This window comes from Janthinobacterium sp. NKUCC08_JDC (genome assembly GCF_019345575.1).
Lineage (GTDB): Bacteria > Pseudomonadota > Gammaproteobacteria > Burkholderiales > Burkholderiaceae_D > Janthinobacterium > Janthinobacterium aestuarii.
This window is the reverse complement of record NZ_JAHKQW010000015.1, coordinates 1-55,435: the sequence shown is the minus strand read 5'-3', so window position 1 is coordinate 55,435 and position 55,435 is coordinate 1. Positions and strand designations below refer to the sequence as shown.

Annotated in this window: 55 protein-coding genes (1 of these 55 cut by a window edge); 34 read left to right on the top strand and 21 right to left on the bottom strand. The window is 62.8% G+C overall.

What is annotated here, in order from left to right; translation table 11 throughout:
• The 8 genes from thiC to KO538_RS24980 all read left to right on the top strand — a co-directional run.
• Nucleotides 1–1,498, top strand: the 3' portion of a protein-coding gene (thiC, locus tag KO538_RS25015) for a phosphomethylpyrimidine synthase ThiC (protein WP_219330002.1). It extends 416 nt beyond the left edge of the window; the window shows 1,498 of its 1,914 coding nt (coding positions 417–1,914); its start codon lies beyond the left edge, outside the window; its stop codon occupies nucleotides 1,496–1,498.
• Between the two features lie 20 nt (nucleotides 1,499–1,518).
• Nucleotides 1,519–1,722, top strand: a complete 204-nt coding sequence (gene thiS / locus KO538_RS25010) for a sulfur carrier protein ThiS (RefSeq protein WP_219330039.1) — start codon at nucleotides 1,519–1,521, stop codon at nucleotides 1,720–1,722.
• A gap of 15 nt (nucleotides 1,723–1,737) precedes the next feature.
• Nucleotides 1,738–2,529, top strand: coding sequence for a thiazole synthase (locus KO538_RS25005; protein ID WP_070305799.1), 792 nt, complete (start codon nucleotides 1,738–1,740; stop codon nucleotides 2,527–2,529).
• An 8-nt stretch (nucleotides 2,530–2,537) separates the two neighbouring features.
• Entirely contained in the window at nucleotides 2,538–3,293 is a 756-nt protein-coding gene (locus KO538_RS25000; RefSeq protein WP_219330001.1) for a hydroxymethylpyrimidine/phosphomethylpyrimidine kinase, read from the top strand.
• A gap of 10 nt (nucleotides 3,294–3,303) precedes the next feature.
• Entirely contained in the window at nucleotides 3,304–3,915 is a 612-nt protein-coding gene (gene thiE / locus KO538_RS24995) for a thiamine phosphate synthase (protein WP_070305797.1), read from the top strand.
• Between the two features lie 78 nt (nucleotides 3,916–3,993).
• A complete protein-coding gene (locus tag KO538_RS24990; protein WP_034749164.1) occupies nucleotides 3,994–4,626 on the top strand; it encodes an ANTAR domain-containing response regulator in 633 nt (210 codons plus the stop codon).
• A gap of 86 nt (nucleotides 4,627–4,712) precedes the next feature.
• The gene (locus KO538_RS24985; RefSeq protein WP_034749160.1) at nucleotides 4,713–5,819 is read left to right on the top strand and encodes an S-(hydroxymethyl)glutathione dehydrogenase/class III alcohol dehydrogenase; all 1,107 of its coding nucleotides are present in this window, start codon (nucleotides 4,713–4,715) and stop codon (nucleotides 5,817–5,819) included.
• A gap of 184 nt (nucleotides 5,820–6,003) precedes the next feature.
• Nucleotides 6,004–6,858, top strand: coding sequence for a hypothetical protein (locus tag KO538_RS24980; protein ID WP_219330000.1), 855 nt, complete (start codon nucleotides 6,004–6,006; stop codon nucleotides 6,856–6,858).
• Here KO538_RS24980 and KO538_RS24975 read toward each other — a convergent pair.
• A complete protein-coding gene (locus KO538_RS24975; RefSeq protein WP_219329999.1) occupies nucleotides 6,855–7,130 on the bottom strand; it encodes a hypothetical protein in 276 nt (91 codons plus the stop codon). The two genes, KO538_RS24980 and KO538_RS24975, sit on opposite strands and share 4 nt — an antisense overlap.
• A 108-nt stretch (nucleotides 7,131–7,238) precedes the next feature.
• Here KO538_RS24975 and KO538_RS24970 point away from each other — a divergent pair, with 108 nt between their 5' ends.
• Nucleotides 7,239–9,542 (top strand): UvrD-helicase domain-containing protein, encoded by a 2,304-nt coding sequence (locus KO538_RS24970; RefSeq protein WP_070305791.1) that lies wholly within the window; start codon nucleotides 7,239–7,241, stop codon nucleotides 9,540–9,542.
• Nucleotides 9,543–9,713: 171 nt separating this feature from the next.
• Here KO538_RS24970 and KO538_RS24965 read toward each other — a convergent pair whose 3' ends face one another.
• The 3 genes from KO538_RS24965 to KO538_RS24955 form a co-directional block, all read right to left on the bottom strand.
• Entirely contained in the window at nucleotides 9,714–10,505 is a 792-nt protein-coding gene (locus KO538_RS24965) for a BPSS1780 family membrane protein (protein WP_219329998.1), read from the bottom strand.
• A gap of 2 nt (nucleotides 10,506–10,507) precedes the next feature.
• Nucleotides 10,508–11,464 (bottom strand): homoserine kinase, encoded by a 957-nt coding sequence (locus KO538_RS24960; RefSeq protein WP_219329997.1) that lies wholly within the window; start codon nucleotides 11,462–11,464, stop codon nucleotides 10,508–10,510.
• An 83-nt stretch (nucleotides 11,465–11,547) separates the two neighbouring features.
• Nucleotides 11,548–11,943, bottom strand: a complete 396-nt coding sequence (locus KO538_RS24955) for a hypothetical protein (protein WP_034749142.1) — start codon at nucleotides 11,941–11,943, stop codon at nucleotides 11,548–11,550.
• A gap of 296 nt (nucleotides 11,944–12,239) precedes the next feature.
• Here KO538_RS24955 and polA point away from each other — a divergent pair, with 296 nt between their 5' ends.
• The 4 genes from polA (at nucleotide 12,240) to KO538_RS24935 (ending at nucleotide 18,977) form a co-directional block, all read left to right on the top strand.
• Entirely contained in the window at nucleotides 12,240–15,002 is a 2,763-nt protein-coding gene (gene polA / locus KO538_RS24950) for a DNA polymerase I (RefSeq protein ID WP_219329996.1), read from the top strand.
• Nucleotides 15,003–15,093: 91 nt separating this feature from the next.
• On the top strand, nucleotides 15,094–15,978 hold the full coding sequence (locus tag KO538_RS24945) for a dienelactone hydrolase family protein (RefSeq protein WP_219329995.1): 885 nt from the start codon (nucleotides 15,094–15,096) through the stop codon (nucleotides 15,976–15,978).
• 246 nt (nucleotides 15,979–16,224) lie between these two features.
• The gene (locus KO538_RS24940; RefSeq protein WP_046683425.1) at nucleotides 16,225–16,983 is read left to right on the top strand and encodes a ZIP family metal transporter; all 759 of its coding nucleotides are present in this window, start codon (nucleotides 16,225–16,227) and stop codon (nucleotides 16,981–16,983) included.
• A 257-nt stretch (nucleotides 16,984–17,240) separates the two neighbouring features.
• A complete protein-coding gene (locus tag KO538_RS24935) occupies nucleotides 17,241–18,977 on the top strand; it encodes an ABC-F family ATP-binding cassette domain-containing protein (protein ID WP_219329994.1) in 1,737 nt (578 codons plus the stop codon).
• 45 nt (nucleotides 18,978–19,022) lie between these two features.
• On the opposite strand, the gene KO538_RS24930 is transcribed toward KO538_RS24935, so the two are convergent.
• Genes KO538_RS24930 through KO538_RS24920 form a run of 3 tightly spaced genes read right to left on the bottom strand, consistent with a single transcriptional unit; the run spans nucleotide 19,023 to nucleotide 21,969 of the window.
• Nucleotides 19,023–19,877, bottom strand: a complete 855-nt coding sequence (locus tag KO538_RS24930) for a sulfurtransferase (RefSeq protein WP_219329993.1) — start codon at nucleotides 19,875–19,877, stop codon at nucleotides 19,023–19,025.
• 13 nt (nucleotides 19,878–19,890) lie between these two features.
• Nucleotides 19,891–20,814: a DMT family transporter gene (locus KO538_RS24925; protein WP_219329992.1), complete on the bottom strand. Its 924-nt coding sequence runs from the start codon at nucleotides 20,812–20,814 to the stop codon at nucleotides 19,891–19,893.
• Between the two features lie 54 nt (nucleotides 20,815–20,868).
• Nucleotides 20,869–21,969: an aromatic ring-hydroxylating dioxygenase subunit alpha gene (locus KO538_RS24920; RefSeq protein ID WP_034749123.1), complete on the bottom strand. Its 1,101-nt coding sequence runs from the start codon at nucleotides 21,967–21,969 to the stop codon at nucleotides 20,869–20,871.
• A 405-nt stretch (nucleotides 21,970–22,374) separates the two neighbouring features.
• On the opposite strand from KO538_RS24920, the gene KO538_RS24915 reads away from it, so the two are divergent.
• The 3 genes from KO538_RS24915 to dxs are packed head-to-tail and all read left to right on the top strand — an operon-like array spanning nucleotide 22,375 to nucleotide 25,403.
• Nucleotides 22,375–22,626: an exodeoxyribonuclease VII small subunit gene (locus tag KO538_RS24915; RefSeq protein ID WP_046683420.1), complete on the top strand. Its 252-nt coding sequence runs from the start codon at nucleotides 22,375–22,377 to the stop codon at nucleotides 22,624–22,626.
• Between the two features lie 41 nt (nucleotides 22,627–22,667).
• Nucleotides 22,668–23,534 (top strand): polyprenyl synthetase family protein, encoded by an 867-nt coding sequence (locus KO538_RS24910; RefSeq protein WP_257620575.1) that lies wholly within the window; start codon nucleotides 22,668–22,670, stop codon nucleotides 23,532–23,534.
• The gene (gene dxs / locus KO538_RS24905; RefSeq protein WP_219329991.1) at nucleotides 23,535–25,403 is read left to right on the top strand and encodes a 1-deoxy-D-xylulose-5-phosphate synthase; all 1,869 of its coding nucleotides are present in this window, start codon (nucleotides 23,535–23,537) and stop codon (nucleotides 25,401–25,403) included. It begins immediately after the preceding gene.
• Between the two features lie 49 nt (nucleotides 25,404–25,452).
• Here the strand turns inward: dxs and KO538_RS24900 are convergent, their stop codons facing one another.
• Nucleotides 25,453–26,421 (bottom strand): IS1595 family transposase, encoded by a 969-nt coding sequence (locus KO538_RS24900; RefSeq protein WP_219329990.1) that lies wholly within the window; start codon nucleotides 26,419–26,421, stop codon nucleotides 25,453–25,455.
• Between the two features lie 241 nt (nucleotides 26,422–26,662).
• Here KO538_RS24900 and KO538_RS24895 point away from each other — a divergent pair, with 241 nt between their 5' ends.
• The 7 genes from KO538_RS24895 to KO538_RS24865 all read left to right on the top strand — a co-directional run bounded on the left by KO538_RS24895 (nucleotide 26,663) and on the right by KO538_RS24865 (nucleotide 30,801).
• Nucleotides 26,663–28,729, top strand: coding sequence for an FUSC family protein (locus tag KO538_RS24895; RefSeq protein ID WP_219329989.1), 2,067 nt, complete (start codon nucleotides 26,663–26,665; stop codon nucleotides 28,727–28,729).
• Nucleotides 28,730–29,022: 293 nt separating this feature from the next.
• Nucleotides 29,023–29,208, top strand: coding sequence for a hypothetical protein (locus KO538_RS24890; protein WP_219329988.1), 186 nt, complete (start codon nucleotides 29,023–29,025; stop codon nucleotides 29,206–29,208).
• 83 nt (nucleotides 29,209–29,291) lie between these two features.
• Entirely contained in the window at nucleotides 29,292–29,672 is a 381-nt protein-coding gene (locus tag KO538_RS24885) for a glutaredoxin family protein (RefSeq protein WP_034749103.1), read from the top strand.
• Nucleotides 29,673–29,703: 31 nt separating this feature from the next.
• Nucleotides 29,704–29,883: a hypothetical protein gene (locus KO538_RS24880; protein ID WP_034749100.1), complete on the top strand. Its 180-nt coding sequence runs from the start codon at nucleotides 29,704–29,706 to the stop codon at nucleotides 29,881–29,883.
• 86 nt (nucleotides 29,884–29,969) lie between these two features.
• Nucleotides 29,970–30,170, top strand: a complete 201-nt coding sequence (locus KO538_RS24875; protein ID WP_034749098.1) for a hypothetical protein — start codon at nucleotides 29,970–29,972, stop codon at nucleotides 30,168–30,170.
• 101 nt (nucleotides 30,171–30,271) lie between these two features.
• A complete protein-coding gene (locus KO538_RS24870) occupies nucleotides 30,272–30,460 on the top strand; it encodes a hypothetical protein (RefSeq protein WP_034749095.1) in 189 nt (62 codons plus the stop codon).
• 128 nt (nucleotides 30,461–30,588) lie between these two features.
• Nucleotides 30,589–30,801, top strand: a complete 213-nt coding sequence (locus KO538_RS24865) for a hypothetical protein (RefSeq protein WP_139143510.1) — start codon at nucleotides 30,589–30,591, stop codon at nucleotides 30,799–30,801.
• Nucleotides 30,802–30,821: 20 nt separating this feature from the next.
• On the opposite strand, the gene KO538_RS24860 is transcribed toward KO538_RS24865, so the two are convergent.
• Nucleotides 30,822–31,373 carry a cob(I)yrinic acid a,c-diamide adenosyltransferase gene (locus tag KO538_RS24860; RefSeq protein WP_219329987.1) on the bottom strand — a complete coding sequence of 184 codons (552 nt, stop codon included), beginning with the start codon at nucleotides 31,371–31,373 and terminating at the stop codon, nucleotides 30,822–30,824.
• A 150-nt stretch (nucleotides 31,374–31,523) separates the two neighbouring features.
• Between KO538_RS24860 and KO538_RS24855 the strand changes: the two genes are divergently transcribed.
• The 3 genes from KO538_RS24855 to glcF are packed head-to-tail and all read left to right on the top strand — an operon-like array spanning nucleotide 31,524 to nucleotide 35,343.
• Nucleotides 31,524–33,014, top strand: coding sequence for an FAD-linked oxidase C-terminal domain-containing protein (locus KO538_RS24855; protein ID WP_219330037.1), 1,491 nt, complete (start codon nucleotides 31,524–31,526; stop codon nucleotides 33,012–33,014).
• Between the two features lie 16 nt (nucleotides 33,015–33,030).
• Nucleotides 33,031–34,101, top strand: a complete 1,071-nt coding sequence (gene glcE / locus KO538_RS24850; RefSeq protein WP_219329986.1) for a glycolate oxidase subunit GlcE — start codon at nucleotides 33,031–33,033, stop codon at nucleotides 34,099–34,101.
• 6 nt (nucleotides 34,102–34,107) lie between these two features.
• Complete coding sequence (gene glcF / locus KO538_RS24845; RefSeq protein WP_219329985.1) at nucleotides 34,108–35,343, top strand: glycolate oxidase subunit GlcF; 1,236 nt, start codon at nucleotides 34,108–34,110, stop codon at nucleotides 35,341–35,343.
• On the opposite strand, the gene KO538_RS24840 is transcribed toward glcF, so the two are convergent.
• From KO538_RS24840 to KO538_RS24825, 4 genes are all read right to left on the bottom strand, one after another.
• Nucleotides 35,336–37,444 carry a bifunctional diguanylate cyclase/phosphodiesterase gene (locus tag KO538_RS24840; RefSeq protein WP_219329984.1) on the bottom strand — a complete coding sequence of 703 codons (2,109 nt, stop codon included), beginning with the start codon at nucleotides 37,442–37,444 and terminating at the stop codon, nucleotides 35,336–35,338. The genes glcF and KO538_RS24840 overlap by 8 nt on opposite strands.
• A 184-nt stretch (nucleotides 37,445–37,628) precedes the next feature.
• Nucleotides 37,629–38,114 (bottom strand): glutathione peroxidase, encoded by a 486-nt coding sequence (locus tag KO538_RS24835; protein ID WP_219329983.1) that lies wholly within the window; start codon nucleotides 38,112–38,114, stop codon nucleotides 37,629–37,631.
• Nucleotide 38,115: 1 nt separating this feature from the next.
• Entirely contained in the window at nucleotides 38,116–39,255 is a 1,140-nt protein-coding gene (locus tag KO538_RS24830) for a PilT/PilU family type 4a pilus ATPase (protein WP_219329982.1), read from the bottom strand.
• 3 nt (nucleotides 39,256–39,258) lie between these two features.
• A complete protein-coding gene (locus KO538_RS24825) occupies nucleotides 39,259–40,302 on the bottom strand; it encodes a type IV pilus twitching motility protein PilT (protein WP_034749074.1) in 1,044 nt (347 codons plus the stop codon).
• 70 nt (nucleotides 40,303–40,372) lie between these two features.
• On the opposite strand from KO538_RS24825, the gene KO538_RS24820 reads away from it, so the two are divergent.
• Both KO538_RS24820 and proC read left to right on the top strand, forming a co-directional pair.
• Complete coding sequence (locus KO538_RS24820; protein ID WP_219329981.1) at nucleotides 40,373–41,074, top strand: YggS family pyridoxal phosphate-dependent enzyme; 702 nt, start codon at nucleotides 40,373–40,375, stop codon at nucleotides 41,072–41,074.
• 16 nt (nucleotides 41,075–41,090) lie between these two features.
• The gene (proC, locus tag KO538_RS24815; protein ID WP_219329980.1) at nucleotides 41,091–41,921 is read left to right on the top strand and encodes a pyrroline-5-carboxylate reductase; all 831 of its coding nucleotides are present in this window, start codon (nucleotides 41,091–41,093) and stop codon (nucleotides 41,919–41,921) included.
• Between the two features lie 3 nt (nucleotides 41,922–41,924).
• Here the strand turns inward: proC and KO538_RS24810 are convergent, their stop codons facing one another.
• The 8 genes from KO538_RS24810 to KO538_RS24775 form a co-directional block, all read right to left on the bottom strand.
• On the bottom strand, nucleotides 41,925–42,641 hold the full coding sequence (locus tag KO538_RS24810) for an anti-sigma factor domain-containing protein (RefSeq protein WP_219329979.1): 717 nt from the start codon (nucleotides 42,639–42,641) through the stop codon (nucleotides 41,925–41,927).
• Entirely contained in the window at nucleotides 42,638–43,207 is a 570-nt protein-coding gene (locus KO538_RS24805; RefSeq protein ID WP_374106884.1) for a sigma-70 family RNA polymerase sigma factor, read from the bottom strand. Before KO538_RS24805 ends, KO538_RS24810 begins: the two co-directional genes overlap by 4 nt.
• An 80-nt stretch (nucleotides 43,208–43,287) precedes the next feature.
• Nucleotides 43,288–43,845: a DUF3455 domain-containing protein gene (locus tag KO538_RS24800; protein ID WP_219329978.1), complete on the bottom strand. Its 558-nt coding sequence runs from the start codon at nucleotides 43,843–43,845 to the stop codon at nucleotides 43,288–43,290.
• Nucleotides 43,846–43,935: 90 nt separating this feature from the next.
• Nucleotides 43,936–44,283: a hypothetical protein gene (locus tag KO538_RS24795; protein WP_034749053.1), complete on the bottom strand. Its 348-nt coding sequence runs from the start codon at nucleotides 44,281–44,283 to the stop codon at nucleotides 43,936–43,938.
• Nucleotides 44,280–44,666 carry a phage holin family protein gene (locus KO538_RS24790; protein WP_034749050.1) on the bottom strand — a complete coding sequence of 129 codons (387 nt, stop codon included), beginning with the start codon at nucleotides 44,664–44,666 and terminating at the stop codon, nucleotides 44,280–44,282. The genes KO538_RS24795 and KO538_RS24790 overlap by 4 nt, the downstream gene beginning before the upstream one ends.
• A gap of 45 nt (nucleotides 44,667–44,711) precedes the next feature.
• On the bottom strand, nucleotides 44,712–45,068 hold the full coding sequence (locus KO538_RS24785; protein WP_046683402.1) for a DUF883 family protein: 357 nt from the start codon (nucleotides 45,066–45,068) through the stop codon (nucleotides 44,712–44,714).
• Between the two features lie 108 nt (nucleotides 45,069–45,176).
• Nucleotides 45,177–46,031, bottom strand: a complete 855-nt coding sequence (gene ubiA / locus KO538_RS24780) for a 4-hydroxybenzoate octaprenyltransferase (protein ID WP_034749047.1) — start codon at nucleotides 46,029–46,031, stop codon at nucleotides 45,177–45,179.
• A gap of 57 nt (nucleotides 46,032–46,088) precedes the next feature.
• On the bottom strand, nucleotides 46,089–47,027 hold the full coding sequence (locus KO538_RS24775; RefSeq protein ID WP_046683400.1) for a hydrogen peroxide-inducible genes activator: 939 nt from the start codon (nucleotides 47,025–47,027) through the stop codon (nucleotides 46,089–46,091).
• Between the two features lie 134 nt (nucleotides 47,028–47,161).
• Here KO538_RS24775 and KO538_RS24770 point away from each other — a divergent pair, with 134 nt between their 5' ends.
• The 6 genes from KO538_RS24770 to KO538_RS24745 all read left to right on the top strand — a co-directional run bounded on the left by KO538_RS24770 (nucleotide 47,162) and on the right by KO538_RS24745 (nucleotide 55,212).
• The gene (locus KO538_RS24770; protein WP_219329977.1) at nucleotides 47,162–47,401 is read left to right on the top strand and encodes a DUF3717 domain-containing protein; all 240 of its coding nucleotides are present in this window, start codon (nucleotides 47,162–47,164) and stop codon (nucleotides 47,399–47,401) included.
• Between the two features lie 33 nt (nucleotides 47,402–47,434).
• Nucleotides 47,435–47,917, top strand: a complete 483-nt coding sequence (gene rfaE2 / locus KO538_RS24765) for a D-glycero-beta-D-manno-heptose 1-phosphate adenylyltransferase (protein WP_219329976.1) — start codon at nucleotides 47,435–47,437, stop codon at nucleotides 47,915–47,917.
• A gap of 127 nt (nucleotides 47,918–48,044) precedes the next feature.
• Nucleotides 48,045–49,529 carry a hypothetical protein gene (locus tag KO538_RS24760; RefSeq protein WP_219329975.1) on the top strand — a complete coding sequence of 495 codons (1,485 nt, stop codon included), beginning with the start codon at nucleotides 48,045–48,047 and terminating at the stop codon, nucleotides 49,527–49,529.
• Nucleotides 49,526–50,995 carry a hypothetical protein gene (locus KO538_RS24755; RefSeq protein ID WP_072456848.1) on the top strand — a complete coding sequence of 490 codons (1,470 nt, stop codon included), beginning with the start codon at nucleotides 49,526–49,528 and terminating at the stop codon, nucleotides 50,993–50,995. Before KO538_RS24760 ends, KO538_RS24755 begins: the two co-directional genes overlap by 4 nt.
• 44 nt (nucleotides 50,996–51,039) lie before the next feature.
• Nucleotides 51,040–51,480 carry a hypothetical protein gene (locus KO538_RS24750; protein WP_070305732.1) on the top strand — a complete coding sequence of 147 codons (441 nt, stop codon included), beginning with the start codon at nucleotides 51,040–51,042 and terminating at the stop codon, nucleotides 51,478–51,480.
• A gap of 33 nt (nucleotides 51,481–51,513) precedes the next feature.
• On the top strand, nucleotides 51,514–55,212 hold the full coding sequence (locus KO538_RS24745) for a tubulin-like doman-containing protein (protein WP_219329974.1): 3,699 nt from the start codon (nucleotides 51,514–51,516) through the stop codon (nucleotides 55,210–55,212).
• The last annotated feature ends 223 nt before the right edge of the window (nucleotides 55,213–55,435 follow it).

Sequence of the window (55,435 nt, the reverse complement as noted above, 5' to 3'; positions counted from 1 at the left end):
AATGCATTACGCGCGCCAGGGCATCATCACGCCGGAAATGGAATTCGTGGCCATCCGCGAAAACATGCGCCGCCAGGAATATTTGCGTGAGCTGAAAGCGTCCGGTCCCATGGGCGAGCGCCTGGCCGACCTGATGGGCCGCCAGCATCCGGGCCAGTCGTTCGGCGCCAGCATCCCGGCCGAGATCACGCCGGAATTCGTGCGCGAGGAAATCGCCCGTGGCCGCGCCATCATCCCCGCCAACATCAACCACCCGGAAGTCGAGCCGATGATTATCGGCCGCAATTTCCTCGTAAAAATCAACGCGAATATCGGCAATTCCGCCGTCACCTCGTCGATCGGCGAGGAAGTGGAAAAGATGACCTGGGCCATCCGCTGGGGCGGCGACAACGTGATGGATCTGTCGACCGGCAAGCACATCCATGAGACGCGCGAATGGATCGTGCGCAACAGCCCCGTGCCGATCGGCACCGTGCCCATCTATCAGGCACTGGAAAAGGTCAATGGCAAGGCCGAAGATTTAACTTGGGAAATTTTCCGCGACACCCTGATCGAGCAGGCCGAGCAGGGCGTCGACTACTTCACCATCCACGCGGGCGTGCTGCTGCGCTATGTGCCGATGACAGCCAAGCGCCTGACGGGCATCGTGTCGCGCGGCGGCTCCATCATGGCGAAATGGTGTCTGGCGCATCACCAGGAATCGTTCCTGTACACGCATTTCGAAGAGATTTGCGAAATCATGAAAGCGTACGACGTGTCGTTCTCGCTGGGCGACGGCTTGCGTCCCGGCTCCATCTACGACGCCAACGACGAGGCGCAGCTGGGCGAACTGAAAACCCTGGGCGAGCTGACGCAAGTCGCGTGGAAGCACGATGTGCAAGTGATGATCGAGGGGCCTGGCCACGTGCCGATGCAGCTCATTAAAGAAAACATGGACTTGCAGCTGGAACAGTGCGGCGAAGCGCCGTTCTATACCTTGGGGCCATTGACGACGGACATCGCGCCCGGCTACGACCACATCACGTCCGGCATCGGCGCGGCCATGATCGGCTGGTATGGCACGGCCATGCTGTGCTACGTGACGCCGAAGGAACATCTGGGCTTGCCCAACAAGGCGGACGTCAAGGACGGCATCATTACCTACAAGATTGCGGCGCACGCGGCCGACCTGGCCAAGGGCCATCCGGGCGCGCAAATCCGCGACAACGCGCTGTCGAAAGCCCGCTTTGAATTCCGCTGGGATGACCAGTTCAACATCGGCCTGGACCCGGACAAGGCGCGTGAATTCCACGATGAAACCCTGCCCAAGGATTCGGCCAAGGTGGCGCATTTCTGCTCCATGTGCGGCCCCCATTTCTGCTCGATGAAGATCACGCAGGAAGTGCGCGAATACGCGGCCGGCATGGGCATCGCGGAAGACAAGGCGCTCAAGCAGGGCATGGAAATCAAGGCCATCGAATTCATCAAGAATGGCGCCGAGCTGTACCGCAAGGTCTGAGGGAGGGCGTGATGACTGCAATGATCAACATCACGCTCAACGGCGCACCGCACCAGGTGCCGCCGGGGCAAACCCTGGACCAATTGATCGCCGCGCTGTCGCTGGAAAACCAGGCGCTGGCGCTGGCCGTCAACCGCAATGTCGTGCCGCGCAAGGCGTGGCAGGGGCAGGTCTTGCAAACCCAGGATCAAGTGGAAATAGTCCGCGCCATCGGCGGCGGCTGAACTAAGGAAAAAGCAATGAACAGTAATAACAACGACCTGCTGACCATCGCAGGCAAACAGTATCAATCGCGCTTGCTGGTCGGTAGTGGCAAGTACAAGGATTTGCCGCAGACGCGCGAAGCGACGGATGCGGCCGAGGCGCAGATCATCACGGTGGCGATCCGGCGCGTGAATATCGGGCAGGACCCGAACGCGCCCAGTCTGCTCGATGTCGTGCCGCCGGACCAGTACACGATTTTGCCGAACACGGCCGGCTGCTACAACGCCAAGGACGCTGTCTACACCCTGCAACTGGCGCGCGAGCTTCTGGGCGGACGCAATCTGGTGAAACTGGAAGTGCTGGGCGATGAAAAGACCCTGTTCCCGCACATGCCGGAAACCTTGATCGCGGCCGAAGCGCTGGTCAAGGATGGCTTTGACGTGATGGTCTACTGCAGCGACGACCCGATCCAGGCGAAGATTCTGGAAGATATCGGCTGTGTGGCCGTCATGCCGCTCGCGTCCCTGATCGGTTCGGGTATGGGCATCTTGAATCCGTGGAATTTGTCGCTGATCATTGACCAGGCGAAAGTGCCCGTGCTCGTCGATGCCGGCGTGGGCACGGCGTCCGATGCGGCCATCGCCATGGAACTCGGTTGCGATGGCGTGCTGATGAATACGGCCATTGCCGGCGCGCGCGACCCCGTGCGCATGGCGCATGCGATGAAGCTGGCCGTGCGGGCCGGGCGCGAAGCATTCCTGGCGGGACGCATGCCGCGCAAATTTGCCGCGTCGCCGTCGTCGCCGATGGCGGGCCGCTTGGCGTGACGGTGCCGATGCGCCACACTGTGCTCGTGTTTGCCGGCGCCGATCCGTCGGGTGGCGCCGGCATCGCCGCCGATATCGTGGCCATTGCGGCGCAGGGCGCGCATGCCTTGCCCGTCATCACGGCGCTGACGGTGCAGGACAACGACAGGGTCTTCGGCGTCGAGCCGGTGGCGCCGGAATTGCTGCGCCGGCAGGCGCAGGCGCTGATCGACAAGATCAGCATCGATGCCGTGAAGATCGGCATTCCCGGCAGCGCCGCGAATGCGGCCGTCATTGCGCAACTGATCGCGCAATTGCGGCTGATTCGCCCAAGCTTGCCTGTCGTGCTCGACCCCGTGCTGGCCAGCGGCCATGGCGACGTGCTGAGCCGGGACGATGCCGTGCTGGCGCTGGCGCCCTTGCTGCCGGTGACGACCGTCATCGTACCGAACGGGCCGGAAGCGCTGGCCCTCGGCGGCGCGGAATATCTGTTGGCGCAAGGCTGTGAGAACGTGCTGGTGACGGGCGGCCATGGCGAAGGCGAGATGATCGTCAACCGCTGGCTCGATGGCGCTGGCAGCGAGCGCGAGTGGCGCTGGCCGCGCTTGCCCGGCGAATTTCACGGCAGCGGCTGCACTTTGGCGTCCGCCATCGCGGCGCGCCTGGCGCAAGGCGTGCCGATGCAAGAGGCACTCGATGGCGCACAATGCTATTGCCATGCGGCCCTGGCTGGCGCGTATGCGATTGCGCCAGGCCAGCTGATGCCGCAACGATTCATTCAATAAGGGAAATATCATGCGTGGACTGTATCTGGTCACCCCGAACTGGGACGACACCGACCGCCTGCTCGACGTGAGCGAGCAAGCCTTGCAGGAAGGCGTGGCCTTCCTGCAATACCGCCACAAGAGCGCGGAAGCGGATCAGCGGCGCGAGCAGGCGGGCGCCTTGCTGGACCTGGCCCGCAAGTATGGCGTGCCTTTCATCATCAACGACTTCATCGAGCTGTGCGAAGAGCTCGACGCGGACGGCGTGCACGTGGGCGGCACGGATGCGTCCGTGGCACAGGTGCGCACGCGCCTGGGCAAGGACAAGATCGTCGGCGCTTCCTGCTATGGCGACATGGCATTGGCACGAACGGCGGAGGCGGGCGGCGCCAGCTATGTGGCCTTCGGCGGCTTTTATCCATCGCTGGTGAAAAAGTATCCGGTCACGACACCGCTCGACATCGTGCTGCAGGCGAAACGCGAGATCGCCTTGCCTTGCGTGGTGATCGGCGGCATGACGCCGGAGAACGCCGCGCCGCTGGCCGCGCGCGGTGCCGACATGGTGGCGGCGATCAGCAGTGTCTACCAGGCGGACGATGTGGATATTGCGGTGCAGCAATTCAATCAATTGTTTGCGGCATGAACAGTGGCGTGCAAGGCTGGTTTGGGCGAATAATCGGCATATAATAAGAACATCATTCATTACCGAGGTCCCCCACCCATGAGCCAGCCAGCCGCCGCGAAACGCCTTATCCTGATCGTTGACGATGACCAGCTCCTGTTGGAGTTCCTCGGCGAAGTCCTGCGCCATGCCGGCTACGAAACAGCCTTGGCCCATTCGGCCGAAGTGGCGCTGCAGCTGATCGCCCAGCGCGAGCCGGACTTGGCCTTGCTCGACATCCACATGCCGGGCATGTCCGGCCTGGAACTGGCCAAGCGCCTGCATGGCGAGACGGCTGTGCCGTTCATGTTCCTGTCCGGCAGCGGCGACAGCGAGTCGGGCAAGCAGGCGGCGGCCTACGGCGCCGTCGGCTATGTGGTGAAACCCGTCGACGAAGGCCGCTTGATGCCCGCGTTCGAAGCGGGCCTGGCGCGCGCGGACGAAATCCGCCAGCTGCGCCGCACCGAACTGAACCTGAACGCGGCGCTGGCCGCCGGCCGCGAAACGAGTTTGGCAGTCGGTTTGCTGATGGGCAAGTTCCAGACGGACCGCAACACGGCTTTCGAAGTGCTGCGCGACCATGCCCGTTCCAGCCGCCGCAAGATCAATGAAATCGCCAGCCAGCTGCTGCTGGCCGAGGAAACCCTGAACGGCTTGCATGGGGCGTTCTTGAACCGCGCGAAAACCAAGTAAGCGTTTTACTGGCGCCTGCTTTGCTATGATGTGGCGATACGGCGCCTTGGCGCGCCCGGTTCAACCATACACAGCACAGGACACACATGAAAACCAAAGCAGCGATTGCATGGAAGGCCGGCGCGCCTTTGACCATCGAAGAAGTCGACCTGGCCGGCCCGCGCGAGGGTGAGGTACTGGTCGAGATCAAGGCCACGGGCATTTGCCATACCGATTACTACACCCTGTCGGGCGCCGATCCGGAAGGCATCTTCCCGTCCATCCTGGGCCATGAAGGCGCCGGCATCGTCGTCGACGTGGGCCCGGGCGTGAAAAGCCTGAAAAAAGATGACCACGTCATTCCCCTGTACACGCCGGAGTGCCGCCAGTGCAAATTCTGCCTGTCGCAAAAAACCAACTTGTGCCAGTCGATCCGCTCGACCCAGGGCCGCGGCCTGATGCCGGACGCCACCTCGCGCTTTTCCATCGACGGCAAGCCCATCTTCCATTACATGGGCACGTCCACGTTCTCCAACTACATCGTCGTGCCGGAAATCGCTCTGGCGAAGATCCGCGAAGACGCGCCATTCGACAAGGTCTGCTACATCGGCTGCGGCGTCACCACCGGCGTGGGTGCCGTGCTGTTCACGGCCAAGGTCGAGGCGGGCGCCAACGTGGTCGTGTTCGGCCTGGGCGGCATCGGCTTGAATGTGATCCAGGCAGCCAAGATGGTCGGCGCGGACAAGATCATCGGCGTCGACATCAACCCGGCCCGTCAGGCCATCGCGCGCAAGTTCGGCATGACGCATTTCGTCAACGCCAATGAGGTGGAAAACGTCGTCGACACGATCGTGCAGCTGACGGACGGCGGCGCCGACTATTCGTTTGAATGCATCGGCAACACCACCACCATGCGCCAGTCGCTCGAGTGCTGCCACAAGGGCTGGGGCCAGTCCATCATCATCGGCGTGGCGGCGGCCGGCCAGGAAATTTCCACCCGTCCATTCCAGCTGGTGACGGGACGCGTGTGGAAAGGTTCCGCCTTCGGTGGCGCACGGGGACGCACGGACGTACCGAAGATCGTCGACTGGTATATGGAAGGCAAGCTCAACATCGACGATTTGATCACGCACCGCCTGAAGCTCGACGACATCAACCAGGGCTTCGACCTGATGAAGAGCGGCGAATCGATCCGCTCCGTCGTCTTGTACTAATGTAAATACGCCGTACCACGGCGTTTTTGCGGAGGCTGCGGCCTCTGTTTTTTTTGCCCGGCCTCCATCCATCGTCCGTGTCTGCCATCCAGGCCGGTCTTTTTGCAGCCTGTCGCACCGCGCTGGAGCCGTGCTCCATCCGCCGCTAAAGTCAATGCTCCACTACTTTTGCGACGAGGCAGCCATGTCCACTTCCTACCGTTTGATCCTCAGCCTGGCCGGTATCCTGCTTGGCGGCAGTGCGCTGGCTGTGCAGCCGCCGCAGCCGCCCACGCCGCCTGTCCCGCCGGCCGCACCCAGCGTGCAGGTCAGCCGTTCGATCGACAAGGGCGAAAGCTATGCGCTCGTCGATGGCGCCACGGATAGCGAGGGCGTCATCGTCGTCGACAGCGATATTCATTCGCAGCAGGTGGAAAAGCTCAAGCGCTCGATCAAGGGACCGTTCCTGTGGTTCCGCGACCAGGGGCAGGCCTATGTGCTGCAGGATGCGGCCTTGCTGGGCAAGGTGCGCACGGCATGGCAGCCTTCGAAACAGCTCGGCAAGGAGATGAGCGCGCTCGGCGATCAAATGGGCGCGCATGGCAAGGCCATGGGCGAAATGGGCCGCAAGATGGGCGCCCGCAGCCTTGAAAAAGGCAGTACGCGCGAGTCGGAACAGCTGCGCGCGCTGGGCCGCCAGCAGCAAGAGTTGGGCCGCAAGCTCGGTGACGCCTCGCGCCGCCAGGCGCTGGCAACGAGCGACACGGCGCGCCGCGCGGCAGAGCGCGACGTGGAGCGCCTGCAGCAGCAGATGGAAGATGCGCAGGAAGAGATGGAAGAGATCAACGACCGCATCGCCGACGTGCACGAGCGCGAGGCCGAGAAAGCGGAGCAGATGTCGCGCCAGATGGAGCAGCGCAGCAAGCCGATGGAAGCGCTGGGCAAGCAAATGGGCGACCTGGGCCGCCAGCAGGAAAAAGTCGTCAAGATCGCCGACAAGACCACGCGCCAGGTAATCGCCCAGGCGCTCAGCGAAGGCAAGGCGAAGCTGGTGCGCTAGCCTCTATGCCAGGTGGCGGCCACGGCGCGGTATTGCGCCGGCAACTGCTCCTTGGCGTCGTCCTCGCTGGCATACACGTCATCCTGCACCGTTTCCCACTGCGCATCGCAGCTGAAACGGTAGACGCGCGCTTCGTCTGCGTAGCGGCACACGGCCAGGCCGTGGATGGCGGTGGGGGCGCCACCATGCTCGTTGGTGACATGGCCGAAGGGCTGGTCGGACCAGGCCCAGGCCAGTACGCGGGCGCCGTCGAGGTGGGTCGGTGGTGTCATGGGATGCAGGCTGCGGTGTCGGGATGGCGATTGTAGCGCGCGTGGGTAAAATGCCGCGACCGCTGGACAAATGCACAGTATTTTTAGCCATGCCGGTATAATCACGGGATGCAAAATCTTCTTCACAACCTCAATCCCGAACAATTGGCTGCCGTCACCTTGCCGGCGCAGCATGCGCTGATCCTGGCGGGCGCCGGCTCAGGCAAGACCCGCGTGCTGACCACCCGCATCGCGTGGCTGATCCAGACCCAGCAGGTATCGCCGCCCGGCATCCTGGCCGTGACGTTTACCAATAAAGCCGCCAAGGAAATGCTCACGCGCCTGTCGGCCATGCTGCCGATCAATACGCGCGGCATGTGGATCGGCACTTTCCACGGCCTGTGCAACCGCTTGCTGCGCACGCACTACCGCGACGCGGCCTTGCCGCAAACGTTCCAGATCCTCGACTCGCAGGATCAATTGTCGGTGATCAAGCGCTTGTTGAAGGCAAACAACATCGATGATGAAAAATTCCCGCCGAAGACGGTGATGTATTTCATCAACAACGCCAAGGACCAGGGCTTGCGCGCCACGGACGTGGAAGCGTACGACGCGCACGAGCGCAAGATGGTCGAGCTGTACCAGTTGTACGACGACCAGTGCCAGCGCGAAGGCGTCGTCGATTTTGCGGAATTGCTGCTGCGCACGTATGAATTGCTCAGCCGCAATCAACCGCTGCGTGAACATTACCAGGCCCGTTTCCGCCATATTCTGGTGGACGAGTTCCAGGACACGAACAACTTGCAATACAACTGGCTTAAATTGCTGGCCGGCCACGGCAGCCGCGATGGCGGCGCCCTGTTTGCCGTCGGCGACGATGACCAGAGCATCTACGCGTTCCGCGGCGCCAACGTGGGCAATATGAGCGCCTTCGAGCACGAGTTCCAGGTCAAGAACTTGATCAAGCTCGAGCAGAACTACCGCTCGCATGGCCACATCCTCGACAGCGCCAACGTGCTGATCGCAAACAACAGCAAGCGCCTGGGCAAGAATCTGCGCACGGACGCGGGCCATGGCGAGCAGGTGCGCGTGTATGAAGCCAGTTCCGACTTGCAGGAAGCGCAGTGGATCATCGAAGAGGCGAAAAGCCTGATCGCCGATGGCGCTTCGCGCAGCGAAATCGCGATTTTATACCGCTCGAACGCGCAGTCGCGCGTGATCGAACACGCGCTGTTTTCGGCCGCGATTCCGTATCACGTGTATGGCGGTCAGCGCTACTTCCAGCGCGCCGAGGTCAAGCACGCGATTGCCTATTTGCAGTTGATGGACAATCCGCACAACGATTCGGCCTTCTTGCGCGTGGTCAATTTCCCTACGCGCGGCATCGGCATGCGCTCGATCGAGCAATTGCAGGCCGCCTCGGAACAGTACGGTATTTCGCTGTACGCCTCCGTGCCGTATGTGGCGGGCAAGGCGGGCAGCGTGCTGGCCGGCTTCGTCAAGCTGATCGAAGGCGTGCGTTTCGAAACGCAGCAGTTATCTCTGCCGGAAATGGTCAGAGTGGTGCTGGAAGCGAGTACCTTGCTCCAGCATTACCAGAACGAAAAAGAAGGCGCCGACCGCATCGAGAATCTGGAGCAGATGGTCAGCGCGGCCAGCCAGTTCATTTCCGAAGAGGGTTTCGGCCAGGGCGCACCGGCCCATCTGGGGCCTGCCGCCCAGGCGCAGTCGGGCGCGCCCGTCGTCAACCAGGATGGCATCGAAATTTTGGATGCGGACGCGCCGCTGCCGGCCGTGATGTCGCCGCTGTCCGCTTTCCTGTCGCACGCGTCGCTGGAAGCGGGTGACAACCAGGCGCAGGCGGGCCAGGATGCGCTGCAGATGATGACGGTGCACTCGGCCAAGGGCCTGGAATTCGACAATGTGTTCATCACGGGCCTGGAAGAGGGCCTGTTCCCGCACGAAAGCAGCTCGAAGGAAGACAATGGCGTGGAAGAGGAACGCCGGCTGATGTACGTGGCCATCACGCGCGCGCGCAAGCGGCTGTACATGAGCTTTTCGCAGACGCGCATGCTGCACGGCCAGACGCGCTACAACATGAAGTCGCGCTTCTTCGACGAATTGCCGGAAGAATCCTTGAAATGGCTGTCACCGAAGGTGCAGGCCAACTGGTTCGGTAACCGCAAGTCGGCCTGGGACGAGGCACCGCGTGTGGTCAGCCTCGGTTCGGATAATGCGATTGCGCAAAAGATCGCGCAAAAAGCCACGGGCGGCGGCTGGCGCATCGGCGAATCCGTGGCGCACGCCAAGTTCGGTGAAGGCGTGATCGTCAATATCGAAGGTGGCGGCGGCAATGCGCGCGCGCAGATCAACTTTGGACAACACGGCATGAAGGTGCTGGATTTGGGGATTGCGAAGCTGGAACGGCTGTGACGGTAATCTGGCGCCACCGCGGGGGCTAACAATGTTGTCGGATTACGCGTGGCCTTCGGCCCCGCTAATCCGACCTACTGGCCGGTCGCGTAGGTCGGATTAGCGAAGCGTAATCCGACACCATTGTTGGCCTCGCAGTGTCGGATTACGCGGCCGACCGGTGTCTGGCGATCACTCGCCGGTCTTGTCCAGCAACACCGTCTTGCTCTCATCGACGGGCAGGCCGAAGATCTGGCGGTAGGCTGCGTAGAACGAGCAATGCATGATGATGGTCAAGATCATCGACAGCGGCATCATCAGTTGCATCATCAGCTGCGTGCGGCCAAAGATGACGGCCAGCAACTGGCTGGTGATGATGCTGATGGCGAACCAGGTGGCGGCGAAGACGATGAAGGCCGACAGCGAACGCCAGACGGCGAAAAAGCTGAAGAACAGCGCCTTGCCCAGGCTGATGCGTTGCCAGTAGATCAGCGGTGCGGCAAAGCAGAACGCCATGGCGGCCGGCACATACATGACGATGGCCAGCAGGATGCCGAGGCCCAGGCGCGATTCGGGGATGGCGGCGCGTGCCGCTTCTTCCGTCAGTTGCCCGGTGACCAGTTTCCACAGCAAACCGTCGTCCACGAGGGTCGAGGCGCCGATGGCGACGATGGCCATCAGGATGTACAGCACGCCCAGGCCGAACAGGGAAGGAAACGCGGGCTTGCGGAAGCCCGAGATCAGCAGGCTGGGCAGGACGCGCTTGCCCTGGTCGATATTCAGGCAGCCTTGCACGAAGGCGACGGAAAACACGGGCACGAGGATGACGGGCAGCAATTGGCCGAGCACGGGCACGATGCTGACGGCCAGCATGCAGAACATATAGCCGAGAAACAACATCGACATGCCGCCAGGTTGCTTGCGAAACAGGGCGAAGCCTTGTTTCACCCATTGCCAACCTGTACTTGCAGGTAATTTTTCCATATTTAAAACAGTTCCGGAGCAGGTGTGGCAATACGTTCGCGCAGAATGCGTTCGAAATGCGTGGGATCGTGCGGGGTCAGCATTTCCGCTTCGCGCGGCTGGTAATAATCGTACAGGCGCGACAGCCAGAAGCGCAGCGCGGCGGCGCGCAGCATCGGTTGCCATGCCGTTTGTTCTTCATGCGTAAACGGGCGTACGGCCTGGTAGGCGTCGAGCAGGGCGCGCACGCGCACCGTGTCGAGCACACCCGTGGCCAGGTCCACGCACCAGTCGTTGACGGTGACGGCCACGTCGAACAGCCACGTGTCGCAGCCGGCGAAATAAAAGTCGAAAAAGCCCGTCAGTTGTTCGCCGTCAAACATGACGTTGTTGCGGAACAAGTCGGCATGCACGGGACCGCGCGGGATGGCTTTATAGGTATCGCAGGCCGCAAAGGCGTCCTGGAAATGGATTTCCGCGCGCAGCAAGTGCGCTTTGGCGTCGTCGAGGTGGTGCAAGACCAAGGGCGTGGTGGCGTTCCACCAGTCCAGGCCCCGCAAATTCGGCTGTTGCAGGGGGAAATCCTGCGCCGCCAGATGCATCTTCGCCAGCATGGCGCCGACGGCCGCGCAATGCACGGCTTGCGGCGCCATCTGCGAGCTGCCGTCGAGTTTGCTGACGATGGCGGCCGGCTTGCCTTGCAGGGCCGTCACCAGTTCGCCGTCCGCATTGGCGATCGGCGCCGGCACCAGTACGCCCCGGTCCGCCAAATGGCGCATCAGTTGCAGATAGAACGGCAATTGCTCGAAGCTGAGGTTTTCAAAGATCGTCAGCACATACTCGCCGCGCTCCGTGCTCAGGAAAAAATTGCTGTTTTCGATGCCGGACGCGATGCCCTTGAGCGCCAGAGGTTTGCCGAGTGGAAACTGCGTGATCCACTGGCCGATATCGTCCAGGTGTAGCGCGGTAAAAACTGCCATGGGAAAGAGGGGAATGGTCTAAAAGGTCAAAAAAAGCCGGCTGCCCCGCAGATGGCCGGGGCAGGGCAGAAGAGAGTGGCTGCTTACTTCGCTGGTGCGGGTGGTGCTGGCGCGTCCGCTGCCTCTTCATCGCGTTGTTTCTGTTTCTTCTTGCCCAGGTCAAATTCCAGCACTTTCCATTGCGGGCCGCGCAAGGCGTTGCCGTTGGCCTGGTCGCCACCGGCGGCCGGCTTCATGTAATAGGTGCTGCCGCCGCTCGTGACTTTGACTTCGGACGTCACGCCCGCTTCGCGTTTTTCGGTGATTTGCTGCTTGGCCGCCGCTGGCGCCACGGTGATCGGTGCTTCGCCCATTTCCTCGATACGTTCGAGCTGTGGCGGCGCGTCGCTCGGTTTGGCTGGCGTCTGGGCGCTGGCAATGGCTGAACATGCCAGCAGGGGCAGGGCGAGGAATGTCCAGAGTGTCGATGTACGCATCATGATGGGTTCGCTTCCATGTGTGGGGCTGCAGCGCGTGCAGTGGTGTAATGCCGTCAATTTATTTATCTATAAGGCATTGTAACAAACTGGTAGGCAATGCTGTTTAATTGCGCCGAAATGGCTGTCAACGGCAGCCCGCGCGCCCGCACCGGGCCGCCAGCTTGGCAAAAACGCCAGGAACGGCACGAGTTGCGGCCGGTGGCGCGGCCCTAAACTCTGCGATAATTGTGCGATATTCCGCCCGTCCGCCGCTGTTTCTTCCCGGCTGGCGCGGCTCACCTTATTTTATTGGCATTATGCAAAACACCCTGCTGTTAGTCGACGGTTCCAGTTACCTTTATCGTGCCTTCCATGCGCTGCCCGACTTGCGCAGCCCGGACGGCTATCCCACGGGCGCCATGCACGGCATGGTCAACATGCTGCGCCGTTTGCGCGCCGACTATCCGGCCGCCTACATCGCCTGCGTGTTCGATGCCAAGGGTAAAACTTTCCGCGACGACATGTATCCAGAGTACAAGGCGACGCGCGCCTCGATGCCGGACGACCTGCGCTTGCAGATCGAACCGATCCACGAAGCCGTGCGCGCCATGGGCTGGCCGATCCTGATGGTCGACGGCGTGGAAGCGGACGACGTGATTGGGACCCTGGCCGTGCAGGCGGCCGCCGCCGGCATGAACGTGGTGGTGTCGACGGGCGACAAGGACCTGGCGCAGCTGGTCAACAGCCAGGTGACCCTGATCAATACCATGAGCAATGAAAAGCTCGACGAAGCAGCCGTGCTGGTCAAGTTCGGCGTGCCGCCGAACCGCATCATCGATTATCTGTCGCTGATCGGCGATACGGTCGACAACGTGCCGGGCGTCTCGAAGTGCGGCCCGAAGACAGCCGTCAAATGGCTGACCTTGTACGACAGCCTGGAAGGCGTGATGGAAAACGCGGCCAGTGTGGGCGGCGCTGTGGGCGAAAACCTGCGCACGGCCCTGCCATGGCTGCCGCAAGCGCGCGCCTTGATCACCGTCAAGACCGATTGCGATTTGTCCGGGCACATGACAACGATCGCCGACTCGCTGGTGGCGAAACACGAAGACAAGGAAGCGCTGCTGGCCTTCTTCAACCGCTACGGTTTCAAGGCCCTGCTGCGCGAACTGGGCGCGGCGCCGCCGCCGATGTCTCCCGTTGGCGCACCGACAGTTGCCGGTGCCACCATCGCGAATACGACGGGCGACATGTTTGCCGATGCCGCGCCAGCAGTGGAGGCCGTGTATGAAACCGTGCTGACGGATGAGCAGCTCGACAAATGGATCGCCCTGATCGATGCGGCGCCCTTGACGGCTGTCGACACGGAAACCACGTCGCTGGAACCGATGACGGCGCAAATGGTCGGCATTTCCCTGTCCGTTGCCGAACACAGCGCCTGCTACATCCCGCTGGCCCACGATTACGCGGGCGCGCCGGAACAGTTGACGCGCGAACACGTGCTGGCGAAACTGCGCCCGTGGCTGGAAGATGCCAACAAGCCCAAGCTGGGCCAGAACCTGAAATACGACAGCCACATCTTCGCCAACCATGGCGTGACCCTGCGCGGCATCGCCCACGATACCCTGCTCGAATCGTATGTGTTCGAGTCGCACAAGAAACACGACATGGACAGCCTGGCCCTGCGCCACCTGAACTATACGACGATCCCGTTCGAGGACGTGTGCGGCAAAGGCGCCAAGCAGATCACCTTCAACCAGGTGGAAGTGGAGCAGGCGGCGAAATACGCGGCCGAAGATGCCGACGTCACTCTGCGCCTGCACAATGCCATGTGGGGCAATGTGGCGGGCGATGAAAAGCTGACCTTCATCTATGAAAAGATCGAGATGCCGACGGCCGTGGTCTTGCAAAAGATCGAGCGCAACGGCGTACTGATCGATGACGAGTTGCTCAACATCCAGTCGGCCGAGCTGGCTGTGAAAATCCTGGAACTAGAAAAGAAGGCGTATGAACTGGCCGAGCAGCCGTTCAACCTCGGCTCGCCCAAGCAGATCGGCGAGATTTTCTTTGAAAAGCTGAAACTGCCGGTGGTCAAGAAAACCCCGACGGGCGCGCCATCGACGGATGAAGAAGTGCTGCAAAAGCTGGCCGAGGATTATCCATTGCCCAAAGTGCTGCTTGAATACCGCGGCATGGCCAAGCTGAAGTCGACCTACACGGACAAATTGCCGAAGATGATCAACGTCACGACGGGCAGGGTGCATACGAACTATGCGCAAGCCGTGGCCGTGACGGGGCGATTGGCGTCGAACGACCCGAACTTGCAGAATATTCCCATCCGCAGCGCGGAAGGGCGCCGCATCCGCGAAGCCTTCATTGCGCCGCCAGGCAGCCACATCGTCTCGGCCGACTATTCGCAAATTGAATTGCGCATCATGGCGCATATCTCGGGCGACGAAGCCATGCTGCGCGCGTTTGCCGACGGCATCGACATTCACCGCGCCACGGCCGCCGAGATCTTTGGCGTGCCAGCTGCGGAAGTGCAGAGCGAGCAGCGCCGCTATGCCAAGGTCATCAATTTCGGCCTGATCTACGGCATGAGCGCGTTCGGCCTGGCCGGTAACCTGGGCGTGGACCGTACAGCCGCGCAAAGCTATATCGACCGTTACTTCGCCCGTTTTTCCGGCGTGAAACAGTACATGGAAGACACGCGCCAGCAAGCGAAGGCGCGCGGCTACGTGGAAACCGTGTTCGGCCGCCGTTTGTGGCTGCCGGAAATCAATTCGCCAAACGGCCCGCGCCGCCAAGGCGCCGAACGGGCGGCGATCAACGCGCCGATGCAGGGCACGGCCGCCGACCTGATCAAGCTGGCCATGATCGCAGTGCAAGGCTGGCTGGAAACGGACAACTTGCAGACGAAGATGATCATGCAGGTGCACGATGAACTGGTGCTGGAAGTGCCTGACGCCGAGCTCGAGCTGGTCAAGCGCAAGCTGCCGGAACTGATGGCCAGCGTGGCCGCGCTGAAGGTGCCGCTGACGGCGGAAGTGGGCGTCGGTAAAAATTGGGACGAAGCGCATTAACAATGTGGCATAGCAGCAATGACCGTAGGTCGGCTTAGCGCGCAGCGCGTAAGCCGACATTTTTTGTCAACACAGCTTTCAGGAGAAACGCATGAGCGACATGATCACCGATTGTGAAAGTTTGCTGGGCCAGAGCAGCTTGTCCGGGCCGGATGGCCGGCGTGGTTTCCTGAAGGTGGCGCTGGGCACGGGCTTTGCCGTGGCCGTGCTGCCCGTGGCGGCGCAAAACGTCATCAAGACGGATTCCGCCGGGCTCGTCACGGGCAGCATGTCGGTGATGGTCGATGGCCAGGCCGTGCCCGTGTATGCGGCGCAGCCGGAGGGTAAAACGGGTTTGCCCGTGGTACTGGTCATTTCGGAAATCTTTGGCGTGCATGAACATATCGCCGACATGGCGCGCCGTTTCGCCAAGCAGGGTTATCTGGCGCTGGCGCCCGATCTGTTCGTGCGCCAGGGCGACCCGACCAAAGTGGGCAGCATCCCGGAGTTGATGAAAGGCATCATCGCCAAGACGCCGGACGCGCAGGTGATGGCGGACCTCGATGCGGTGGTGGCGTGGGCGAAACAGAATGGCGGCGACACGAGTCGCCTGGGCATCACGGGTTTCTGCTGGGGCGGGCGCATCACGTGGCTGTACGCGGCGCACAATCCGGCCGTCAAGGCGGGCGTGGCCTGGTATGGCCGCCTCGTGGGCGAGCCCAATCCCTTGCAGCCAAGCAACCCCATCGATATCGCCGCCACCTTGAAGGTCCCCGTGCTGGGCTTGTATGGCGGCAAGGATACGGGCATCAGCCAGGAATCGATCGCGAAGATGAAGGAGGCGCTGGCCAAGGGCGGCAACAAATCGGAGTTTGTCGTGTACCCCGATGCGGGCCACGCCTTCAATGCCGATTACCGTCCCAGCTACGTGGCGGCCGATGCGAAAGACGGCTATGCGCGCTGCCTGGCCTGGTTCAAGCAGCACGGCGTGGCGTGATGCCGCAACAGAAAAACACCGCATTTCCCAGAAGTTGGCGCGAAAGGCGCACCGGGCTGTAAAATGCCCGCTGCGCGCCAATGCAGTACAATTGCATCTTCATCGCGCGACGCTGCCGCCAAACGCGCAAAAAATTAAACAATAGATAACAACGCATTCATCAGGCCAGACGCCAGCATCGCGGGCGCCAGTGACCCGGCGCCATTTTGAGGTAAGAAAATCATCGATCCCGTCCTTATATCCATTTTGCTCGCGACCACGATCGCGGGCGTGTTGAGCATTACTGCGGCGGCGATCTTTTCGTTTGCATTCCTGTCCAAAGTGGTCGAGCGCATGGTCAGCTTGTCCGTCGGCATCATGTTGTCGACGTCCTTGCTGCACGCCTTGCCCGAAGCGTTCGAATCGCAGGCGGACCCGCGCACCCTGTTCGCTACCCTGCTGGCGGGCTTGCTGGCCTTCTTCATGCTGGAAAAATTCGCCATCCTGCGCCATTCGCACCACCACGAAGGCGATGGCCACCACCATGCGCACGGCCACGACAAGCACGAGGCGGGCAAGGCCGGCTGGATGATCCTCGTCGGCGACGGCATGCACAATTTTACGGACGGTATCCTGATCGCGGCCGCTTTCCTGGCCGACCCGAAGCTGGGCCTGGTAACGGGCCTGGCCATCATCGCGCATGAAATTCCGCAGGAAATCGGCGATTTCATCGTGCTGCTCAACGCCGGTTTCTCGCGCCTGCGCGCCTATATCTTCAACCTGCTGTGCAGCCTGATGGCGGTGGCGGGCGGCCTGCTCGGCTATTTCACCCTGGACCGCGCCAGCAATCTGATTCCTTACGTGCTCGTGTTCGCCTCGTCCGGCTTCATCTATATTGCCTTGAGCGACCTGATGCCGCAGATGCAGCGCCGCGCCACCTTGCGCGAAACCATTCCGCAAGTGCTGTTGATCGCGCTGGGCGTGTGCATCGTGCTGTTCCTGACGCACAAACGCCACGGCGGTTGATGTACTGACTGTGTGGGTGTAGTATTGCCTTTCTGACTAACTTGCACAGAAAGGAGGAAAATATGGAAATTTTTATGCTCGCCCTATGGGATGCGCGTTCTTTAAGTACATTTGCCAGCTCTTGCCCACGTTCTATCGCGCTGCGATAACCTGGCCAGAGCAAAGTTACCCTCCTAGACGAGTCCTTTCCTGGTACTCCGTTGTCGTTAGCGCTCCTGTTAACGCGGATGCTTGCATCCCGAACAAAGACAAGAGCCATGACTACCCTTATCTCGACACAAGCTTTACAACTGGATACCCACGACGGTTTCCTGTTCAATGAACTCGCCTTTACCTTGCGCCAGGGCGATCGTATCGGCCTGATCGGCCACAATGGCTGCGGCAAATCCACCTTGCTGGGCTTGCTCAGCGGCACGCGGGAAGCGACGTCCGGCACCATTCATGTCGCCCGTGCCTGCCGCTTGCAGCACGTGGAGCAGCATTTGCCAGCCGAACTTGCCAGCCTGAGTCTGTACGACGCCTTGCTGGCGCCCGTGCTGGACCAGCCGGAGCTGCATTGGCGGGTTGACAGCCTGCTGGCCGAGCTGGGTTTCGACCAGGAAACCGCGCAAGTGCCCGTGCATTCTTTATCCGGCGGCCAGCACACGCGGTTGCTGCTGGGGCGTGCCCTGCTGCAGGAGCCGAACGTGCTGCTGCTCGACGAACCGAGCAATCACCTGGACTTGCCGTCGCTGCTGTGGCTCGAGCAATTCCTGCTGGCCTGGCGCGGCGCCTTCATCCTCGTCTCGCACGACCAGCGCCTGCTCGACAACGTGGCCACGCGCAGCTGGATCTTGCGCGATAGCCGCCTTTACGATTTCGACCTGCCGTGCGGCCCCGCGCTGGCGGCGCTGGCCGAAGCGGACATGGCCGCTGCCGCCAGGCATGCGGCCGAACAGAAGGAAATCGACCGCCTGGCCGTCAGCAGCACCCGCCTGGCCCTGTGGGGCAAGGTCTACGATAACGTCGGCATGGCGCGCAAGGCCAAAAGCATGCAGCGGCGCATCGACAAGCTGCAGGATGAACAGTCGTTCGTCAGCGAAGGCGCGCCCTGGCGTTTGAGTCTGCGCGGCAAGGCGCTGGCGGCCGACCAGCTGCTGGCGCTCGATGGCCTGGACGTGCGCGCCGTGCCCGCCTCGCCGCTGTTGTTCCACGTCGGCCAGCTGTGGCTGAAACCGGGCGACCGCATCGCCTTGCTGGGCGCCAACGGCAGCGGCAAGTCGTCCTTGCTACGCCTGTGCTGGCAAGCGATACAGGCGCAGGAGGAACGCAGTGACCTGCGCTACCACCACGCCGCCAACATCGGTTACTACGACCAGTCGCTCAAGCAACTGGCGGACGATGCGGATTTGTCCGACGCCCTGTACCCGTTTGCCGTGCAAAACGAGGCTGCGCGCAGCCAGGTGGCGCGCAAGCAGGCCTTGATTGCGGCCGGCTTTCCCTATGCGCGTCATGGCCAGACGGTGGCCACCCTGAGCGGCGGCGAACGGGCGCGGCTGCTGTTCCTGGGCCTGTCCCTGGCCAGCTACCATTTGCTGCTGCTGGACGAGCCCAGCAACCACCTGGACATGCAGGGCAAGGCGGAACTGGGGCAAGCGCTGCGCGGCTTTGCGGGCGGCTGTTTATTGGTATCGCACGACCGCGACCTGATCGAGACGGCGTGCAACCGTTTTTGGGTGGTGGCCGATGGCCAGCTGGCAGAGTGGCCGGACGCGGCCAGCGCGTATGCACGGCTCAGTGTGGAAGATGGGCAGGCGTTGACGCCCGTGCCGCGCGTGGAGCATGCATCTGCCGTACTGGCGGATGTCGACGTGCAGCTGGAACGCTTGTGCGAACTGGAGCAATTGCTGGCGGAGGACCTGGCCCGCAAGCCGCGTCACCAGAAGCCGGCCAGCCAGCAGGCGTGGCTGGCGGAGCTGGAACGGCTGAATCAGGCGCTGGGGATAACGTCGTAGTTATCCACTGATAAAAGGTGGCGGACCAGTTGGTCCGCCATTTTTTTATTCAGTGCCCGTCGCCACAGGCCGCGCCGGATCGGCGCACCATTCGCTCCACGAGCCCGGATACAGGGCCGCACCCGGCAAGCCGGCCACTTCCATGGCCAGCAGGTTGTGGCAAGCCGTCACGCCGGAGCCGCATTGCAGGACGGCCGCTTGCGGTGAGTCTATCAATGCGCTGAAGTCGCGTTGCAGTTCGTCCGCGCTCTTGAAACGGCCGTCGGCTTGCAAGTTATCTTTGAAGAAACGGTTTTTCGCGCCGGGGATGTGGCCGCCCACGGGGTCGATGGTTTCGTTTTCGCCGCGATAGCGGTCGGGTGCACGCGCGTCGATGACGGTCAGTGCCTGTGTTTCCAGGTTGGCGATGACGTCCTGCACGCTGACCGTGCGCGTCAGGCTGGTTTTTTCCGTGATGTTGCCCACAGGGCGGGGCGCTACCGGCGTGACCAGGGGCAAGCCTTGCGCCTGCCAGGCGGCCAGGCCGCCGTCGAGCACGGCGACGGCCGGATGGCCGAGCCAGCGCAGCAGCCACCATAAACGGGCGGCGAACATGCCGCCCTGGCCGTCATAGGCGACCACTTGCGTGTCGTCATTGATGCCCCAGCCGCGCAAGGTGGCCAGCAGGATGTTGCGGTCGGGCAAAGGATGCCGTCCCGTAAAGTCCGCGCCGCGCGCCGTCTTGGGGCCGGACAGGGCCGTATCGATATCGGCGAACTGCGCGTTCTGGATGTGGCCGGCGGCAAACGCGTCGCTGCCAGCATTGGGGTTAAGCAAGTCGTGGCGGCAATCGAGGATCACCCAGTTGCTGTCGTTCAGGTGGCTGGCCAGTTCGCTGGCCTGGATCAAGGTGGTGTACATCGGAAACGCTCCTTTACACTTCGCTGGCAATCGGATCCGTGCGCGCGATCGCCGCGCCACGGGCCGTGTTGCGGGTATTGTAATAGGTTGCCGCGATGCCGGAAGCGAGAATGATGCCGATGCCGGTCCAGCCGTGCCAGTCGAACAGGTCGCCGAAGATCACCACGCCCCAGAAGCTGGAAAAGACGATGCCCGTGTATTGCAGATTGGCCACCACGAGGGTCTTGCCCAGGCGATAGGCGCGCGTCATGGCCATCTGCGCCATGGTGGCGCACAGGCCGATGGCGGCCAGCAAGCCGATGCCGTAGGCGCTCGTGTGCGCATGCCAGACGACGGGGCCGCCGCCGGCAGTGGCCACGTGGCCGATCACGCCGGCGAGGAAATTGACGACCGAGAAATAAAATACGACCCGGTATTCGGGTTCGCCCAGCAAGCCCAGCTTGCGCACCTGCAAATAGGCCAGGGCAGACAGCATGCCGGAAATCAAGGCCGTAATGGCGCCGGCCAGCTGGTCCGTTTCGAACACAGGCTGCAGCAGCAGGGTCACGCCGACAAAGCTCATGGCGATGGCCGCCACGAGCGGCCACTCGACCTGTTTCATGCCTTTCCAGAAGCCGCCAGCCAGCAGGATCACGGCGATCCAGATGGGCGCCATGTAATTCAAGGTCATGGCCGTGGCCAGCGGCAGGATGGCGATCGCGTAAAACCACAGCCACAGGGCGATCACGCCCACCACGCCGCGCCACAGATGCTGGCCCGGCATCGTGGTTTTGAAGCTGCCGCCCTGGTAGAGGATGGTGCAGCTCATGACGATCATGCCGATGATGCCGCGGTACATGACGATTTCGGACGTCGAATACATATCCGACGCCAGCTTGACGCACACGCCCATGATGGCGAACATGAAACTGGCAAATAGCATCCAAAGCGATTGCATGAGAAATCCTGACGATGAAAAAGAAAAGGCCGCGCAATGCGGCCCTGGAGGGAATTATAGTTCGATATTATTGCGGTACCACTCGTGGAAATGCTGCATGCCATCTTCCATGGGCGACTGGTAAGGGCCCACTTCGCTGACACCGCGCGCCATCAGGGCCTTGCGGCCCGCATCCATGCGCAGGGCGATTTCATCGTCCTCGACGCAGGTTTCCATGTAGGCAGCCCGTTCCGCTTCGACGAAGTCGCGCTCGAAGAGCACGATTTCTTCCGGATAATAGAACTCCACCACGTTGCGCGTCTTTTGCGGACCATCGGGCCACAGGGTCGAGACGACCAGCACGTGCGGATACCATTCGACCATGATGTTCGGATACAGGGTCAGCCAGATGGCGCCATACGGCGGCGCTTCACCGCCACGGAATTGCAACACCTGCTCCTGCCATTTCTTGTAGGCGGGCGAACCGGCCTGCTGCAAGCCGCGGTGCACGCCCACCGTTTGCACGCTGTAATCCTTGCCGAATTCCCAGCGCAGGTCGTCGCAGCTGACGAAGCTGCCCAGGCCCGGGTGGAACGGTTCGACGTGATAATCCTCGAGGTAGACTTCGATGAAAGTCTTCCAGTTGTAGTCGCACTCGTGGATTTCCACGTGGTCGAACATGTAGCCGGAAAAATCGAGATCTTTCGAGACGGACAAATCTTTCAATTTTTCCATCACGTTGTAGCCATTCTGTTCGAACAGCAAGCCATTCCAGCTTTGCAGCGGCGTTTTCGACAGGTTCAGGCACGGCGTCTCGGGGAAATGCGGCGCGCCGATCAGTTCACCCTTGAGGTCGTAGGTCCAGCGGTGCAGCGGGCAGACGATATGGTTCGCGTTGCCGCGGCCGTTGAACATCAGCGCCTGCCGGTGGCGGCATACGTTGGACAGCACTTCGATGCCGTTGGCGTTGCGCACGAGCATGCGCCCTTCGTTCTCAGACGCCAGGGTCGCAAAATCGCCGGTTTCCGGCACCATCAGCTCGTGCCCGACATAGCGCGGGCCGGCTTGGAACAATTGCTGCATTTCACGCTGCAACAGCGTTTCGTCAAAATAGACGTGGACCGGAAGTTGCGCGTTTGAGCGCGCCAGCTTGGCGTGAGTAGCCAGATCGGACATCCCAACCCCCCATAAATGTACAACGGTCAGCAGTGCCCCAAGCCCTTGCCTGGACAACCGCTACAGAGAGAAAGAATCCGCAAAGACCTGAATTCAAATTTGTTGAAACGGTATTTCGGACAGAACCGGCGATTATAGCGCGTATCGGCCTCGGCATTGCCAAAACCCCCCGGTAAATAGTCTATTAATGAGAAACATTGTCATTTGGCGCGCAATTTCCGGTAGATGGGGACGATTGCGCTAAAATCCACTGACAAGCTGGCAACGCTATTGACTTTGAGCGCGCCGATTGCGCTTTAGTTTTCACTTAATAGTGTGGTTTGTTCTAAAATAACGCTTCTATGCTGGCCGGGAATCCCCGGCGTCTCCCTACAAGCCCCTCGTGCCACGAAGAGATCTGAGTTTATGTCGAAGAAATTAACTGCCGCTGCCGCAGCGCCGGCCTCGTTTGAAGAGGCGATGGCGGAACTGGCGCAGCTGGTAACGCAAATGGAAGCGGGCCAGTTGCCGCTGGAAGCATCGGTCGCGGCGTATCAGCGCGGCTCGGAACTGGTCAAGTATTGCGCTACCCAGCTCGACAGCGTTGAAGCGCAGGTGAAAGTATTGGAAGGCGACATGTTGAAACCGTTCGTGGATGCCGGCGAGGCCGCCCAATGATGGCCAGCGTGCAACAAGACGGCGTCACCTTCGGCGACTGGATGCAAAGCACCCAGTCCGGCGTGGAAGGCCGGCTCGACCAGTTCCTGCCGGCGGCAGACGTCGTGCCGCACAAGCTGCACGCGGCCATGCGCTATGCGCTCTTGGGCGGCGGCAAGCGCGTGCGCCCGCTGCTGGTGATGGCGGCGGGTGAATTGTTTGATGCCGATCAAGATACCCTCGCGCGCGCAGCTTGCGCGCTGGAAATGATTCACGTGTATTCGCTCGTGCATGACGATATGCCATGCATGGATGACGATGCCTTGCGCCGTGGCAAGCCCACCGTGCACATCGCCTACGATGAAGCGACGGCCCTGCTGGTCGGCGACGCGCTGCAATCGCAGGCGTTCATGCTGCTGGCCGACGGCGCGGCCATTCCTCCGGCGCGGCAGATGGCCATGCTCAAGCTGCTGGCGCACGCCTCGGGTTCGGCAGGCATGTGCGGCGGCCAGGCGATTGATCTCGACAGCGTAGGCCTGGCCTTGACCTTGCCGCAGCTGGAACAGATGCATCAGTTGAAAACAGGCGCCTTGCTGCGCGCGGCCGTGATCCTCGGCGCGCTGGCCGGCAAGGACTTGACGCCGGACGAGATGACGGCGCTGAACGCGTATGCGCGCGCCGTCGGGCTGGCGTTCCAGGTGGTCGACGACGTGCTCGACGCCACGGCCGACTCGGCCACCCTGGGCAAGACGGCAGGCAAGGATGCGGCCGCCAACAAGCCGACTTACGTATCGATACTGGGGCTGGAACCATCGAGAGCCCTGGCAGAACAATTGCGGTGCGACGCCCATGCGGCGCTGGCGCCATTCGGGGACAAGGCACGCCGTCTGCGCGAGCTGGCGGACCTGGTCGTGCAGCGGAAGGCATAAATGAAACTGTTAGAAACCATCAATGAACCAGCGCAAGTGCGCAAGCTGGCCCGCTCGCAACTGGTGCCGCTGGCCCAGGAATTGCGCAGCTTCCTGCTCGACTCCGTTTCCAAGACGGGCGGCCACCTGTCGTCCAACCTGGGCACGGTCGAGCTGACCGTTGCGCTGCATTACGTGTTCAACACGCCGCACGACCGCATCGTCTGGGACGTGGGCCACCAGACCTATTCGCACAAGATCCTGACGGGCCGCCGCGAGCGCATGCATACCTTGCGCCAGAAAGACGGCATTTCCGGCTTCCCGAAGCGCGACGAAAGCGAATACGACACCTTCGGCACGGCGCACTCGTCGACGTCGATCTCGGCCGCGCTGGGCATGGCGCAGGCCGCCAAGATCAAGGGCGACCCGCTGCACGCGATCGCCGTGATCGGCGACGGTTCGATGACGGCCGGCATGGCGTTCGAGGCGATGAACAATGCGGGCGTGCAGGAAGACGTCAACCTGCTGGTGATTTTGAACGACAACGATATGTCGATCTCGCCGCCCGTGGGCGCGCTGAACCGCCACCTGGCGCGACTGATGTCGGGCCAGTTCTACGCGGCGGCGAAAAATGTCGGCAAATCGGTGTTGCCCGGCCCCGTGCTGGAACTGGCGAAGCGCTTTGAGGAGCACGCCAAGGGCATGGTCGTGCCCGCCACCATGTTCGAGGAATTCGGTTTCAATTACATCGGCCCCATCGATGGCCACGACCTCGATTCGCTGATCCCGACCTTGCAAAACATCAAGCAATTGAAGGGCCCGCAATTCCTGCACGTGGTCACCAAGAAGGGCCAGGGCTACAAGCTGGCCGAGGCGGAGCCGATTTTGTACCACGGCACGCCGAAGTTCAATCCGGCGGAAGGCATCAAGCCGGCCACGGCGCCGGGCAAGATGACGTACACGGAAGTGTTCGGTAACTGGCTGTGCGACATGGCGGCCCACGACAAGCGCCTGGTGGGCATCACGCCGGCCATGCGCGAAGGCTCGGGCATGGTGAAATTTGAACAGCAATTCCCCAACCGTTATTTCGACGTCGGCATCGCGGAGCAGCATTCCGTGACCTTCGGCGCCGGTCTGGCTTGCGAAGGCTTGAAACCCGTCGTGGCCATCTATTCGACTTTCCTGCAGCGCGCCTACGACCAGCTGATCCACGACGTGGCGCTGCAAAACCTGGACGTGACGTTCGCGCTGGACCGCGCCGGCCTGGTGGGCGCCGATGGCGCCACGCACGCGGGCAACTACGACATGGCGTTCCTGCGCTGCATCCCGAACATGGTCGTCATGGCCGCGTCCGACGAAAACGAATGCCGCCAAATGCTGACGACGGGCTACCATTATCCGGGCCCGGCCGCCATCCGCTATCCGCGCGGCGCCGGTGCCGGCGTGGCCATCGTGCCGGAACTGACCAGCATTGAAATCGGCAAGGGCGAGCTCAAGCGCCACGGCAAGCGCATCGCCATTCTGGCCTTCGGTTCCATGGTGGCGCCGAGCGTGGCGGCGGGCGACAAGCTCGACGCGACGGTGGCCAACATGCGCTTCGTCAAGCCGCTCGACGTGGCGCTGGTGAAACAGCTGGCCGCGGAACACGATTACCTGGTGACGGTGGAAGAGGGCTGCATCATGGGCGGCGCCGGTTCGGCCGTGGCCGAAGCGCTGGCGGCGGAAGGCATCGTCAAGCCGATCCTGATGCTGGGCTTGCCCGACACCTTCATCGACCATGGCGACCCCGTGCAACTGCTGAAAAGCGTGGGCCTGGACGCCACCGGCATCGCCGCGTCGATCGAGCAGCGTTTTGGCGGCACGCAGCCGCGCCTCGCTGTTGTCAGCTAAATTTATCTGTAGACAGGAAAAGCGGCACTGCGGTGCCGCTTTTTTTGGGCTATGTCACCGTCAGATGTGGGAACGCGCCCAGCGTTGCTCTCAATAACGTTTCCGGTGAACGGATGCGCCCGGCGTCGAGTATCCAGCGCCACCCCAGATAATTTGGCAGGTAGCGCGTCGCCACGCCGTGAAACGGACCTAGCCATTGCCGCAAACGGCTGTGATAAGCATTGACGTTCTGCACGTGGGCGGCGCCCTGTACGCGGATGCCTGCGCGCAAGTTGACGGCCTGGTGGCTGATGCCCGCTTCCCGAGCAAAAGCCCGATAGGCGGCATGGCCATCGGTGACCAGCAAGACATCCTTGTCGATCATGGGTAGCAAATAATGGTGTAACTGCGCCTTGGTCAGCGCCCCTTTGCCCGTGACGAAATCGAGGGTCTGGCCCGTGCGGTCTCGCGCCACCAGGATGCAGACCTGTTCATTGGATATGCCGCGTTTGTGAGCATGGCCGCCACGGCGGCGTGGCGGACGCGTCATGTTTCTGGATCCCTTTTCCGATTCCAGCAGATATAACTCGTCGGCTTCGGCGATGCCATGCAGGCCATGCGGCCGATCCGTCTTTGCCAGCGATAAAAACCGATGACGCCAGCGAAACGTGGTGTTGCGGTGCACACCCAATTGGCTGGCAGCCTGGCGCACCGAAGATGAGTCGAGCAGGCAATCGGCATACTCGAGCCACAGCGCCTTGTGGCGCAAGCGGGCCAGCGGCGTGCCCGTCAAGGCATTGAAGGTACGCCCGCAGGGAACGCAGCGGTAGCGCTGCAAGCCGTGCGCATGGCCGTGCCGGTGCAGGTGTGCCGAGTGACAGGCGGGACAGGCCAATCGCGGCTGGGCCACACTTTCCAGCAGCGCGACGGTCGCGTCGTGTGGCGCGTTGCCACGCAGCAGGGTAATGCCTGCCTGCCGCTGGCGTCGGTTCAAACGAGCAAACTGCGCAATCAAGGTGATCCATTCGGCTGACCGCATGATCTGCTCCTGCAGGGTGAATATACAGAGTCAGACAGCACAGACAAGGGAAGATTCCGGAATTTCCCCTACTTGCCGATGACAGAGCCCTTTTTTCGTCCGCAGGGATTTTACGCTGCACTGCAACATTTTTCGCCGGGGAATGCTACGATGACGCTTTGATACCCTCTCAAAGTCCAACTTGCATTTCAGGAAACTTCACCGCCGTTCGCGCGCACTGGCCGGCCGCTGGCTGACGGGCATGCACGCCTATACCGACAAGCTGGCGCAGCGCCGTCCCCTGTGGATGGTCAGCCTGGCCATCGATGAAACGAATCTGTCCGAGGGCCTGCGGGCCGCCTGCGCCTCGAGCGCCATGCTGCTGCTGGGCCTGCTGTTCGACCACCCCGATTTTTCCTGGGCCGCCATCGGCGCCTTCTGGACCTGCCTGGCCGACGCGGCCGGCACGCGGCGCATGCGTTTCGTCTCGATGGTGGGCTTCGGCTTGCTGTCCACCGTGGCAGGCGGCCTGACGGCGCTGGCGGCAGGCCATGGCGTGGCGGCCGCCGCCGTCGCCGTCATGGTGTTTTCCTGGGCCGGCGCGCTGGCGCGCATCTGGGGCGCGGCCACGGCGCAAGTGGCCATCCTGGCGGCCACGGCCTGCGTGGTGATGGTCACGCATCCGTTGGAATCGATGACGCAGACGGCGCCTTTCCTGGGTCTGTACATGTTCGGCTGCCTGTTTGCCACCGTGCTCAGTTTTACGGTCTGGCGCATCCACCCGTTCAGCCCGGCCAGGCGCGCCATCCGCGCCGCGTATTCGCGCCTGGCCGGCATCGCGCGCGACAATGCGCGCTTCCTGGAGCAGGGCCCGGCGCTGCCGGACGCGACCGCGCATGGCGCCAGCTACCGTTCGCAGGCGCGCGCCGCGCTGGAAGCGGCGCGCGTGGCGTTGGCCGCCGTGCCGCCCGCGCGCGCGGGACGCAGCGCCCTGTACGACAACCTGCTGCTGGCGCTCAGCGACGCCGAGCGCATCTTCGCCTATCTGATCGCCGTCACGCATACGTGCGAGCGCGAGCAGCAGCGCCTGCGCCAGGACCCGCGCGCGCAACGCAGCCTGGAAGTGATGGCCGTGCTGCTGCGCCGCCTGGGGCAAGCCGTGCAGCGCCAGCCGGAAACACCGCCCCTGGCATTGCAGCGCCGCCTGGCGGGCTGCGGACGGCGCCTGGAAGCGGCGCTGGGCGCCTTGCTGCCGCTGCGACTGAACGTGGACTTCATGGAACTGGGCTTGCCGCGCGCGACACAGCTGCCGTGGCGCGAGGCGGCCTTCCTGGCGCTGGGGCAGGCGTGGCAAACGGCGAAAGTCAACGCCACGCCGCAGTCACTGAGCTGGCGCCATGCGGCGCGCGTGTCGCTGGCGACGACGGCCGGCTTCCTCTTGGTCGAAGCCTTGCAGATTCCGTTCGGCTACTGGGCCACGATGGCGACCTTATTGATCTTGCAGCCATCCGTATCGACCACCTGGCCGCGCGGCATCGAGCGGGTCGCTGGCAGCGTGCTGGGCGCCGTGCTGGCCGTGCTGATCGGCCTGGTCATTTACACGCCGCTGGGCATCTCGCTGGTGGTGTTTCCTCTGATCGTCGCCACCATGGCCTTGCGCCGTGTCAGCTACAGTCTGCACGTGCTGTTCATGACGCCCGCCTTCGTGCTGGTGGCCGACTATGCGGCGCCGGCCAGCGAGATGGTGTATGCGATGAGCCGCCTGGGCAACAACGTGCTCGGTTGCGTGCTGGCCCTGCTGGCCACGTTTTTCCTGTGGCCGGACCGCGAGGCGGACGACCTCGACCAGCGCCTGGCGAAAGCCGTGTCGGCCAACCTGAAATACCTGCTGGCCGTGCTGGCGGCGGGCGGACGCTGGGATAGCGCGATTGCGCGCCTGCGCCGCGAGGCGGGGCTGGCCAGCAATAACGCGGAGCAAGTGCTGCAGCGCCTGCGCATCGAGCGCCGCCTGGACCGCAGCAGCGGCGTGGGCCTGGCGGCGCTGCGCACCTTGCCGCTGCTGCGCCGCGTGGCGGGCAGCACGGCGCGCATCAGTTTGAGTCCCCAGGCCGAGCCGGCGCCGCCCGAATTGCAACGGTGGATTGCCGCCGTCAGCGGGGAAATCGATGCGCTGCTACGCGGTGCAGCCGATGCCAGTGCGCCGGGTCCGTGCGCGGCCGAGGGCTTGACAGTCCTGCAAGCCGATGCGGTGGCGCAGGTGCAGTTGTTGCGCGGCTTGCTGCGCGAGCATGTGCAGGCCGTCGATAGCGCGGTGGCATCCTCGCGTTGAAGCGTAGCCGCTCGGCCGGTTGCGCCCGCAACCGGCCTTTTCCTGCTTGCGGCGCCAATATTGTATAGACGTTTGGCGCTTGCCAATCTCTCCAAATTCCACATTTCATGGGCTTTCCCGATATATTTTCCAAACCGGAAATTTATCGAAAGGAAACGTTGACTCTAAAATAAGTGCGGTCTATATTCGTTTTCGTAGCAAGCAAAAATGAAATTCATATGGATTTTTTTTACGACTGGTCTGACGCGATTGCCAGGTTTGCCTGGCGCAATCGCTAACATGGAGAGTAGTAAATGAAAAAGATTGCAGTATTTATTTTTACCCTGGGACTGAGCGCTTCCTACGCCATCGCTTCCGATATCGGCTGCTCCAGCTGCGAGGAGGAGCTGCGGGAATGCACGATGATGAATGGTGACAGATCCCCATTTTGCATCGGCAGTTACAAAGCCTGCCTGAAAGTCTGCCAAATCGGCGCCTGATATCCGTTTTTTGCATTGCGAGGCGGCCGGTCATCGCCTGCTGCGCTGGCCGCCCATCGATCCTCTACGCCTCTAAGAAACTTATGATGCAAAAGAAAATTAAAACCATTGCCATGTATGGCTTGATCCTGGCCGCCGGCCTGGGCAGCGGTTATGGCCTGTCCTTGTTGCCCGGCTTGCTCAAGTCGAATTACACCGAGGGCAATTACGCCGCGTATTTCCCGAATGCCCAGACGAAAGTGGTGCTGTACGGCACGGATTGGTGCGGCTATTGCGCCAAGACGCGCGCCTACTTCAAGGAAAACAAGATCGAATTCGTCGATCTCGATATCGAGAAATCCCCGGAAGCAAGAAAAGCCCATGAAGCACTCGGTGGCGGCGGCGTACCGGTGGTGTTGATCGGCAACCGCAAGATCCAGGGTTTCAATGCAGGCGCGCTGGAAGCGGCGCTGAAGAAAATCTGACGCTTCAACTTGTTAACTTGAAAGGCTGACCATGTTCAAAAAGATTGCCGCTTTCCTGTTTGCCGCCGGCACGGCCCTGTCCTTCAGTGTGCACGCGGGCAGCCCCGATTGCACCTTTGTCTGCGAACGCAACATGCTCGATTGCGTGGAGTTCGACCAGCCAGCTTGCATGCAGCAGTACAAGGAATGCCTGAACCAGTGCCTGCGCTAGGAACGCGCTGACGCAGTGTGGATGGCGCGTAAGAGACGGCGCGCCATGGATGTCAGTGATCGTCTGTCAATTCAACAGGAGTGCTTATGTTCAAAAAACTGGGTTTCTTTTTGTTTGCCATGGGCGTCAGCGCCTCGTATGCGATCGCCGGCGGCGGCGAGCCGGAATGTTATTCGCAATGCGATGACAGGCTGGACCAGTGCATGACGGACCATCCGACCGCGCCTGGTGCCTGCACCAAGATTCATCAGATGTGCTACGACCGCTGCGATCCATACCTGCCGTAAATGTGCCGTCCATGATGGTTGCCGGCCTGCCCGTATCGTGGCCAAGCCGGCCGAATCACCTCATCCGTCCTGCAGTGCCTCATTTCCACAAAGGAGTACTTATGTTCAAAAAGCTCGGTTTCTTTTTGTTTGCCATGGGCGTCAGCGCCTCGTATGCGATGGCCAGTAGTACCGCCGACATTTCCGAATGCCAGTCCGAGTGTTATATGGCGCTCGATGCCTGTGTCATGGAGTTCAGTGTTCCTTCATGCGTCCGCGCCAATAAAGTGTGTCTTCAGGCCTGCGGCTAGGAAAATCCAATAACTATTCTGGCCGGTGCTGAAGAAAGGCGCTAGCCGATTCTATCCCTTGTCTTTGGGCGCAACATGAAACTGTGACATGTTGCGTGTTTACTTCACGTCGCTCACTAAGGAACAGCATGTTTAAAAAAATCGCTTTTTTTCTTTTTGTTGCAGGTGCCAGCCTGTCGTTCAACAAGGCGGCAAACAGCACTCCAAGCTGTGGTTTCCAGTGCGCCCAATTAAGGGGAATTTGTCTCGACGAAGGCCGGGGTGACGCTTCCTGCCGCGACAACTACAATTTCTGCGTTGAAAACTGCCGTAATGGCATCTATCCCGAGATGCCGGAATAAGCAACACGTGCATGGCCGCGTCATCTGGCGCGGTCATGCCGCCACAGCACGTCGCTGCCGCCGGCAAAGCGGTTGAGCACGCGCGACAGCACGAACAGCAGGTCGGACAGGCGGTTCACGTACTGGCGCGGATGCTCGTGGAGTGGTTCCGCATTGGCCAGCGCGACGATGCTGCGCTCGGCGCGGCGGCACACGGTGCGGCACACATGCGCGAGCGAGGCGGCGCGCGAGCCGGCCGGCAGGATGAATTCGGAAAGGGCCGGCAAGTCCGCATTGTATTTCGCCAGCAGGTCATCGAGGCGCAGCACGTGTTCTTCCTTGATCAGCTGGTAGCCGGGGATGCAGATTTCTCCGCCCAGGTCGAACAGGTCGTGCTGGATGGCCACCAGCTCGTCGCGCAAGGCGTCGGGCATGGCTTCGCACAGCAGCAAGCCGATATTGGAATTGAGTTCGTCCACGTCGCCCATGGCGTGGATGCGGGCGCTGTCCTTGCTGGTGCGGCTGCCGTCGCCCAGGCCGGTGCTGCCATTGTCGCCCGTGCGCGTGGCGATTTTCGAAAGTCGGTTGCCCATGATGCTGATCCTGTAAAGAAGAATGGGGGCAGCATACGACACTGCGCGCCGCCTGGCCGCGGATTTGCGGGCAAATCGGACAAAAAATGCGGTGCGCGCTACTTTTGTGCTTACAATCGTTGCACGCCCATGTCCATTTGTCCCCATCTTATGCTCAATGCCGCTCCTGAATCCGGATTGACCGCCGCGCGCCAGCAAGCCGTCGTCGCGGCCCTGCTGGCCGTGCTGCCGGCCCGCTGCGTGCTGTCCGACGCCGAAGATACGCGCCCGTATGAATGCGATGGCCTGGCCGCCTACCGCCAGTTGCCGATGGTGGTCACCTTGCCGGATACGGAAGAGCAGGTCATCGCCATCCTCGGCGTCTGCCGCGAACTTGGCGTGCCGATCGTGCCGCGCGGCGCCGGTACGGGCTTGTCGGGCGGCGCCTTGCCGATCGCCGATGGCGTGGTGCTGTCGACGGCGCGTCTGAACCGCATCGTGCGCCTCGATGCCTACGCGCGCACGGCCGTGGTGCAGCCGGGCGTGCGCAACCTGGCCATCTCCGAAGCGGCCGCGCAATATGCCTTGTATTACGCGCCCGATCCCTCGTCGCAGATCGCCTGCAGCATCGGCGGCAACGTGGCGGAAAACTCGGGCGGCGTGCATTGCCTCAAATACGGGCTGACCGTGCATAACGTGCTGCGCGTGCGCGTCGTCACCATAGCTGGCGATGTGCTGGAGCTGGGTGGCGAATGCCTGGATTCTCCGGGCCTGGACTTGCTGGCCGTCTTCATCGGTTCCGAAGGCATGCTGGGCATCGTCACGGAAGTGACCGTGAAACTGATACCGAAACCGGCCACGGCGCGTGTCATCATGGCGTCGTTCGGCGACGTCGTCACGGGCGGCAATGCCGTGGCCAACGTGATCGCCGCCGGCATCATTCCGGCCGGGCTGGAAATGATGGACCAGACGTCGTCGCGCATGGTCGAGCCGTTCGTCAAGGCCGGCTACGACATCGACGCGGCCGCCATTTTGCTGTGCGAAGCGGATGGCACGCACGAGGAAGTGGAAGAGGAAATCGCGCGCATGACGGCCGTGCTGGAAGGGGCGGGCGCCAGTGCCATCGCCGTTTCGCAGTCGGAAGCGGAGCGCATGAAATTCTGGTCCGGCCGCAAGAACGCCTTTCCCGCCGCCGGTCGCATCTCGCCCGATTACTATTGCATGGACGGCACCATCCCGCGCAAAAAACTGGCGGAAGTGCTGACGGGTATCGCCGCCATGGAAACGACGCATGGCTTGCGCTGCGCGAACGTGTTCCACGCGGGCGACGGCAATCTGCACCCATTGATCCTGTTCGACGCCAACATGCCCGGCGAATTCGAGCGCGCCGAAGCGTTTGGCGCCGATATCCTGGCCCTGTGCGTGGCCGTCGGCGGCACCATCACGGGCGAACATGGCGTGGGCATGGAAAAGATCAATTCCATGTGCGTGCAGTTTACGCGCGCCGAACTCGATGCCTTCTTTGCCGTCAAGCGTGCCTTCGATCCCCACACCTTGCTGAACCCGGACAAGGCGATTCCCACCTTGAACCGCTGCGCCGAATTCGGCAAGATGCATGTGACGGCGGGACGTCTGCCGTTTGCCAACCTGCCTCGTTTTTAATTTTCCGGAGACCCCTTTGCAAGCGATAGCGGAACAATTCAGGCAGCAGATACTGGCGGCCAGCGCGGCGGGCAAGCCCTTGCGCCTGCGCGGCGGCGGCACGAAAGACTGGTATGGACAGCAGCTCGAAGGCGAGGTGCTCGACACGCGCGCATATGCGGGCATCATCGACTATGAACCGACGGAGCTGGTGATCACGGCCCGCTGCGGCACGCCGCTGGCCGAGATCGAGGCGGCGCTGGCCGCGCGCAACCAGATGCTTGCGTTCGAACCACCGCACTTCGGCCCCGGCGCCACGGTGGGCGGCGTCGTCGCCAGTGCCTTGTCCGGCCCGCGCCGGGCCAGCGCGGGCGCCTTGCGCGATTTCGTGCTGGGCGCCGTGCTGATGGATGGCCATGGCGAACGCCTGGCCTTCGGCGGGCAAGTCATGAAGAACGTGGCCGGCTACGATGTCTCGCGCCTGCTGGCGGGGTCCTTGGGCACCCTGGGCCTGATCCTGGAAGTGTCGCTGAAGGTGCTGCCCTTGCCGCTGCGCGAAGCGACGTTACGCGTGGCGTGCGCGGAAATCGCCGCCTTGCGCATGCTCAATGAGTGGGCGGGCAAGCCGCTGCCGATATCGGCCAGCTGCTGGCACGATGGCGTGTTGACGGTGCGCCTGTCCGGCGCCGAGGCGGCTGTCTCGGCGGCGCTGCAATCCTTGGGTGGCGAAGTGTTGGCATACGATGACGCGGCCGCCTTCTGGCTGTCCGTGCGCGAGCAAACGCATGCATTCTTTGCTGGCGCGGGCAGCCTGTGGCGCTTGTCGCTGCCGCCGCACGCCAGCGCGATGATCCTGAAAGGGCGCCAGCTGATCGAGTGGGGCGGGGCGCAGCGCTGGCTCAAGCTCGATGGCGACGCCGATGCGGCCGGCAGCGTGCAGATTCGCCAGGCCGTGGCGGCCGCCGGCGGCCATGCGACCCTGTTCCGTGGCGGCGACAAGGCCGTGGGCGTGTTTCACCCGCTGGCGCCGGCCGTGGCCACCATCCACCAGCGTCTGCGGCAGGCTTTCGACCCGGCCGGCATCTTCAACCCGCACAGAATGTATTGAGCGCGCATGCAAACCAATCTCGCCGATTTCATCAAGAATACGCCGGCAGGCGACGAAGCCGAAGCCATTTTGCGCGCCTGCGTGCATTGCGGCTTTTGCACGGCCACCTGTCCCACCTACCAGCTGCTGGGCGACGAACTCGATGGCCCGCGCGGACGCATCTATTTGATCAAGCAAGTGCTCGAAGGCGCGCCCGTCACGGCCAAGACGCAGACGCACCTGGACCGCTGCCTGACCTGCCGTAACTGCGAGTCGACCTGTCCGTCCGGGGTGCAGTACGGACGCCTGGTCGACATCGGCCGCAACGTCGTCGAGCAGCGCGTGCAGCGCCCCTTGCGCGAACGTGCCTTGCGCTTCGCCCTGAAGGAAGCCTTGCCGCGCCGCTGGCTGTTTACGCCCGTGTACAAGGCGGGGCAGGCGCTGCGGCCACTGCTCTCGAAAGGCTTGCAGGATAAATTGCGTCCGGGCGCGCAAGCGGGGGCATGGCCCACGCGCCAGCATGCGCGCAGCATGCTGCTGCTCGATGGCTGCGTGCAGCCGGCCATGTCGCCGAACATCAACGCGGCCACGGCGCGCGTGCTCGATGCCTTGGGCGTGCAATTGATCGTCGCGCCGAAGGCCGGCTGCTGCGGCGCCTTGCGCCATCACCTGAATGACCAGGAAGCGGCGCTGGACGACATGCGCCGCAATATCGACGCCTGGTGGCCTTACGTAGACAGCGTGGACAGTGTGGAAGCCATCGTCATGACGGCATCCGGCTGCGGCGCCACGGTCAAGGAATATGGCCATTTGCTGGCGCACGATGCGCAGTATGCGGACAAGGCGCGGCGCATCGCGGCGCTGACGCGTGATCTGTCCGAGATCATGCCGGCGTTTGAAAATGAACTGGCGGCGCTGCTGAAAGGGCGCATCGGAAAACGGGTGGCGTATCACCCGCCGTGTACCCTGCAGCACGGCCAGCAGGTGCGCGGCAAGGTGGAGCAGGTCTTGCGCGCCGTCGGCGTCGACGTGCGCCTGTGCGCGGACAGCCATTTGTGCTGCGGTTCGGCGGGCACGTATTCGATCCTGCAGCCGGAATTGTCGCAGCAGCTGCGCGATAACAAGGTGGCGAACCTGGAAGCGTGCGAGCCGGAGATGATCGTGTCGGCCAATATCGGCTGCCTGAGCCACCTGCAGTCGGGTACGGAGACGCCCGTGCGGCACTGGATCGAGCTGATCGACTCGGCCTTGGCGCCTATATAGGCACTTCGCTGTACTGCGCGATGCGCCATTGGGGCGCCGGCACGAAGTTGGCGGCCCACTCCAGCACGGCGTCGGCCGGCATGGGGCGGGCGATGCCGTAGCCTTGCGCCAGGTCGCAGCCCAGCTGGATCAAACGCGCGCCATGTTCGACGCTTTCCACGCCTTCGGCGATCACCGTCAGGCTGAAGGAGCGGGCCAGGCCGATGACGGCGCGCACCAGGTGCAGGTCGTCGCGGTCGTTGAGCATATTGCGCACGAAGCTCTGGTCGATCTTGACGATATTCGCCGGCAGGCGTTTTAAATATGACATCGACGAGTAGCCGGTGCCGAAATCGTCGAGCGCGAACGTGATGCCCAGCGCCTGGCAGGCGCGGATGATGCGGCGCACGTCTTCGATGTCGTGCAGGGCCGACGATTCGAGGATTTCCAGTTCCAGCATGCTGGCGCGCACGCCGGGAAATTCGCCGAGGATGGTTTCCAGGCGCGAGACGAAATCCGGTTGCTGGAAGTGGCGTGCCGCGATATTCACGCTGACCACCCAGTGCTTGCCACTGGCCACCCAGCGCTGCATCTGCCACAGGGCCTGGCGCAGCACCCATTCGCCGATATCGATGATCAAATCCGTCTGTTCCACCAGCGGCAGGAATTGCGCGGGCGCCAGCACGCCGCGGCGCGGATGCTGCCAGCGCAGCAGCGCTTCCATGCCCACCACCGTGCCGGCGCGCATGTTCACCTTGGGCTGGTAGTACAGCCGCAGTTCGCCATTGATCAGGGCATGGCGCACTTCCGTGCGCTGGTTGTGGTGGGTGCGCACTTCTTCATCGAGATTGGTGTCGAAGAAGTGGTACTGGTTGCGCCCCGTCAGCTTGGCCTGGTAGACGGCGTGGTCGGCGTGGCGCAGCAGGCTTTCCGTATTCAAGTCCTTGCCCGCGTAGACGGCGATGCCGGCGCTGGCCGTCATGTGCAGCGCCTGCTGGTCGCACTGATAGGGGCGGCACAGTTCCGCCATCAGCTGCGTGACGTTCTGTTCGATGCTGGCGATGCTGGCCTGGCCGCACAGCAGCAGGACGAATTCATCGCCGCCCAGGCGCGCCGCGTAGTGGACCTGGCCCGTAAAGCCGTGCAGGCGGCCGGCCACCTGCTTGAGGATTTCATCGCCGGCCTCGGCGCCGTAGCGGTCGTTGATGGCCTGGAAGTGGTCGAGGTCGAACAGGCAGACGGCCAGCAGACGCTGGCGTTCGCGCGCGAGGAACAGTTCCTGTTCGAAGCGGGCGGCCAGCGCGGCACGGTTGGGCAGACCCGTCAGCACGTCATTGTAGTTTTGCCAGGACAGCTTTTGCAGCGCCTGCTGCATGTGCACGGTTTCGTTCAATTGCTCGCCCAGCTGGCGCTGGCTGGTCTTCAGCGTGGTCAGCAGTGCTTCGATATCGCCGGCCATGCCGTTGAACGACTGCGACACGGCTTGCGCTTCGGGCGTGGCGCCGGCCACCAGGCGCACGGCGAAGTTGCCGTCGCGGAAGCGGTCGGTCGCTTGCACGAAGCGCGCCAGCAGCTTGCGGTGGGTGGCCAGGATCAAGCCCAGCAGCACGAAGACGAGCACGATATTGATGCTGCTGAGGACGGCCTGCTCGCGCACCCTGAGCCACACCTGCGCCAGGGGCAGACCGGGCGTGTAGTGCAGGTCGAGGATGCCATCGCCGCCGTCCGGTAGCGCCACCGTCAGGCGGCTGCGGATGGCCGTGATGCCGGCCAGGCGCGCGAACCACGCCGGCACCGTGGCCAGCGTGCCGGCCAGCTTGCTGTCGGCCAGCACCTCGACATGTCCGCCAGCCGTGTCCCAGCGCGCGGAAACGAGGCTGCGGTTCAGCGGCAGGGCGCTGCGCAGCACCTGGCGCACGCTGTCGTGCATCGCGTGACTGTCCGCGTGCACGGCCAGCGGCAGCACGCTATTGGCGAGGAACAGGTCGAGTTGCCGCGCATCGCTCTGGTAGCGCGCATTGGCCAGCGCCGTTTCCGTGCCGAGCAGGGCGTGATAGCGAACGGCGGAAACGGCGAGTATCAGGAAGAAAATAGGAAGAAAGAGGCGGGAATAAATTCCCATCCGCATCCATGAAGATAATATTTTCCCAAAGACTGGCATCGTTTTTTGATCGATATCTGCGAATAATTATGCAAACATTATCACCGAAATTTGCTATTGGAAACACAATATTGATATCAAGCATGAAATAAGTGCGGATTGATTGATTTCAGCAATTATTGTTTTTAATCAAACCGCCAAATTGCTACTCCTGTAGCAATTGCCGAATGTCGTCCGCCAGGCTGGCCGGTTTGCTGGCCGTCGCGTAACGGCGAAATACGCTGCCATCCTTGCGCACCAAAAACTTGGTGAAATTCCATTTGATCGACTGCGTGCCCAATATGCCGGGCGCCGCCTGTTTTAATTGCGCAAATACGGGATGCGTATGCGGGCCATTCACGTCGACCTTGGCAAACAGGGGAAAGGTGACGCCGAAGTTTTTCTCGCAAAAGGCGCCGATTTCCGCATTCGATCCCGGTTCCTGCTGGCGGAATTGATTGCAGGGAAAACCCAGCACGACCAGCCCCTGCGCGTGGAATTCGCGGTACAGCGCTTCGAGTCCCTGGTATTGCGGCGTGAAACCGCAGGCGCTGGCCGTGTTGACGACTAGTAAAACCTTGCCTTTGTATTGCGCCAGGTCGACCGGCGTGCCGTCCAGTGCCTCGGCCTGGAAATCGTGGATGCTGGTCATGTCAGAGGAGTCCCAGTTTGGTGGCGCCCGTTTGCGGGGCGGGTTCCGGCGCCGTTGCGCCCTTGAGTTTGATTGTCAGGCGCAGGTCGTTGACAGAGTCCGCATTGCGCAGCGCGTCTTCATAGCTGATGGCGCCCGCTTCGTGCAGGTCGAACAGGGCCTGGTCGAACGTCTGCATGCCGTGCTCGCGCGATTTTTTCATCAATTCCTTGATCTCGTGCACCTGGCCCTTGAAGATCAGGTCGCTCATCAGCGGCGAGTTGAGCAGGATTTCCAGCGCCGCCTTGCGCCCGCCGCCGTCCTTGTTGGGAATCAGGCGCTGCGAAATCATGCCCTTCAAATTCAGCGACAGGTCCATCAACAACTGCTGGCGCCGCTCTTCGGGGAAGAAATTGATGATGCGGTCCAGCGCCTGGTTGGCGTTGTTCGCGTGCAAGGTCGCCAGGCACAGATGGCCCGTCTCGGCAAACGCGATGGCGTGGTCCATGGTGTCGCGGTCGCGGATCTCGCCGATCTGGATCACGTCGGGCGCCTGGCGCAGGGTGTTTTTCAGGGCCGTGGCCCAGTCGTCCGTATCGACGCCCACTTCGCGCTGGGTGACGATGCAGTTGCCGTGCGGATGGATGAATTCCACGGGGTCTTCGATGGTGATGATGTGGCCATGGCTGTGCGCGTTGCGGTGTCCCACCATGGCGGCCAGGGTGGTCGACTTGCCGCAGCCCGTGGCGCCCACCATGATGACGAGGCCCCGCTTGCTCATGACGATGTCTTGCAGGATGGCCGGTAAGCCCAGCCCATCGAGCGTGGGGATGGCGGTATTGATCAAGCGCAAGACCATGCCTGCCTGGCCCATCTGCACGAAGGCGGACACGCGGAAGCGCCCGAGTCCGTCCGGGCTGATGGCGAAATTGGCTTCGCGGTTGGACGCGAACTCGGCCGCCTGGCGTTCGTTCATGACGGCGCGCACATAGCCGGCCGCCTGTTGCGCGTCGAGCGCGCCGCCCGCCAGCGGCGTCAGTTTGCCGTCGAGCTTGATGGCGGGAGGAAAGCCGGCCGTGATGAACAGGTCCGAGCCGCCCCGTGCGCGCATCTGCGCCAGCAGCGCGTGCATGGCGCCATAGTGTTCGTGCGTCGTCTGCATGGCTTATCCGGGGAAGTTTTCAGGGGCCTTGGCGGCCGAGCGGGCCGTCTCGGCCGAGATCGTGCCGCGCCGTACCAGGTCGGACAGGCACTGGTCCAGCGTCTGCATGCCCACGTTGCTGCCTGTCTGGATGGCCGAATACATTTGCGCCACTTTTGCTTCGCGGATCAGGTTGCGCACGGCCGGCGTGGCCAGCATGATTTCATGCGCGGCCACGCGGCCCGCGCCATCCCTGGTTTTCAGCAGGTTCTGCGAAATGACGGCTTGCAAGGATTCGGACAGCATGGCGCGCACCATTTCCTTTTCCTCGGCGGGGAAGACGTCGATGATGCGGTCGATCGATTTCGCCGCCGACGAGGTGTGCAGGGTGCCGAATACGAGATGGCCCGTTTCGGCCGCCGTCAGCGCCAGGCGGATGGTTTCCAGGTCGCGCAATTCGCCCACTAAAATCACGTCCGGGTCTTCGCGCAAGGCCGAGCGCAGCGCGTTGCTGAACGAATGCGTGTGCGAACCCACTTCGCGCTGGTTGATCAGGCATTTCTTCGGTTCATGCACGAATTCGATCGGGTCTTCGATGGTCAAAATATGGTGGTTCAGGCGTTCGTTGACGTGGTTCACCATCGCCGCCAGGGTGGTCGACTTGCCGGAACCGGTCGGCCCCGTCACCAACACGAGGCCGCGTGGGCGCATGGCCAGTTCGCCGAAGATGCGCGGCGCGTTCAGGTCTTCCAGGGTCAGCACTTTTGACGGAATCGTGCGCAGCACGGCCGAGGCGCCCCTTTCCTGGTTGTAGGCGTTGACGCGGAAGCGGGCCAGGCCGGGAATCTCGAACGAGAAATCGCATTCCAGCGCTTCTTCATACGCCTTGCGCTGGCTGTCGTTCATGATGTCGTAGATCATGCTGTGCACTTCCTTGTGCTCGAGCGGGGGCACGTTCAGGCGGCGCACGTCGCCGTTGACCCGTATCATCGGCGGCAGGCCGGAAGACAGGTGCAGGTCGGAAGCCTTGTTGCTGACGGAGAAAGCGAGTAGTTCGGAGATGTCCATTTATAATCCCTGTGCCTGCATTGATGGGCTGGCGCACTGTGCCGCCGCCCCTATACACTAGAAAATGATTATGTCCACAATCGAACAGAACTTGCAAGCCGTGCGCGAGAGTATTGCGCAGGCCGCCGCTGACGCGCAGCGCGCCCCGGCCGACGTGACCCTGCTGGCCGTCTCGAAAACCTTCGGCGCGGACGCCGTGCTGGACGCCATGCGCGCGGGCCAGGCGGCGTTCGGCGAAAACTATCTGCAGGAAGCGCTCGACAAGATCGCCTTTGTGAAGGAAGCTGCGCCGCAGCACGTTCCGGCATGGCATTTCATCGGTCCCATCCAGAGCAACAAGACGCGCCCCATCGCCGAGCACTTCGACTGGGTGCACACGGTGGAACGGGAAAAGATCGCCGCGCGCCTGTCCGAGCAGCGCCCGGCCGGCTTGCCGGACCTGAATATCTGTCTGCAAGTCAATATCAGCGGCGAAGCGAGCAAGAGCGGCGTGACACCGGCCGAACTGCCGGCGCTGGCGCATGCCGTGGCGCAATTGCCCCGTTTGCGCTTGCGCGGCCTGATGGCCATCCCCGAGCCCGAAACGGAACTCACGCTTCAGCGCGCTGCCTTTGCGCAACTGCGCGCGCTGTACGAACAATTGAAGGCTCAAGGGCTGGCGCTCGACACCTTGTCGATGGGCATGTCGGCCGACTTGCGCGCCGCCGTGCTCGAGGGCGCCACCATCGTGCGCGTGGGCAGCGCCATTTTCGGTTCCCGCAACTATTCCTGATGAAGAGAGAACAAGCATGACGACAGAATTGAATATCGCCTTTGTAGGCGGCGGCAACATGGCCGCGGCCCTGATCGCCGGCCTGGCGGGTAAATTGACCCTGGGCGGCAACATCCACGTGATCGACCCGCATGCGCCGGCGCTGGAAAAACTGCAGGCGCAATTCGGCGTCACGACGGCCACTGCCGCTGGTGACGCGCTGCGCGGCGTGGATGTGATCGTGCTGGCCGTCAAACCGCAAAGCATGCGCGAGGTGGCGGCGCAATTGCTGCCCTTCCTCGACGGGGAGCGTGCGCCATTGATCCTGTCGATCGCGGCCGGCATCCGCGCGCAAGACCTGTCGCGCTGGCTCGGCGATTACCGGGCCATCGTGCGTTGCATGCCGAACACGCCTGCCCTGATCGGCATGGGCATCACGGGCATGGTGGCCAGCAGCGGCGTCAGCGAAGAACAAAAAAAGACGGCGGACGCCATCCTGCGCGCCGTCGGCCAGACGGTCTGGCTCGATGATGAAGCGAAGATCGACCCTGTCACGGCCGTGTCCGGCAGCGGTCCCGCCTACGTGTTTTACTTTATCGAAGCGATGCAGCAGGCGGCGGCCGAACTGGGTCTCACGCCCGAGCAGGGCACGCAACTGGCGATTGCCACGTTTACGGGGGCGGCGCAGCTGGCGGCGAACTCCAGCGAACCCGTGTCCTTGCTGCGCGAGAGGGTCACGTCGAAAGGCGGCACGACGTATGCGGCCCTCAGCAGCATGGAAGAGAGCGGTGTGAAAGCGGCCATCGTCAAGGGCATCAAGGCGGCCGCGCAGCGCGGGCGCGAGATGGGGGACGAGCTGGGCAAATAAACGCTACATCACCTTGACGGCGCGGCCGATATACAGGATCGGCCCTGTCGGCCTGCCTGTCGGCGAGCCCGTTTGCGGCTCCAGCGTGATTTCAAACAGTTGATCGGGCTGCAGCGGCGGCAGCTTATCCAGGGTCAACTTGAGGCTTTGCCCCGGCTTGACCAGGCCCAGCGAGACGGGCGCGCCCCAGTCCTTGCCCTTGGTCCAGAATTGCAGGGCTTTTTGCTGCGGCACGGCAGTCGGGCCCAGCGGGATCAGGCTCAGGTCGCGGTTCTTGCCGCCCCGTCCGCCCGCCTGCACGATCCAGCCCGGCGATTTATCCTGCGGCGCCACCAGCACCACCAGATAGCCGGGTCCGCTGGGCGCTTGCAATTGCGTAGTGACCAGCACGGCCAGCGCGGCCGTGGCCGCCAGGCCGCCACCGGCGAGTACTCGCCAGAAGGCCAGGCTATTCCACCACACTTGCCAGCCGCCCGCTTGCCGCACGGCTTTCGGCGTGAACAGGCTGGCGCTGATGCGCGGCCACAGCTGTGCTGAAGGTGCTTCGGGCGGCGCCAGCGTGGTCAAGGGCAGCAGACGCTGTTCCCAGGCATCGACGGCGTCGCGCAGGGCGGCGTCGCGCGGCAAACGCTGTTCCACTGCCGCCCGTTCGGCCAGCGCCAATGTTCCCAGCACGTATTCGCTGGCCAGCCTGTGCAATTCCTCGTCGCTGTTGATCATTGCATGCACTCCCGCAAGGCGGCCAGACCCCGCTTGACCCAGGCCTTGACGGTCCCCAGCGGCGCTTGCAGGCGCTGCGCGATTTCGCTATGGGAACAGCCATCGACGTAGGCGTACAGGATGCTATTGCGTTTGGGTTCGTCCAGGTGGCCGAGGCAATCGTGCAGCTTGCCCAGGTCCGCCTGGTCGGCATAGGCCTCGCCCGTATCATGGCTTTGGCGTTCGTGCAGCAGGGTTTCCACGGTATCCTCGTCGGCTGACAGTTCATGGGCGCGGGCACGCGCCACGTCCAGCGCCTGGTGCCGCACCACCACATAGATCCAGCCCTTGCCGCTGCCGCGCGTGGCGTCGAAACTGCCGGCGCGGCGCCAGATATTCAGGAAGGCGTCGTGCAGCACGTCTTCGGCCAAGGCCCGCTGGCGCACGATGCGCAGGGCCACGCCCAGCAGATAGCGGCTTTCCTGCTGGTACAGGCCATGCAATGCCTGCTGCTCGCCCCTGGCGCAGGCGCGCAGGGCGGCATCGTAATCGTAAGGGGCGGCGTGGGCTGGCAAGGTTGGGGCAATCGTCAAGGTTTAACGGTTAGCAAGTTTTCAAGGCCGAGTATAGGCCAGAAACCAGCTTGCCAACCGTCAATACGACCGTTTTAGGCGGCTTTCCAGAAGATATAGTCGGCCTGGTAGGGCACCCATTGCTTGGCGCCGATGGACTCCATGCCGCAGGGGCTGCTTGGCGCCACGCCGCCGCTGGTGGCCACGCGCTGGATGTAGCTGACGCCCTGCATTGCGCCGCTGCCCGTGGCCGGGTTGGCTTTCACCAGTTGATACGGGATGTTGCCGGCGCCGGCCGGCGCCACGGCCACTTGCGTCGCCGTCACTTTCGAGCCATCGAGGTTGGCCCAGGTGGCAGGAGGACCGACATACGTGCCGACCTGCATGCCGCCGCGGTCGTTCAGGGCCGCGTCCGGGCCCACGAAGACCCATTCATGGCCCGTCATGTCTTTCTTGGCCTTGCATTCGTAGGCGATCTTGCCCACGCCCACCGTCTGCATGGCAACCTGGTGGCCATCGGGCACTTTCACGGCGTTGGGCAATTGTTCCTGCGAATAGCGCGCGCTCATGGGGGCGCAGGCGGCCATCAGCAGGGCGGCGCACAGCACGGTGAGGGAAGGGGCGGTATGGCGTGGGGCGATGGTGGCAAGCATGGCAAACTCCTGGTAGTTGGCTCAACCGGCTGGTTGATACCATTACTACGCAGGGGTTTGCTATTTGGATGCAGCCAGGAAAAAAATAATTTATTCCGGCGTTTCTTTCTTGCTGAAACGCTGCGCCAGCGCCAGCACGACGGGCATGGCGGTGGTCGCGTGCTTGAGCAGCGCGCCGCTGGCCCGCATCAGCGGCAGGAAACGGCGCGGTCGCACGAGCAGCAGGCCCAGCACGGCGCCGCCCACCATCAGGGGAATTTTGAAGCGCGTGGCCAGGGTGTGGCGCAGATTGCCGCCCGTCAAAGGTTCCAGCAATTGCCGCGTTTGCACGCCGAGGGCCAGGCGCTGCAGCGCGCATTCGGCCAGCAGCGCATCGCGCCGCTGCGCCAGGCTGGCGGCCGTGTGGACATGCGACAACTTGGTGGGATGCGTGGTCATGGCCGCTCCGATCCCCGGCGGGCCAGCAGTTGCAGCTCGTCCAGGTCTTTGTTCAGTTCGGAAAGTGTGAAGGACAGCAGTTTCGGCTTGCTGCGGAAACTGGCGCGCACACCGAGCAGTGTAGCGATGGCGGCAACGATGAAGACGGCGGCCGTGATGGCGATGGCGGCGATGCGGTGCGTGTCCCAAAATAATACGATGACGAGGAGCACGATCAATACCAGGCCGACGAACAGGCACAGCAGTGCCAGCATGGCCAGGGCCAGATAGGACAGGAAGCGCAGCGACTCTTCTTCCATTTCCACTGCCGCCAGGGCCAGACGGGTCTGGACGATGGCGGCGAGGGTCGCTGCGACTTGGGCGACATGGTGCACGATAGCCATATGCTGCCTTTCGCGTCAGGAGACGGCCTATGCCGTCGGTGCTAACTAGCGGCGTGACGAGGAAAGCAGCAGGCCGAACAGCACGCCCACGACGGCGCCCGCGCCCACGGCTTTCCACGGATTGTCCTGCACGTACTCGTCAGTGGCCTTGGCCGCCTTCTTGGTCCGTTCGAGCAAGTCTTCTTCCAGCTTGATCAAGTCTTTCTTGGCCGTTTCCAGGGTGGCGATGAACTTGTCCTTGACGGCTTTGACATTCTCGCCCGTCTGATCCTTTGCGCCGTCGAGCCAGCCTTCCGCTTCATTGATGACGGTTTTCAGGTCGCCGACCAGTTTGTCGCGCGCCTTGTCGGCGTCGGCGAGGATGCTGTCGCTGCTGGATTTTCCGGTATGTATCGAGCTCATGTATTACCTCATGGAAGTGAAACTGCACAGTGAAATACCAGTGTAGGCAGCTGCGGCCAGGCTTGTCTTGCGCCGCCTCAAGGGCTACCGCGGCGCAAGGGGTATTGCTTAACGGAAAGCAAAGTCCAGTACCACGCCCGCAAACACCGCTGCTCCTAGCCAGTTATTATGCCGGAATGCCGCAAAACACGGCATACGCTCGCGTGCGCGGATCAGGGTGTAGTGGTAAACGGCGCAGCCGGCCGCAACTACCAGGCCGGCGACGAACCAATAACGCAAGCCCAGGTACCAGCCGCAGCCCAGCCACAGCAGCAGGAAAACGGCATAGCAAAACATGACGATGGCCACGTCGTAGCGGCCGAAGGTGATGGCCGACGTCTTGATGCCGATTTTTAAATCGTCGTCGCGGTCGACCATCGCGTATTCCGTATCGTAGGCCACGGCCCAGAAAACATTACCGAGCAGCAGCAGCCAGGCGACGACGGGCACGGAATCCGTGATGGCGGCAAAGCCCATGGGAATGCCGAAACCGAAGGCGATACCGAGATACGCTTGCGGAATGGCAAAGAAGCGCTTGAAGTAGGGATAGGTGCCGGCGATGATGACGGCGGCCACGGACAGTTGCTTGGTCAGCGCATTCAAGGGCAGGATCAGGCAAAAGGCCAGCACGGTCAGCACGCCGGCCACGGCCAGCGCTTCCTTGCCGCTGATGCGTCCGCTGGTGATGGGGCGCTCCGCCGTACGCTTGACGAATTTGTCGATATCCTGGTCGGCGTAGTCGTTGATGGCGCAGCCTGCCGAACGCATCAGGAAAGTGCCGAGAATAAAGATGAGCAGCAGCCGCCAGTCCGGCACGCCCTGCTGCGCCAGCCACAGCGCGCACAGGGTAGGCCACAGCAGCAATACGGTACCGATAGGCTTGTCCAGCCGTATCAGGCGGAAATACAGCGCCAGCTTGTTCATGGAAGACTCGATCTTGTTGAGAGAAAGGTCGATTATCGCAAATAGTATGTAAATGTACTATTCGTCGTCTTCGCACAAGGGGGTAATGCCAGGCAAGTTGCAGCTGGCGATGGCCGCGCACAGGGCGTCGATGGCGGCCTTGCGCGTAAAACTCTTGCGCCACAGCATCACCACCCGGCGCGATGGCACGGGTTCCGCGAACGGCCGGTATTCGAGCATGCCGTCTGTGGCGTGCATATTGGCGACGGAGGCGCGCGGCAAGACCGTCAGGCCGATGCCGCTGGCCACCATGTGGCGGATGGTTTCCAGTGAAGAACCTTCGAACGTGCGCTGCATGCCGTTGCCGGGCGATGAAAAACGCGCCATTTCGGGGCACACTTCCAGCACCTGGTCGCGGAAGCAGTGGCCATTGCCCAGCAGTAGCATGGTTTCCGATTTCAAATCCTGCGCGGCGATTTTGTCACGCGCCGTCCACGGATGCTGGCGCGGCATGGCGACGACGAAGGGCTCGTCATACAGTTCCTGCATCGCCATGCCGTGGTCGGGCAGGGGCAGGGCCATGATGGCCACGTCCAGTTCGCCCTGGCGCAGCAATTCGAGCAAGCGAACCGTGAAGTTTTCCTGCAAGATCAAAGGCATCTGCGGTACCTGGTCTATCATGGCCTTGACCAGGGGCGGCAGCAGGTAGGGGCCGATCGTGTAGATCACGCCCAGGCGCAGGGGGCCGGCCAGTGGATCCTTGTTTTGCTTGGCGAGTTCCTTGATGGCGGCCGTCTGTTCCAGCACACGCTCGGCTTGCGCAATGATTTGGGCGCCCAGCGGCGTGACGGAGATTTCCGCGCCGCCCCGTTCGAACAGGACGACGCCCAATTCGTCTTCGAGTTTCTTGATGGCCACTGACAGGGTGGGCTGGGCAACGAAACAAGCTTCGGCGGCATGGCCGAAGTGCTTCGCTCGCGCGACTGCAACGATATATTTCAGTTCAGTCAGTGTCATAGGTTGATTGAAACACAGGAAGTACTTACTTGCAATGAATGAAAGGTGGCGCAAACGTGAAACTGTGGCGCCGATGGCGTATTGTAGCGGATCGCCCCCTATAATGCGGGACCGGGCGGCGGAGGGAGAGGGCGATGGAACTGCGGATGCAGACGCTGGAAGCGGCGATCAATTACTGGCGTGCCAGGCAACCGGCGCGCGGCAATGAATATGCGCTGTCGCCGCCCGTCAGCCGCCTGGCCGGCGTGTATGCGCTGATGATTTACAACCGACAAGATCGCATCGCCGAAGAGGACCTGGACCCGGCGATTCTGGCCTTGATCGATGCCTGGCGCCGCGATGCCGGCGGCATCCAAAGCGATAGCCACGCCTGAGCGTGACCATAATTAACCCAACAAGAGATATCCATGCCTGACTTTGAAAACAAACTGTGCGGCCGTGACGAACTGCGCGCCCGCGCTGCGGCCCTGCCGAAACCGGTGGTGGTGACGAACGGCGTGTTCGACATTTTGCACCGCGGCCACGTTACGTATCTGGCGCAGGCGCGCGCGCTGGGCGCTTCGCTGATCGTTGCCGTGAATACTGATGCTTCAGTGAAACGTCTGGGCAAAGGCGACGACCGTCCCCTGAACAACTGCGAAGACCGCATGGCCGTGCTGGCCGCGCTGGAAGCGGTGAGCCTGGTCGTGCCATTCTCGGAAGACAGCGCGCTGGAAGTGGTGCAGGACATTCAACCGGAAATCTATGCCAAGGGTGGCGACTACGACATGGCGGCCATTCCGGAAGGCAAGGCCGTGCTCGCGTATGGCGGCCAGGCCGTGGCCATCGATTTCGAGCATGACCGCTCGACCACCAAGCTGTTGACGAAAGTGCGGACGCAGCAGGGCTGAGGAAGCTCGTCAATGTTTCCATACAGATAAAAAGACGTTACTATGAGAACTGCCAGGGCTGCGACTTCGTTTCGACCGCCCCAGCACGTTACACCGTCTGATATGCATTGCTTGTCATAGAAAATAAATGGATCATAAAACTTCTGGGGATTGGCCACTGCCCTCCGGCGCCTGGTACGTCGATGACGACGGCGCGTGGAGCATGCAGCGCAGCGCGGACGGCCAGAACGTCTCGCCCTTGGTGAGCCATGCCGATATTGGCAAGCTGATGCTGGCGCGGCGCCTGCCCGCAGCCGCCGACGCGCCCGTGCGCCAGTTTCCGCCCGAATTCTCGTTCGACCCCGTTTCTGGCGCGGCCTTGCAAGTGCCGCCCGACACCTCAATTACCCCGCCGTGGGTGCCGCCCTATGGCGCACACCCCGTCAGCGACGTGCCGCCGGCTGGCCCGGCCGGCTTGCGCCAGGCCAGCGTGCCCCTGAAACTGGCCGACCAGCGCGTCCGCGAAGAGCATGCGCAGGCCGATGCCTCGCTGCCCATGCCGCCGCCCGGCGAATATGAATTCTTTTCCGCCCAGTTCGGCACCAGCGCGCCCGCGCTGCTGGCGCTCGACCCGCGCAAGGCCGTCTTGCACGCGTGGCTGCCCGCTTCGAAACGCTGGCTGGCGCTGGACCCCGATTATGGCAGCCTGCTGGCCGAATCGGACCTGGCCCACGGCGCCTGGCGCGCCGAGCTGGTGCCGGAATTCAATAGCGTGCTGGTCTTGCCGACCAGCCATGGCCTCGCCTGCATCCGCCCCGACGTGCCATCGCTGACCTATGTGGTCGAGCACGTGGGCGGCGCGCCGTGCATCGCCAGCCCCGTCTGGTTCCAGAACCGGCTGTGGGCACCGCTGCGCGACGACGATGGCCGCATCCGCTTCGTCAACCTTGACGCGCAACAAAAGCCGGGCAGCGACGTGCTGCTCGACGGCATGGTCGACCTGGGTACCGTCAGCGCGCCCGTCGCCTACAACCGCATGGCCGTGTGGCCGTGCGCCAACGGCCAGCTGCGCTTGCAGCTGCAGCCGGACGGCAACGTGGCCGCGTCGTTTACGCCCTGGCCCGAAGGGCTGGTGCCGCATTTCGAATTCGGCAGCCCGTACGTGTCGCGCGACGGCGGCCTGTGGCAGCTGTGCTTCGAGCGCAGCCGCGGCACCTATGTCTACGTGAAACTGGGCGCGCAGGCCGAACGGGCCGACGCGCTGGCACCGCGCCTGTGTTCGGGCAGCTTCAATTACCGCTTCGCCACCAAGCTGAAAACGGCGCCGTGGGAAGAGCCGGAACACGGCGACGATGGCGGCAAGAACCAGGCCGTCATGCCGCTGCTGGAATCGAGCGTTGGCAACAGCGTTTTTGGCGTCAAGTTTGCCACCAGTGCCGGCCTGTCGAGCGTGCTGCGCTCGAACGAGCGCCTGGCGGCCCAGCTGGTGCAGGACGACGAGTTGCGCGAAACCGTGTTTCACACGTTCGCCGTCAGCGAGCCGTGGCGTGTGCGCCTGTTTGTCCATGAAGGCATGCTGTGGGCGTATCACCCGCTGCTGTCGCGCATCGATGGCTGGGCCTTGCAGGCATGAAGGCGCGCGTCCTGATCGCGGCCTGCGCCGCTTTTTTCGCCACCGCCAGCGTGCAGGCGGCCGGCATCCAGCAAGCGTTTCTTGTACAAAACTCGGGCTGGATGGAGCCGTTCTACACGGATGAACAGTCGCAGCTGAAAGCCCTCGTGGGCGCCGTGGCGCAGGCCGCCACGAACCCGTCCGATAAAGTTTATACGCTGGCCTTCAGCCAGAGCAGCGGCAGCAATGTGTCGCCCGCACTGATCGGGCAAGGGCAGGGCGGCGCCGGCGTGGCGGGCCAGCTGGCCAATCTTGGCCTGGCGCGCAAGAGCGCCGGCGGCGCGCTGGCCGACACGGACTTCCAGGAAGCCGTCACCAAGACCATCACGGGACCGTTCCAGTCCGCCTCCGGCATCGTGTGGATTTTTACGAATAACAAGAACAGCCCGAACAACGACAGCCAGACGGCCGAGCGCAACCGCGACTTTTACCGCCTGCTGCATCTGGAACCGTCGATCACCAAGACGGTGGTGTTTCCCCTGCGCATGCCCGTGCAGGGCAAGCTGTACAGCGCCAAGGGCTTGATGGTGTATGCGCTCGCGTATGGCCAGCCCGCGTCCGAGGCGCTGAACCGCATCCTGGCCGAAGGGCGCTTGTCGCAAGTGCTGACGCGCCCGCCCGCGCGCTTGAAACCGGTGGATCAGGATGCCGTGCGCATCGTGCCCCAGTCCGTCAAGAACAGCGCCAATGTGCACGCCAGCCTGGGCCGCGACGGGCGCACCATCGTGCTCGACGTCGACGCGGCGAACCTGGTGCCGCAAGTGGTGCTGCAGGCGTCGCTGCAAAACATGTTTTTCCCATACGTAATCGACAGCGCCAAGGTGCACGCCAGCCTGGCCGGCCAGAATGCACCGTTGCACGTTGCGCCGGATCAAATCCGCCAGCTGCAGCCGGGCGCCAGCCAGTCCGTGCAGGTACAGTTCGCGCTGCCGATGGCGCAGATCCCGTCGCCGTGGTCGGCGCAGGCGATCGCCGCCATGGGCAAGCAGGTGATGCTGCCCATGCAGGCGCAAGTGGGCCTGTCGGAACAGCGGCTGGCGCTGGCGTCCAGCTTTGGCAAGGATTTGCAGGAACTGTTCCCTGGCGACCCGATCTCGGATATGTTTACGCCGCCCGACAGCGTGCGCGCCTCGCAGGCAACGATACCGCTGCTGGTGCGCATACAGTATCCGCTGCTGCCCGTGCTGGTAATACTGGGCGGCGTCCTCGCGCTTGTGCTGGGCTTGCTGGCGCTGGGTTTGCTTGGCACGCGCGCCACGCGCTACAAGGTGATGGCCGATGGCGTGCAGCGGCAAGTGCTGTTGAAACCTTTCAAGAGCGTGCAGATCCGCGATGATGACGGCCGAGATATCGGCGAACTCAAGCGGGGCCTGGGCAAGCCGGCCGTTGTGCGCGTGGCCGAGGGCCATACCCTGAACCTGGCCTGAACACAGATTCCTTTTTAATTAGTCAAATCCACCAGAGGCATACCATGGCGCAAGACACTCCCAAAGACAACGCAGGTTTTACTTTGCCAGTTCCGGCGTCCGCGCCGCCTGCCGCCGACGCACCGGCTGCCGGCGCTGCCGCCACCACGGCCACCATCGAGCCGGCGCCCGCGCTCGATCCTGCCAGCACGACCGATACCTCGTCGCGCGACACCCTGATCGGCGGCGTCGTGCTGTTGCTGCTGTTCATCGCCTTTTTCTTTGCCAAGAATGCCTATGCGAATGGCCTCGTGGCCAAGCGCGTACCGCCGAACAAGGCCAATGCCTCGGGCTGGTGGTTGTTCATCTTCCTGGCCAGCCTGGCGACCGGTGTCGTGCTGGCCGCCGTGAACGCGCATAAATTCCTCGCGCCACTGTTCATGGGACCGCTGGTGCTGGTGGGCCTGGTTGCGTTACTGTTGACCTTTACTTCCAGCCGCCGCTAAGCACGCCGTAACACGTTTTATCCAAGGAATCACATGGCAGAGAACCTGAACCAAACCATCACCGGCGGCGCCAGCGAGCGCAAGCAGGACAAGATCATCGAACTGCGGCCGACCCTGTTCATCGGTATCGGCGGCACGGGCATGCAGGTGCTGATGCGCGTGCGCCGGCGCATCCTCAACACCCTGTGGGGCGGCGCGGGCAACCGCACGCGCATCGAGGGCTTGGCCGACTTTCCCATCGCGCAATTCATCCATTTCGACCTCGACAATGGCGCCGTGATCGAAAGCGGCGAATCGCAGGCGAAGGACTTGCAGTTCGACCAGGTGAAGTTCACGGACGATGACAAGGTGGTCGAATCGTTCGACATGGACAAGTACAGCCGTGATGAAGATTCCTTGGAAAAATATCCGCACATCAAGGAATGGCTGCCGCTGACGCCGCAGCGCATCCGCGAATTGCGTTTCGACATGAGCAGCGGTGCCGGCCAGATCCGTGCCGTGTCGCGCCTGTATTTCTTCGACAAGTACGCGAAGATCCGCGACAAGATCCGCTTGAAGTTGAAAGCGCTGAAGGCGGGCCTGTCGCACGAGCGCCAGCTGGCCGAACTGGGCTTGCGCATGGAAACGAACCGTTTCCGTATCGTCATCGTTGGTTCCGTGGCGGGCGGCACGGGTTCCGGCTCCTTCCTCGACATGGGCTTGCTGGCGCGCTGGCTGGCGCGCAGCGAAGTGGGCGCGGCCGACGTCGAGCTGATGCTGTTCTTGCCGACCGGCTACACCAAGGCCAACAAGGACCGGGTCGAGGCCAACGGCTACGCGGCGCTGATGGAACTGGAATCGGCCATGATGGGCAACAAGGGCTATGTTGGCCGCTGGGATGCGTACGACCGCCCGGAACTGACGCGCGAGCCGTACAGCGAGGTCTACCTGATCGACTCGGGCAACCTGGCGCAGCAGCACACCAAGGATGTCAGCGACGTCTACCACATGGTGGCCGATTCGCTGTTCGAGGATTTCGCCTCGGCCGACTTCGCGCGCGCCAAGCGCTCGATCGCCGTCAACCAGGCGCAGCACAAGAACTCGCTGTACAACGCGCCCGTGCCGCAAGACCGTTTCGGCGACATGCGGCTGTATTTCTCGAAGCGCTTTTCCTCGTTCGGCATGGCCGTACTCGATACGCGCCAGGAAGCGGCGCGCGACGAGCGGGCCCACCGCTGGGCCGGCGCCATGCTGCAAGCGTTCTTTGGCGTGGGCGGCACGGATGCGGGCGCCAACCGGGCCACGGATACGCAGCGCGATAACTTCCTCGCTGCCAATATGTTCCTGAAGGGCACGCCGTTCAGCGATTTCCCCGAGTTTTCCGACAAGAGCATCGAACTGAAGCGCTCCAGCGGCGACTTCATCGATTTCCGCGTCGTCGATGAATTGCTGGAAGACCGCCACGGCCACTTGCTGGCTGGCGTGGAAAACCGGGTCAACACGCGCATCAACGATATCCGCACGGGTTTCGACCGCAGCGAATGGCCGGCGCAGGTACGCGATGCCATGAAGCACCTGGAACGCGACGCCGTGCGCGACCAAGATTCCACGGCCGACACGACGGAAGACCGCATCAGCAAGCGCCGCCGCGAAGTGCTCGACGACGTCAAGAAAGTCGTGCGCGACCAGCTGTATGGCTACCTTGATAACAAGGAATTCGGCGGCCTCGAATACGTGCTGTCGCTGGTGGAACAGATCAAGGACCGCATCGAGGCGCCGGGCAGCGGACTGACGGCGCAGATCGGCAACAATGCCGAGCGCTACCGCGAAATCAAGGAAGCCGTGCGTTCGCGCGAATACGAGCGCCTGCTGAACAACCTGGAGCAGACGCGCAGCACCTTCGGATTCCTCAGCAACGGCGAAAAGCAGGCCGGCGTGGTGATGGATCACTTGCGCACGGAAATGGCGAATGCGCTGAAATTCCATCTGCGCGCCAAGGCGGCGGACGAGTCCGTCATTCTGCTGGGCGAACTGTCGCGCTGGCTGGGCAACCGGGTCGGCGTCGACGCGCAAGGCCGCGCGCAGTGGAATGGCCTGGTGGGCGAGCTGCAAACGGGCCGCGAAGGCGTGCTGGCCATGCTGGCGGAACTCAAAACGGCGAATACGATTCTGCAAAAGGACCTGGACAAGGAGCACGCGACCCTGATCGTCATTCCCGTCACGGAAAAAGACATCGCGCTGCCGTCGGCGGCCACCTTGCGCCAGTGGGCCGATGAAGCGTTCAAGGACATGGGCGGCTCGAAAGCGCTGTTCCCCATGCTGGGCGAACCGGCGCAACGGGGCTTGATCCTGGCCAAAGTCACGCGTATGGCCGAGAACATGATTGCCACGACGAGCCTGGTGGAAGGCGCGACAAGCACGCCCGACCCCCTGTTCGAGGCGCTGGAACAGATGGATGTGTCCGAACGCCTGGACCGCTTCCGCAAGCTGCTGGCCTGCTCGATGCCGTGGATCGACGCCAACATGGCGGGCGACTTCACGGTCGTGTCGGACCAGTTCAAGTGCGTGATCGGCGTGGCCAACGCGGCCGCCTTCAAGACGAAGTTCGGCGCCGAGCTCGAGTCGTGCGTGCCGACCCAGGTGGGCATCACGGTGAGCCAGCTGGAAATCGTCGAAACCGGCATCCGCGGGCGCGCCGTCTGCTATTGCGAACTGGCCGGCGTGCCGATGACGGTGCTGCGCGGCCTGGAAGGCTGGCGCACCAGTTACCGCAAGGAAGGCGACAACGACAAGGCGCCGACCCACACGCACATCGATCCGACGCAATTCACGCACCCGATCGCACCGAACACGGACGAGATGAAGCGCCTGGCGGAAGACTTCGGCGAATTCCTGCAAGCGATCATGCTGGGCGTGCTGACGCGCCACACGGGCCGGGTCGTGCCGCCTGGCCAGTACCAGTTTGCCGTCGAACCGGGCGACTTGCGCCGCATCGGCAACGAGCGGGCCATCCGCCAGAACGGCATGCCTGCTTCGTACGAGAAAAATATCGCCCTGCGCATCGAAGAAAAATTGACGGCGCTTGATGCCGTGCAGACGGCCGCCATGGCGGCGCTGGCAAAATACTATGAACGCACCGTGTATGCGCCCAAGCTGGTGGCGCAGGCCGATGGTTCGCAACTGCCGTACGTCGGTTTTGGCAGCGCCATTTCCGCCGAAGTGGGCGCGCGCCTGCGCGAATCGGCGCGCCGCAAGGGCATGGCCAGCGATGAGCTCGACCGCACGGTGCAAACCCTGCTGGGCCGCCTGAAGGAGTGGGCGAACGTCATCGGCGACTCCGACAGCGATGCTTACGACTGGGAAGTGCGCGAGCCGGAAGCGGACGGTCAGCCACGCCTGAAATACGCAATCAAGGCGGAAATGCTGGAAGCGGGGCGCCTCGAACAATTGCTGCGCCCGGCCGGCGCGGCCGCTGCTCCGGCGGCAGCCGTGTTCGGCATGGCGCCGCCACCGCTGGGCGGCATGCCCCCGCCGCTGGTGGAATACCAGTATTTCCTGGGTATTAATGGCCAGCAGCAGGGACCGTTCACGGCCCAGCAGATCGTGCAATACGTGCAGGCAGGACAGGTAGCACCAGGCACCACCAAGGTGTGGCGCGCGGGCTTGCCGGCCTGGGCCGACCTGGCCCAGTTCCCCGAACTGGCGCCCTTGTTCCTCAGCGCGCCGCCACCGTTGATGCCGCCGCCACTGTGAACGCTGGAATGACGTTGGAATGAAGGATTAGTTTTGGATATCTGTAACAAATGCAAGACGGGTCTGTGGACCGTTGTCAGCCATTGCCCGTACTGCGGTCATGCGGTGGCGGGCGCGGCCAAGCCAGCCGCGGCCGTGCCGCCGCCGCTGCCTGTGCCTCCGCCAGTAGCGCCCAAGCCGCCGCCCGTGCCGGTGGCGCCGACGCCTGCGCCCGCACCGAAAG

Excerpts from the sequence above, each read along its gene's own strand:
- dxs (WP_219329991.1), top strand. The coding sequence starts at position 23,535 with ATGAAACTGTTAGAAACCATCAATGAACCAGCGCAAGTGCGCAAGCTG.
- KO538_RS24880 (WP_034749100.1), top strand. The coding sequence starts at position 29,704 with ATGTTCAAAAAGATTGCCGCTTTCCTGTTTGCCGCCGGCACGGCCCTG.
- KO538_RS24910 (WP_257620575.1), top strand. The coding sequence starts at position 22,668 with ATGCAAAGCACCCAGTCCGGCGTGGAAGGCCGGCTCGACCAGTTCCTG.
- KO538_RS24750 (WP_070305732.1), top strand. The coding sequence starts at position 51,040 with ATGGCGCAAGACACTCCCAAAGACAACGCAGGTTTTACTTTGCCAGTT.
- ubiA (WP_034749047.1), bottom strand. The coding sequence starts at position 46,031 with ATGAACAAGCTGGCGCTGTATTTCCGCCTGATACGGCTGGACAAGCCT.
- KO538_RS24885 (WP_034749103.1), top strand. The coding sequence starts at position 29,292 with ATGATGCAAAAGAAAATTAAAACCATTGCCATGTATGGCTTGATCCTG.
- KO538_RS24835 (WP_219329983.1), bottom strand. The coding sequence starts at position 38,114 with ATGACCAGCATCCACGATTTCCAGGCCGAGGCACTGGACGGCACGCCG.
- KO538_RS25000 (WP_219330001.1), top strand. The coding sequence starts at position 2,538 with ATGCGCCACACTGTGCTCGTGTTTGCCGGCGCCGATCCGTCGGGTGGC.
- KO538_RS24760 (WP_219329975.1), top strand. The coding sequence starts at position 48,045 with ATGGATCATAAAACTTCTGGGGATTGGCCACTGCCCTCCGGCGCCTGG.
- thiE (WP_070305797.1), top strand. The coding sequence starts at position 3,304 with ATGCGTGGACTGTATCTGGTCACCCCGAACTGGGACGACACCGACCGC.
- KO538_RS24935 (WP_219329994.1), top strand. The coding sequence starts at position 17,241 with ATGACTACCCTTATCTCGACACAAGCTTTACAACTGGATACCCACGAC.
- KO538_RS24875 (WP_034749098.1), top strand. The coding sequence starts at position 29,970 with ATGTTCAAAAAACTGGGTTTCTTTTTGTTTGCCATGGGCGTCAGCGCC.
- KO538_RS24960 (WP_219329997.1), bottom strand. The coding sequence starts at position 11,464 with ATGGCAGTTTTTACCGCGCTACACCTGGACGATATCGGCCAGTGGATC.
- KO538_RS24800 (WP_219329978.1), bottom strand. The coding sequence starts at position 43,845 with ATGCTTGCCACCATCGCCCCACGCCATACCGCCCCTTCCCTCACCGTG.
- KO538_RS24895 (WP_219329989.1), top strand. The coding sequence starts at position 26,663 with ATGCACGCCTATACCGACAAGCTGGCGCAGCGCCGTCCCCTGTGGATG.
- KO538_RS24785 (WP_046683402.1), bottom strand. The coding sequence starts at position 45,068 with ATGAGCTCGATACATACCGGAAAATCCAGCAGCGACAGCATCCTCGCC.
- polA (WP_219329996.1), top strand. The coding sequence starts at position 12,240 with ATGCAAAACACCCTGCTGTTAGTCGACGGTTCCAGTTACCTTTATCGT.
- KO538_RS24900 (WP_219329990.1), bottom strand. The coding sequence starts at position 26,421 with ATGCGGTCAGCCGAATGGATCACCTTGATTGCGCAGTTTGCTCGTTTG.
- KO538_RS24870 (WP_034749095.1), top strand. The coding sequence starts at position 30,272 with ATGTTCAAAAAGCTCGGTTTCTTTTTGTTTGCCATGGGCGTCAGCGCC.
- KO538_RS24945 (WP_219329995.1), top strand. The coding sequence starts at position 15,094 with ATGAGCGACATGATCACCGATTGTGAAAGTTTGCTGGGCCAGAGCAGC.
- KO538_RS24755 (WP_072456848.1), top strand. The coding sequence starts at position 49,526 with ATGAAGGCGCGCGTCCTGATCGCGGCCTGCGCCGCTTTTTTCGCCACC.
- KO538_RS24790 (WP_034749050.1), bottom strand. The coding sequence starts at position 44,666 with ATGGCTATCGTGCACCATGTCGCCCAAGTCGCAGCGACCCTCGCCGCC.
- KO538_RS24955 (WP_034749142.1), bottom strand. The coding sequence starts at position 11,943 with ATGATGCGTACATCGACACTCTGGACATTCCTCGCCCTGCCCCTGCTG.
- KO538_RS24855 (WP_219330037.1), top strand. The coding sequence starts at position 31,524 with ATGCTCAATGCCGCTCCTGAATCCGGATTGACCGCCGCGCGCCAGCAA.
- KO538_RS24825 (WP_034749074.1), bottom strand. The coding sequence starts at position 40,302 with ATGGACATCTCCGAACTACTCGCTTTCTCCGTCAGCAACAAGGCTTCC.
- KO538_RS24965 (WP_219329998.1), bottom strand. The coding sequence starts at position 10,505 with ATGGAAAAATTACCTGCAAGTACAGGTTGGCAATGGGTGAAACAAGGC.
- KO538_RS24770 (WP_219329977.1), top strand. The coding sequence starts at position 47,162 with ATGGAACTGCGGATGCAGACGCTGGAAGCGGCGATCAATTACTGGCGT.
- KO538_RS24930 (WP_219329993.1), bottom strand. The coding sequence starts at position 19,877 with ATGTACACCACCTTGATCCAGGCCAGCGAACTGGCCAGCCACCTGAAC.
- KO538_RS24915 (WP_046683420.1), top strand. The coding sequence starts at position 22,375 with ATGTCGAAGAAATTAACTGCCGCTGCCGCAGCGCCGGCCTCGTTTGAA.
- KO538_RS24775 (WP_046683400.1), bottom strand. The coding sequence starts at position 47,027 with ATGACACTGACTGAACTGAAATATATCGTTGCAGTCGCGCGAGCGAAG.
- KO538_RS24840 (WP_219329984.1), bottom strand. The coding sequence starts at position 37,444 with ATGGGAATTTATTCCCGCCTCTTTCTTCCTATTTTCTTCCTGATACTC.
- KO538_RS24860 (WP_219329987.1), bottom strand. The coding sequence starts at position 31,373 with ATGGGCAACCGACTTTCGAAAATCGCCACGCGCACGGGCGACAATGGC.
- proC (WP_219329980.1), top strand. The coding sequence starts at position 41,091 with ATGACGACAGAATTGAATATCGCCTTTGTAGGCGGCGGCAACATGGCC.
- KO538_RS25005 (WP_070305799.1), top strand. The coding sequence starts at position 1,738 with ATGAACAGTAATAACAACGACCTGCTGACCATCGCAGGCAAACAGTAT.
- glcF (WP_219329985.1), top strand. The coding sequence starts at position 34,108 with ATGCAAACCAATCTCGCCGATTTCATCAAGAATACGCCGGCAGGCGAC.
- KO538_RS24795 (WP_034749053.1), bottom strand. The coding sequence starts at position 44,283 with ATGACCACGCATCCCACCAAGTTGTCGCATGTCCACACGGCCGCCAGC.
- KO538_RS24890 (WP_219329988.1), top strand. The coding sequence starts at position 29,023 with ATGAAAAAGATTGCAGTATTTATTTTTACCCTGGGACTGAGCGCTTCC.
- rfaE2 (WP_219329976.1), top strand. The coding sequence starts at position 47,435 with ATGCCTGACTTTGAAAACAAACTGTGCGGCCGTGACGAACTGCGCGCC.
- KO538_RS24970 (WP_070305791.1), top strand. The coding sequence starts at position 7,239 with ATGCAAAATCTTCTTCACAACCTCAATCCCGAACAATTGGCTGCCGTC.
- thiS (WP_219330039.1), top strand. The coding sequence starts at position 1,519 with ATGATCAACATCACGCTCAACGGCGCACCGCACCAGGTGCCGCCGGGG.
- KO538_RS24820 (WP_219329981.1), top strand. The coding sequence starts at position 40,373 with ATGTCCACAATCGAACAGAACTTGCAAGCCGTGCGCGAGAGTATTGCG.
- KO538_RS24865 (WP_139143510.1), top strand. The coding sequence starts at position 30,589 with ATGTTTAAAAAAATCGCTTTTTTTCTTTTTGTTGCAGGTGCCAGCCTG.
- KO538_RS24810 (WP_219329979.1), bottom strand. The coding sequence starts at position 42,641 with ATGATCAACAGCGACGAGGAATTGCACAGGCTGGCCAGCGAATACGTG.
- KO538_RS24920 (WP_034749123.1), bottom strand. The coding sequence starts at position 21,969 with ATGTCCGATCTGGCTACTCACGCCAAGCTGGCGCGCTCAAACGCGCAA.
- KO538_RS24830 (WP_219329982.1), bottom strand. The coding sequence starts at position 39,255 with ATGCAGACGACGCACGAACACTATGGCGCCATGCACGCGCTGCTGGCG.
- KO538_RS24980 (WP_219330000.1), top strand. The coding sequence starts at position 6,004 with ATGTCCACTTCCTACCGTTTGATCCTCAGCCTGGCCGGTATCCTGCTT.
- KO538_RS24990 (WP_034749164.1), top strand. The coding sequence starts at position 3,994 with ATGAGCCAGCCAGCCGCCGCGAAACGCCTTATCCTGATCGTTGACGAT.
- KO538_RS24985 (WP_034749160.1), top strand. The coding sequence starts at position 4,713 with ATGAAAACCAAAGCAGCGATTGCATGGAAGGCCGGCGCGCCTTTGACC.
- KO538_RS24745 (WP_219329974.1), top strand. The coding sequence starts at position 51,514 with ATGGCAGAGAACCTGAACCAAACCATCACCGGCGGCGCCAGCGAGCGC.
- KO538_RS24975 (WP_219329999.1), bottom strand. The coding sequence starts at position 7,130 with ATGACACCACCGACCCACCTCGACGGCGCCCGCGTACTGGCCTGGGCC.
- KO538_RS24925 (WP_219329992.1), bottom strand. The coding sequence starts at position 20,814 with ATGCAATCGCTTTGGATGCTATTTGCCAGTTTCATGTTCGCCATCATG.